General features: G+C 64.9%; 53 protein-coding genes and 1 tRNA gene (1 of these 54 only partly in view). 33 read left to right on the top strand and 21 right to left on the bottom strand.

The genetic code is table 11. The features are described 5' to 3' along the window. The 9 genes from SL003B_RS15940 to SL003B_RS15900 all read right to left on the bottom strand — a co-directional run. Positions 1-675: the 5' portion of a saccharopine dehydrogenase family protein gene (locus SL003B_RS15940; RefSeq protein ID WP_013653893.1), read on the bottom strand. Its footprint begins 429 nt before the window's first position; the window shows 675 of its 1,104 coding nt (coding positions 1-675); its start codon is at positions 673-675; its stop codon lies beyond the left edge, outside the window. Positions 676-683: 8 nt separating this feature from the next. After that, positions 684-1,457: an amino acid ABC transporter ATP-binding protein gene (locus SL003B_RS15935; protein ID WP_013653892.1), complete on the bottom strand. Its 774-nt coding sequence runs from the start codon at positions 1,455-1,457 to the stop codon at positions 684-686. Between the two features lie 18 nt (positions 1,458-1,475). After that, a complete protein-coding gene (locus tag SL003B_RS15930) occupies positions 1,476-2,141 on the bottom strand; it encodes an amino acid ABC transporter permease (protein ID WP_013653891.1) in 666 nt (221 codons plus the stop codon). A 191-nt stretch (positions 2,142-2,332) separates the two neighbouring features. Further along, positions 2,333-3,250: a 4-hydroxy-tetrahydrodipicolinate synthase gene (dapA, locus tag SL003B_RS15925; RefSeq protein WP_013653890.1), complete on the bottom strand. Its 918-nt coding sequence runs from the start codon at positions 3,248-3,250 to the stop codon at positions 2,333-2,335. Between the two features lie 39 nt (positions 3,251-3,289). After that, the gene (locus SL003B_RS15920) at positions 3,290-4,033 is read right to left on the bottom strand and encodes a 4-hydroxy-tetrahydrodipicolinate reductase (protein WP_013653889.1); all 744 of its coding nucleotides are present in this window, start codon (positions 4,031-4,033) and stop codon (positions 3,290-3,292) included. 11 nt (positions 4,034-4,044) lie between these two features. Beyond that, positions 4,045-5,439 carry an aldehyde dehydrogenase family protein gene (locus SL003B_RS15915; protein WP_013653888.1) on the bottom strand — a complete coding sequence of 465 codons (1,395 nt, stop codon included), beginning with the start codon at positions 5,437-5,439 and terminating at the stop codon, positions 4,045-4,047. A 13-nt stretch (positions 5,440-5,452) separates the two neighbouring features. Beyond that, positions 5,453-6,787, bottom strand: coding sequence for an FAD-dependent oxidoreductase (locus SL003B_RS15910; RefSeq protein ID WP_013653887.1), 1,335 nt, complete (start codon positions 6,785-6,787; stop codon positions 5,453-5,455). Further along, a complete protein-coding gene (locus tag SL003B_RS15905; RefSeq protein ID WP_013653886.1) occupies positions 6,780-7,034 on the bottom strand; it encodes a (2Fe-2S)-binding protein in 255 nt (84 codons plus the stop codon). The genes SL003B_RS15910 and SL003B_RS15905 overlap by 8 nt, the downstream gene beginning before the upstream one ends. Then, a complete protein-coding gene (locus SL003B_RS15900) occupies positions 7,031-8,206 on the bottom strand; it encodes an NAD(P)/FAD-dependent oxidoreductase (protein ID WP_013653885.1) in 1,176 nt (391 codons plus the stop codon). Before SL003B_RS15900 ends, SL003B_RS15905 begins: the two co-directional genes overlap by 4 nt. A 150-nt stretch (positions 8,207-8,356) precedes the next feature. On the opposite strand from SL003B_RS15900, the gene SL003B_RS15895 reads away from it, so the two are divergent. Both SL003B_RS15895 and SL003B_RS15890 read left to right on the top strand, forming a co-directional pair. Further along, positions 8,357-9,286, top strand: a complete 930-nt coding sequence (locus tag SL003B_RS15895) for a LysR family transcriptional regulator (protein WP_013653884.1) — start codon at positions 8,357-8,359, stop codon at positions 9,284-9,286. 158 nt (positions 9,287-9,444) lie between these two features. Beyond that, on the top strand, positions 9,445-10,269 hold the full coding sequence (locus SL003B_RS15890; protein ID WP_013653883.1) for a transporter substrate-binding domain-containing protein: 825 nt from the start codon (positions 9,445-9,447) through the stop codon (positions 10,267-10,269). A gap of 114 nt (positions 10,270-10,383) precedes the next feature. On the opposite strand, the gene SL003B_RS15885 is transcribed toward SL003B_RS15890, so the two are convergent. The 5 genes from SL003B_RS15885 to SL003B_RS15865 form a co-directional block, all read right to left on the bottom strand. Beyond that, positions 10,384-11,667, bottom strand: a complete 1,284-nt coding sequence (locus tag SL003B_RS15885) for a TRAP transporter large permease (RefSeq protein ID WP_013653882.1) — start codon at positions 11,665-11,667, stop codon at positions 10,384-10,386. Between the two features lie 75 nt (positions 11,668-11,742). Beyond that, the gene (locus tag SL003B_RS15880; protein ID WP_013653881.1) at positions 11,743-12,753 is read right to left on the bottom strand and encodes a TRAP transporter substrate-binding protein; all 1,011 of its coding nucleotides are present in this window, start codon (positions 12,751-12,753) and stop codon (positions 11,743-11,745) included. 27 nt (positions 12,754-12,780) lie between these two features. Continuing rightward, a complete protein-coding gene (locus SL003B_RS15875) occupies positions 12,781-13,275 on the bottom strand; it encodes a TRAP transporter small permease (protein WP_013653880.1) in 495 nt (164 codons plus the stop codon). A gap of 36 nt (positions 13,276-13,311) precedes the next feature. Next, entirely contained in the window at positions 13,312-14,451 is a 1,140-nt protein-coding gene (locus tag SL003B_RS15870) for an FAS1-like dehydratase domain-containing protein (protein WP_013653879.1), read from the bottom strand. Between the two features lie 37 nt (positions 14,452-14,488). Further along, positions 14,489-16,048 carry an acetate--CoA ligase gene (locus tag SL003B_RS15865; protein ID WP_013653878.1) on the bottom strand — a complete coding sequence of 520 codons (1,560 nt, stop codon included), beginning with the start codon at positions 16,046-16,048 and terminating at the stop codon, positions 14,489-14,491. A gap of 192 nt (positions 16,049-16,240) precedes the next feature. Here SL003B_RS15865 and SL003B_RS15860 point away from each other — a divergent pair, with 192 nt between their 5' ends. The 3 genes from SL003B_RS15860 to SL003B_RS15850 are packed head-to-tail and all read left to right on the top strand — an operon-like array spanning position 16,241 to position 18,670. After that, positions 16,241-16,978 carry an IclR family transcriptional regulator gene (locus SL003B_RS15860; RefSeq protein ID WP_242390257.1) on the top strand — a complete coding sequence of 246 codons (738 nt, stop codon included), beginning with the start codon at positions 16,241-16,243 and terminating at the stop codon, positions 16,976-16,978. 17 nt (positions 16,979-16,995) lie between these two features. After that, positions 16,996-17,445: a PaaI family thioesterase gene (locus tag SL003B_RS15855; RefSeq protein WP_013653876.1), complete on the top strand. Its 450-nt coding sequence runs from the start codon at positions 16,996-16,998 to the stop codon at positions 17,443-17,445. After that, complete coding sequence (locus SL003B_RS15850) at positions 17,435-18,670, top strand: CaiB/BaiF CoA transferase family protein (RefSeq protein ID WP_041375589.1); 1,236 nt, start codon at positions 17,435-17,437, stop codon at positions 18,668-18,670. The genes SL003B_RS15855 and SL003B_RS15850 overlap by 11 nt, the downstream gene beginning before the upstream one ends. A gap of 54 nt (positions 18,671-18,724) precedes the next feature. Here the strand turns inward: SL003B_RS15850 and SL003B_RS15845 are convergent, their stop codons facing one another. Beyond that, positions 18,725-21,736: a diguanylate cyclase gene (locus tag SL003B_RS15845; protein ID WP_013653874.1), complete on the bottom strand. Its 3,012-nt coding sequence runs from the start codon at positions 21,734-21,736 to the stop codon at positions 18,725-18,727. Between the two features lie 612 nt (positions 21,737-22,348). Here SL003B_RS15845 and SL003B_RS15840 point away from each other — a divergent pair. Further along, positions 22,349-23,524 carry a 4-hydroxybenzoate 3-monooxygenase gene (locus tag SL003B_RS15840; protein WP_013653873.1) on the top strand — a complete coding sequence of 392 codons (1,176 nt, stop codon included), beginning with the start codon at positions 22,349-22,351 and terminating at the stop codon, positions 23,522-23,524. A gap of 71 nt (positions 23,525-23,595) precedes the next feature. Here SL003B_RS15840 and SL003B_RS15835 read toward each other — a convergent pair whose 3' ends face one another. After that, positions 23,596-24,798 carry a LysR family transcriptional regulator gene (locus tag SL003B_RS15835; RefSeq protein ID WP_013653872.1) on the bottom strand — a complete coding sequence of 401 codons (1,203 nt, stop codon included), beginning with the start codon at positions 24,796-24,798 and terminating at the stop codon, positions 23,596-23,598. A 166-nt stretch (positions 24,799-24,964) separates the two neighbouring features. On the opposite strand from SL003B_RS15835, the gene SL003B_RS15830 reads away from it, so the two are divergent. From SL003B_RS15830 to SL003B_RS15790, 9 genes are all read left to right on the top strand, one after another. After that, on the top strand, positions 24,965-25,639 hold the full coding sequence (locus SL003B_RS15830) for a cysteine hydrolase family protein (protein ID WP_148259330.1): 675 nt from the start codon (positions 24,965-24,967) through the stop codon (positions 25,637-25,639). Positions 25,640-25,681: 42 nt separating this feature from the next. Beyond that, positions 25,682-26,125, top strand: a complete 444-nt coding sequence (locus SL003B_RS15825; RefSeq protein WP_013653870.1) for a nuclear transport factor 2 family protein — start codon at positions 25,682-25,684, stop codon at positions 26,123-26,125. A 182-nt stretch (positions 26,126-26,307) separates the two neighbouring features. After that, positions 26,308-27,540: a gallate dioxygenase gene (locus tag SL003B_RS15820; protein ID WP_013653868.1), complete on the top strand. Its 1,233-nt coding sequence runs from the start codon at positions 26,308-26,310 to the stop codon at positions 27,538-27,540. Between the two features lie 62 nt (positions 27,541-27,602). Next, a complete protein-coding gene (locus SL003B_RS15815) occupies positions 27,603-28,811 on the top strand; it encodes an ABC transporter substrate-binding protein (protein WP_013653867.1) in 1,209 nt (402 codons plus the stop codon). 2 nt (positions 28,812-28,813) lie between these two features. Beyond that, on the top strand, positions 28,814-29,677 hold the full coding sequence (locus SL003B_RS15810; RefSeq protein ID WP_013653866.1) for a branched-chain amino acid ABC transporter permease: 864 nt from the start codon (positions 28,814-28,816) through the stop codon (positions 29,675-29,677). Further along, entirely contained in the window at positions 29,674-30,627 is a 954-nt protein-coding gene (locus tag SL003B_RS15805; protein WP_013653865.1) for a branched-chain amino acid ABC transporter permease, read from the top strand. The genes SL003B_RS15810 and SL003B_RS15805 overlap by 4 nt, the downstream gene beginning before the upstream one ends. After that, positions 30,624-31,382, top strand: coding sequence for an ABC transporter ATP-binding protein (locus SL003B_RS15800; RefSeq protein ID WP_013653864.1), 759 nt, complete (start codon positions 30,624-30,626; stop codon positions 31,380-31,382). Before SL003B_RS15805 ends, SL003B_RS15800 begins: the two co-directional genes overlap by 4 nt. Beyond that, positions 31,369-32,064, top strand: coding sequence for an ABC transporter ATP-binding protein (locus SL003B_RS15795; protein WP_013653863.1), 696 nt, complete (start codon positions 31,369-31,371; stop codon positions 32,062-32,064). Before SL003B_RS15800 ends, SL003B_RS15795 begins: the two co-directional genes overlap by 14 nt. 28 nt (positions 32,065-32,092) lie before the next feature. Then, positions 32,093-32,911, top strand: a complete 819-nt coding sequence (locus tag SL003B_RS15790) for a creatininase family protein (protein WP_013653862.1) — start codon at positions 32,093-32,095, stop codon at positions 32,909-32,911. 51 nt (positions 32,912-32,962) lie between these two features. On the opposite strand, the gene SL003B_RS15785 is transcribed toward SL003B_RS15790, so the two are convergent. Continuing rightward, on the bottom strand, positions 32,963-33,874 hold the full coding sequence (locus SL003B_RS15785) for a helix-turn-helix domain-containing protein (protein WP_013653861.1): 912 nt from the start codon (positions 33,872-33,874) through the stop codon (positions 32,963-32,965). A gap of 209 nt (positions 33,875-34,083) precedes the next feature. Between SL003B_RS15785 and SL003B_RS15780 the strand changes: the two genes are divergently transcribed. From SL003B_RS15780 to SL003B_RS15750, 7 genes are all read left to right on the top strand, one after another. Beyond that, complete coding sequence (locus SL003B_RS15780) at positions 34,084-35,307, top strand: amino acid ABC transporter substrate-binding protein (protein WP_013653860.1); 1,224 nt, start codon at positions 34,084-34,086, stop codon at positions 35,305-35,307. 74 nt (positions 35,308-35,381) lie between these two features. After that, on the top strand, positions 35,382-36,257 hold the full coding sequence (locus tag SL003B_RS15775; RefSeq protein WP_013653859.1) for a branched-chain amino acid ABC transporter permease: 876 nt from the start codon (positions 35,382-35,384) through the stop codon (positions 36,255-36,257). Continuing rightward, positions 36,254-37,207, top strand: a complete 954-nt coding sequence (locus tag SL003B_RS15770; protein WP_013653858.1) for a branched-chain amino acid ABC transporter permease — start codon at positions 36,254-36,256, stop codon at positions 37,205-37,207. Before SL003B_RS15775 ends, SL003B_RS15770 begins: the two co-directional genes overlap by 4 nt. After that, complete coding sequence (locus SL003B_RS15765) at positions 37,204-37,938, top strand: ABC transporter ATP-binding protein (protein WP_013653857.1); 735 nt, start codon at positions 37,204-37,206, stop codon at positions 37,936-37,938. Before SL003B_RS15770 ends, SL003B_RS15765 begins: the two co-directional genes overlap by 4 nt. After that, on the top strand, positions 37,925-38,638 hold the full coding sequence (locus SL003B_RS15760) for an ABC transporter ATP-binding protein (protein WP_013653856.1): 714 nt from the start codon (positions 37,925-37,927) through the stop codon (positions 38,636-38,638). Before SL003B_RS15765 ends, SL003B_RS15760 begins: the two co-directional genes overlap by 14 nt. A 36-nt stretch (positions 38,639-38,674) precedes the next feature. Continuing rightward, positions 38,675-40,126, top strand: a complete 1,452-nt coding sequence (locus SL003B_RS15755; protein ID WP_013653855.1) for an aldehyde dehydrogenase — start codon at positions 38,675-38,677, stop codon at positions 40,124-40,126. Between the two features lie 52 nt (positions 40,127-40,178). Next, positions 40,179-40,934: an SDR family NAD(P)-dependent oxidoreductase gene (locus SL003B_RS15750; protein ID WP_013653854.1), complete on the top strand. Its 756-nt coding sequence runs from the start codon at positions 40,179-40,181 to the stop codon at positions 40,932-40,934. Positions 40,935-41,020: 86 nt separating this feature from the next. Here the strand turns inward: SL003B_RS15750 and SL003B_RS15745 are convergent, their stop codons facing one another. Together SL003B_RS15745 and SL003B_RS15740 are read right to left on the bottom strand one after the other, a co-directional pair. Beyond that, the gene (locus tag SL003B_RS15745) at positions 41,021-41,554 is read right to left on the bottom strand and encodes a 2,4'-dihydroxyacetophenone dioxygenase family protein (RefSeq protein ID WP_013653853.1); all 534 of its coding nucleotides are present in this window, start codon (positions 41,552-41,554) and stop codon (positions 41,021-41,023) included. Positions 41,555-41,604: 50 nt separating this feature from the next. Then, complete coding sequence (locus SL003B_RS15740; RefSeq protein WP_013653852.1) at positions 41,605-43,359, bottom strand: thiamine pyrophosphate-requiring protein; 1,755 nt, start codon at positions 43,357-43,359, stop codon at positions 41,605-41,607. A 115-nt stretch (positions 43,360-43,474) separates the two neighbouring features. Here SL003B_RS15740 and SL003B_RS15735 point away from each other — a divergent pair, with 115 nt between their 5' ends. From SL003B_RS15735 to SL003B_RS15725, 3 genes are all read left to right on the top strand, one after another. Next, positions 43,475-44,239 (top strand): IclR family transcriptional regulator, encoded by a 765-nt coding sequence (locus tag SL003B_RS15735; RefSeq protein ID WP_013653851.1) that lies wholly within the window; start codon positions 43,475-43,477, stop codon positions 44,237-44,239. A 200-nt stretch (positions 44,240-44,439) separates the two neighbouring features. Next, positions 44,440-45,375 (top strand): phosphotransferase enzyme family protein, encoded by a 936-nt coding sequence (locus SL003B_RS15730; protein WP_169313682.1) that lies wholly within the window; start codon positions 44,440-44,442, stop codon positions 45,373-45,375. An 11-nt stretch (positions 45,376-45,386) separates the two neighbouring features. After that, on the top strand, positions 45,387-46,715 hold the full coding sequence (locus SL003B_RS15725) for an aspartate aminotransferase family protein (RefSeq protein WP_013653849.1): 1,329 nt from the start codon (positions 45,387-45,389) through the stop codon (positions 46,713-46,715). 58 nt (positions 46,716-46,773) lie between these two features. On the opposite strand, the gene fabG is transcribed toward SL003B_RS15725, so the two are convergent. Next, positions 46,774-47,580, bottom strand: coding sequence for a 3-oxoacyl-ACP reductase FabG (gene fabG / locus SL003B_RS15720; protein WP_242390254.1), 807 nt, complete (start codon positions 47,578-47,580; stop codon positions 46,774-46,776). A 279-nt stretch (positions 47,581-47,859) separates the two neighbouring features. Here fabG and SL003B_RS15715 point away from each other — a divergent pair, with 279 nt between their 5' ends. The 8 genes from SL003B_RS15715 to SL003B_RS15680 are packed head-to-tail and all read left to right on the top strand — an operon-like array spanning position 47,860 to position 55,221. Further along, positions 47,860-48,999, top strand: coding sequence for an ABC transporter substrate-binding protein (locus SL003B_RS15715; RefSeq protein ID WP_013653847.1), 1,140 nt, complete (start codon positions 47,860-47,862; stop codon positions 48,997-48,999). Positions 49,000-49,027: 28 nt separating this feature from the next. Beyond that, a complete protein-coding gene (locus SL003B_RS15710; protein WP_013653846.1) occupies positions 49,028-50,158 on the top strand; it encodes an ABC transporter ATP-binding protein in 1,131 nt (376 codons plus the stop codon). Position 50,159: 1 nt separating this feature from the next. Beyond that, entirely contained in the window at positions 50,160-51,062 is a 903-nt protein-coding gene (locus SL003B_RS15705) for an ABC transporter permease (protein WP_013653845.1), read from the top strand. Between the two features lie 3 nt (positions 51,063-51,065). Beyond that, the gene (locus tag SL003B_RS15700; protein ID WP_013653844.1) at positions 51,066-51,872 is read left to right on the top strand and encodes an ABC transporter permease; all 807 of its coding nucleotides are present in this window, start codon (positions 51,066-51,068) and stop codon (positions 51,870-51,872) included. Positions 51,873-51,882: 10 nt separating this feature from the next. Further along, the gene (locus SL003B_RS15695) at positions 51,883-52,584 is read left to right on the top strand and encodes a cysteine hydrolase family protein (RefSeq protein ID WP_013653843.1); all 702 of its coding nucleotides are present in this window, start codon (positions 51,883-51,885) and stop codon (positions 52,582-52,584) included. 11 nt (positions 52,585-52,595) lie between these two features. Next, positions 52,596-53,327, top strand: coding sequence for an adenosylcobinamide amidohydrolase (locus SL003B_RS15690; protein WP_013653842.1), 732 nt, complete (start codon positions 52,596-52,598; stop codon positions 53,325-53,327). Then, positions 53,324-54,085: a DeoR/GlpR family DNA-binding transcription regulator gene (locus SL003B_RS15685; protein ID WP_013653841.1), complete on the top strand. Its 762-nt coding sequence runs from the start codon at positions 53,324-53,326 to the stop codon at positions 54,083-54,085. The genes SL003B_RS15690 and SL003B_RS15685 overlap by 4 nt, the downstream gene beginning before the upstream one ends. Before the next feature lie 29 nt (positions 54,086-54,114). Continuing rightward, a complete protein-coding gene (locus SL003B_RS15680; RefSeq protein ID WP_013653840.1) occupies positions 54,115-55,221 on the top strand; it encodes a DmpA family aminopeptidase in 1,107 nt (368 codons plus the stop codon). Positions 55,222-55,417: 196 nt separating this feature from the next. Here SL003B_RS15680 and SL003B_RS15675 read toward each other — a convergent pair. Then, positions 55,418-55,492 (bottom strand) — tRNA-Thr (locus SL003B_RS15675). Positions 55,493-55,594 lie beyond the last annotated feature (102 nt).

Here is a 55,594-nt window from a genome sequence, read left to right as displayed (position 1 = left end):
CATGCTGTCGGAGAAGATCGCGAGATCCTCGATGCCGCCTGAGGTGACGAAGCCTTCGTAGGCGACGCCGTCGATGCTGAGCCGTTCATAGTCCTCGAGGGGAGTCAGTTCGACCACCTTGCCGTCGCGAATTGCGGCGCTCGGGCGGGTATATTCGTCGATCAGTCCGTCGACGTTCCAGATCTGGCCGTACCCGAGACGGTTGGTCGGATAGCGCGGAATGGCGCCGACCCGGACGGTGAGATCGGTGACGGGCGAAAAGGTGTCGAGCAGGTTGCAGGCGATGTTGCCGATGATGCCCGGCGAGACGCCGCAGCCGTTGAACACGGCGCGCTCGCGCGCCAGTGGCTCGAGCAGGCCGCGGGTGCGTGCCGTCGCGGCCGAGAAATCGAGATAGTGGACGCCGGCGCGGGCGGCTCCCGCCGCCACCTGCGCGAGCGCGGTTTCCGGAACCGCTCCGACGGCGACGTCACGGCCGGCGAGGACCGCATGGATTTCCTCCTCGCGGCCAAGAGCATGCGTCTTTGCCGCGCAGCCCAGGCCGCGCAGCCGGTCCAGGGCCTGTTCGGATCCGTCCGCAACCTCGACGTCGAAAGTCGGGTCGGCGGCGAGAGCGACTGCAAGGGCGGAACCGATGTTCCCGGCGCCGAATATGGTGATCTTCAAGGGCGACATGCGGGCTCCTATCCCCTGAACCGCGATACGAAGGCCTGCAGCCGCGGGTTGATCGGATTGAGGATTACGTCCTCGGCCGAACCCGTCTCCGCGATCACACCCTGATCGAGGAACAGCACCCGCGAGGCAACGTCGGCGGCAAAGGACATCTCATGGGTGACGATCGCCATGGTCATGCCCTTGTCGGCGAGATCGCGGATCACCGCCAGAACCTCGCCGACCAGTTCCGGATCGAGGGCGCTGGTGACTTCGTCGAGCAGAAGCACTTCCGGCTCCATGGCGAGGGCTCGCGCGATGGCGACACGCTGTTTCTGGCCGCCCGACAGGTGGTTCGGATAGGCAGAATGCTTTTCGGCCAGGCCGACCTGGGCGAGCAGGTCCATCGCCTGCTCCTCGGCCTCGCGGCGGCGGCGCCCGCAGACGACGACCGGGCCTTCGGTCACGTTCTGAAGCACGGTCTTGTGCGGAAACAGGTTGAAGTGCTGGAACACCATGCCGACATGCCGGCGCAGGGTGCCGATGCCGATCATGTCACCTCTGTCCTTGAACCGGTCGCCGACCGGCTTGTCACGGAAGCGGATCGTGCCGCTGGTCGGGGTCTCCATCATGTTGAGGCAGCGGATGAAGGTGGACTTTCCCGAGCCGGACGGTCCGATCAGCGCGACGACTTCGCCGCGCGCCAGCGATAGGTCGAGCCCCTTGAGGACCGTGTGATGGCCATAGGTCTTGTTCAGGCCTCGCGCCTCGAGGATCGGTGCCGGCGCCTGTGATGTGTCGGACATGTGCGTCGCTCCCTTTCCTCAGTCGCTCACGCGCAGGCGCCGTTCGATCCAGTCCGCGGCCTGGGTGAGCGGCAGCAGCATGACGATGTAGAGCACGGCCATGACGGAGTAGGATTCCAGCGGCCGGTAGGTCTGTCCGTTCACCACCGCGGCCATGTAGGCGAGGTCGGCGACCGAGATCACCGATACGAGCGAGGTGTTCTTGAACTGGATCACCGACTGGTTGATGAACGAGGGCAGCATCCGCTTGAGCGCCTGCGGTAGGATGATGCGGGTCATCGACTGCCACGGGTTCATGCCGATGGCGGCGGCCGCCTCGCGCTGGCCCTTGTCGATGGAGACGATGCCGCCCCGGAAGATCTCGGCATAGAAGGCGCCGACATAGAGCGACAGCGTCAGCATGGCCGCGACGCGGTTGTCGATGGAGCCGCCGATCAGAAGCGGAAAGGCGTAGTAGAACCACAGCAACTGGACCAGCAGCGGGGTACAGCGGAAGATCTCCTGGTAGATCCGGGCGAGGGCGTTGAGCGCCTTCCAGTGGGACAGTCGTGCGGCGCAGGTGACGAAGCCGATCAGGACGCCGAAGAAGATCGAGCCGAAAGTGTAGACGACGCTGATCCACAGACCCCAGAGGAACAGATCATAGTATTGCCAAACCGAGTGAAAGTCCCAGGTGTAGGTCATCTCGCGCCTCCGCTGCCGGTTGCGCGGACGAACCGGGCCGAGTGCGCAAGGGCTCCGGACCTGTCTGCCGTACGGTTCGCGTTCATCTCTGTTCCCTCTTTTTCTTGATGCCGGATCGCGACGGGCGCGAAGCCGGCTCTCGATAGTCCAACGGCGGCAATCCACCGGCAATGCAAAGCTGACGCGTCGGCTTAGCGCATTTCTTGGAAGGTCGCTGCCGCCGATCCGAAGCGGTTCAGGATGCCGGCGAGCCGCTGGCGGTTCGCTTCCGAGACAGGCACCAGCGGCAGGCGCAACTCGGGTCCGGCGAGGTTCGACAGCGCGAGGGCGGCCTTGACGGGACCGGGGTTGGATTCGATGAACAGGCCATCGGCCAGTTCGGCAACCAGTTCGTGAAGTCGAAGCGCACGATCGGTCTCGCCGTCGCGCCAAGCCTGGACGAGCGCGACCATCTCCCGGGGGGCGACGTTTGCGACGACGCTGGTGACGCCGACGGCGCCCAGGGAGAGGAACGGCAGGGTCAGTCCGTCGTCTCCCGAGTGGATGATCAGGTCTTCGCCGCAGGCAGCCCGCAGCTGGGTGACCCGGGCCGGCTGGCCGCCGGCCTCCTTGATAGCCACGATGGTGTCGTGAGCCTCCATCAGCGCCGCGCAGGTCTGCGGCGCGATTTCGACGCCGCAGCGCCCCGGCACGGAATAGAGCATGACCGGAAGACCGGTCGCGGCGGCGGCCGCTGCGTAATGGGCGACGAGCCCCGCCTGGGTCGGCTTGTTGTAGTAGGGCGTAACGATGAGCAGCGCGTCCGCGCCGGCCTTTTCGGCCTGCCGGACCTTCTCGACCGTCTTGCGCGTGTCGTTCGCCCCCGCCCCCGCCATGACTAGGGCACGACCCTTGGCAAGGCGCACGGTGCGCGCGATCAGCGCGACGGCCTCGTCGTCGGACAGTGTCGCCGCTTCGCCGGTGGTGCCGACCGGCACCAGCCCGGCGACGCCGGCCGCGATCTGGCGCTCGACCAGGGCGTCATAGGCTTCGTAGTCGATCTCTCCATTGCGGAAGGGCGTGACCAGCGCGGTGAACACGCCGCTGAAGCGGTCGGCAAGTGCGGCCATGGATAGAATCCTCGTGGTTTCAGGGTCGCGAATGATGGGTTATGCACGCAGGCTGTCGGCGAGACTGAAACGTCCGCAGGCCGGGGCCTTCGCGACCAGCCACTGTGCGGCCGACAGCGCGCCTTCCGCATAGGCGGCCAGCGTGTGGACGCGATATGTCAGCACGACCTCGGCCGAGCTGAGGTCGAACCGCACCTCGTTGACGCCGACCGTGTCGGTCTCGCGATGGACGGCAATTGGCGGCTCGGAGGCGGCAAAGCCCATGGCGCGGGAGCGCTCGCTGGCGATCCCTTCAGCCAGAAGGCGTGAGGTTCCCGACGGCTCGGCCTTCTTGCGGGCATGATAGGTCTCCGCAACCCGTGCCTCCGCGCCCGGCATCTGCCGGGCGAAGCCGAGGGCCGCCTGCCGGAAGGCCTCGAAGCCGTGGGCGAAATTGGCGCTGATCAGCATCGGCCGGTAGGCGCAGCAGGCGCTGAGGCGGGCGTCCTCATCGGCCGTGAAACCGGTCGTGCCGATCACAACGGGAATAGGCTTGGCCGCCATGTCGGCCTGCAGGGCGAGGCTTGCCGCCGGCGTCGAGAAGTCGATGATGACGTCGCAGTGGCTCTTCATCGCCGCCTCGGGGGGCCGGTATTCGACGCTGCCGCCGGCGACCGGCGTACCGATCAGGCTCGATCCTGGCGACACCAGCGCGGCAGCCAGTTCGAGACCAGGGTTCGCGAGGATCAGTTCAACGAGGCGGGTTCCGACGCGGCCGGAGGCGCCCAGGATGCCGATGCGCATGGCTTCCCTCCTCAGTCTATGACCACTTTCGGCTCGGACATTTCCCGCAAGGCGATGCGCACGCCCTCGCGGCCGAGGCCGCTGCGCTTGACGCCGCCGAAGGGGACATGCTCCGCACGGAAGTCCGGGCCCTCGTTGATCATCACGCCGCCGACGACGAGGTCGCGGGAGAACATTCTGATCAGCGCGTGATCGTTGGTGAACACGCCGGCCTGCAGCCCGTAGGCGCCGGCGTTCACTTCGGCGATCGCACTGCGCGCGTCGTCGAAGCTACGGATGGCGATCACCGGTCCGAAAGTCTCGTCCGCGATGACCGGCGCGTCGGGACCGACGCTGGAGATCACAGTCGGCGCGACCAGCGTCTGCTCCCGCGGGCCGCCGGCCAGCAGACGGGCGCCGCAGTCGACGGTCGCCCGTACCCGCTCCTCGACGATCCGCGCTGCCGCGTCGTCGATGACCGGCCCCATGTCGGTGTCCTCGCGCGACGGATCGCCGAAGGTGACGGCGGCGACGGCGGCCAGCAGCCGGTCCGTGAACTCGGCTTCGATGTCCGTGTGCAGGTAGAGCTTCTTGACCGCCGCACAGCTTTGTCCTGCGATTTCGAAGCGGTGGCCGACAGCCGTCGCGACGGCCCGGTCCAGATCGGCGTCGGGCAGGACGAACAGCGGGTCGTTGCCGCCCAGTTCCATCAGGCAGCGTACCAGGCCGCTGGCGTTCTTGAGCGCCAGTCCGGCCGAAGGACCGCCGGTGAAGGACAGAAGATCGATGGGGCCGCGGGCGATGGCCACGGCCGTTTCGGCACCGCCATGCACGATCTGGAAGAGATCCTGCGGCCAGCCCGCCCTGACCGCCAGTTCGTACAGCCGCGCGGCGGCCAGAGGCGCCTTCGGCGACGGCTTGGCGACCACGGCGTTGCCCGCCGCGATCGCGGGGCCGAGCTTGTGGCACAGGAGGTTGAGGGGATAGTTGAACGGCGTGACGGCGCCGACCACGCCGACCGGCTCGTAAGTGATCGTCGCCAGCCGGTCCGCGCCGCCCTCGACGATCGCGCAATGGACGGCTTCGCCGTCGAGGAAGGTGGCGGCGTCGCCGGACAGTTTCAGGGTGTTCTGGGCGCGACGCACCTCGTTGCGGGCCTCGCGGATGGTCTTGCCCATTTCCATGCTGATCAGCCGGGCGAGCGTATCCGAGTCGCCGGCGATTTCTGCCGCCAGGGCGTCGAGCAGGGCGCGCCGCTCCGCCGGCGTCGAGCGGCGGAACGCCGCCTGGGCCCGTTTGGCGCGCAGGATCGCCTGAAACACCTCGGTCGGAGGCGTGACGCCCACTTCGCCGACGACGGCGCCGTTGAACGGGTTTCGAACGGTGATCTCACCAGTCTGTGCAAGAGCTGCAGCCTTAAGGGTCATTCAGAAAGTCCTCTCACTGGTCCGGTTCGTCGTGCGGGCGGATGAGGGCGCCGATGGCTACGGGCCGAACCGGCCAGCGCTGACCGGTCAGGTCGCGTACGCCCACGTCGCGTTCGGCAGGCCTCAGTTCGTTCATCAGGGTCGCGACATTGGCCGCGCAAAACCGTCCCTGGCACGCCCCCATCGCGAAGCGGCCGTTCAGCTTGACCTCGTGTCCGGACGGCAGATCCGGCTCGGCGAGCAGGCTGCGCAGGTCTGCCACGGTCCGGCCTTCACAGCGGCACAGCACTGTCTCATCCGGCAGGTCCGCAAGCGGGCTTGCGCCGCCCACGGGGGCAAACAGCCGGCCGATCAGTGTCTGGGCATGGCGCATCGACGCCAGCGTGCGATCCATCCGCCGGGATGCATCGGCTTCGCCGGTCAGCAGCGCTGTAACCCGTTGCGTGGTCCGACGCCCGTCGGCCTCGGCGGCAACTGCGCCCAGGGCTTCGCGGCAATCACCGGCACGCAGGACGATCGGCCCGTGCCCGGACGCCGCCCTGTCTGCGGGCAGGCCGAAGTCGTTGGAGCGAATGCCGTCGTGCAGGGCGATGCGGTCCGCGACGATGTCGTGCTCGCCTCCTCTCCGGTCCCGCACCGACGCCACGAGGGCGCCGGCCGCAGCCGTGATGCGTTGCACACGCGTGCCGCGCATCCACAGGACACGCGCCTTGACGATGTCACGGAGATAGGCGGCGGCTTCCTGCATCAGTGCGGGATGAGCCAGCATGCCGGCGCCCGAGACGGGATGGGCGAGGGGATCACCGGCCTCGACGACGGCAACTGGCGGATTGCCCATGCGGATCATCTGTGCGGCTAGCGCGAGCAGCAGGGGACCGGAGCCGGCCAATAGGACGCGCCCCTGCGGGGGACGGCCGGTTTCCTTCATCATGACCTGCAGCCCGCCGGCCGTAACGACGCCGGGCAGATCCCAGCCGGGTCGCGGCAGGACTTTCTCCACCGCGCCGAGAGCGAGGATCACCGCACGGGCGTTCAGGGCCTCCAGACGTCCGGCTTGCCGGTCTTCGACAAGGGCGAGGCCCGCGGCGTCGATGCCGAGGAATACGCTCGACCTCCTGACCCGGATGCCGGCGGTCCGGACGGCGTCCAGCAACGCATCACGCCGCTGAAGGGCTGCCGGAGATTGCGGAACCGGTGCAGCACCTTCCATCGGAAGGCGATAGATGGCGCCACCGAGCGTCGAACGCTGTTCGACCAGGTCGACCTTCAGGCCGGAGCGAGCGGCCGCCACCGCGGCCGCCATGCCCGCCGGTCCGCCGCCGATCACGAGGACATCGAGATCAGACATCATCGTGCTCCAGGCTTTCGATTCGCAGTCCGTCGCGCGCCAGCGTCAGGCAGGCCTCACGGGCGACGCCGTCGATGCGCACGAGACAGCCCTGACAGGCGCCGATGCCGCAGAAATAGCGCGTCGGCCGGCCGAGGGCATCGGAGCCGAAGCTGCTCAGGCCGGCCGCGTCGAGGGCCGCCGCGATGGTCTCGCCCTCGCAGAACGGGATTTCCCGTGAGTCCCAGAAGAAGCGCTTCGTGCTCATGCCGGCACCCTGCAGGCTGAAAAGCGGGCGGGATCGAAGGCGGACAGGTCGATGTCGGGCGTCTCGCCCTTCACCAACTGGCCGACCGCCTTGCCGATGATGGGGCCAAGACAGATCCCGTCCCCTTCGAAGCCAGTGGCGATGAAGGCGTTGTCGAGGCCGGGCAACCGACCGACCAGCGGCAGTCCATCGGCGACGGCGGTGCGGGCACCGGCGAATGTCCGCAGCAACCTTATATCGGCAAGTGCCGGCAGCAGGACCAGCGCGTCGGACAGGATCCTCGAGACAGCGTCGAGGTCGTTCGTGCGCTTGTCCGCATGATCTTCGCGCGTGCCGCCGATCAGGAACTGGCCGGTCCGCAAGGGATCGATGACCAGCCCGATGCCGCGGCTCGGTGTGCTCGCGCCGCCGGTATGGCTGCCCTTGCTGAGCAGGTAGCGTCCCGACATGAGGGCACCGGGAAGGGCCGCGTTGAGGGAGGGTGCGCGCTCGGTGATCAGCAGTTGCCCCTTGCGGGGAACGAGGATGTCGCGAAGTCCGAGCAGGTCGGCTGTGCCGTTGCCGGTGGCGAGGATCACGACGTCGGCATGGAGGGGACCGCGCGACGTCTGGACGCCGACGACCCGGCGACCGCCCGGGTCGATGATGAGGCGCTCGACCGCCGTGCCGCGACGAACCTCGACGCCGGACGCGGTCAACAGGCGGTGAACGACCCGATAACCGATGGCGTGACCTTCGTCATGGACCTCGATCGCCATGCGGGTCGCCGGCGAAAGCACCGGAAGTTCCGTGCGCAAGCCGCCGCCGGTCAGTTCGCGCACCCTGACGCCTGCCCAGGACAGGGCGGCGGAATGGGCCGTCAGAACCTCGCATTCCGCGTCCGACGTCGCCACGATATAGGTCGAGCGGGTCTTGTACAGATCCGCGAACAGGCCATCGGCAGACAGTTGGCGATAGAGTTCGGCACCCGCGAGCGCCGCGGTCATCAGCGGCCCCGGACGCTTGCTTGCGACCGACACCGCGCCATCGGCGGAGCCGCTTGCTTGGGCTGCGGGCGCTTCGGCATCGACCACCTGTACCGAAACCCCGCGCTGCGCCAGGAAGTAGGCGACGGCAGCCCCGACGATGCCGGAACCGGCGATCAGGGCGGAAGGGGGACGTGGAACGGGCATCAGGTGGAACCGGCATCCTGCTTGTGACGGTCCGATATTGGTGGCCGCAGGTTCAGGGCGTCGATACAAGAACACGGCCTTGCTTGTTCAAGAATTTTGTATCGGGTAGAAGCGCTGAGGCCCCTAAGTCTGACGGCAGGGGAGTCATCAATGGCCAAGATCAGCCTCACCCTGATCCAGACATTCTACCAAGTGGCGCGCCACGGCTCGTTCTCGGGTGCGGCGCGAGACCTGAACCTGAGCTACCAGTCCGCCGCCAACCATGTGCGGCGTCTCGAGCAGATCCTGAACGGCAAGCTGATCGAGTCCGAGCAGGGCGCGAAGCGCATCTCGCTCACCCCGCGCGGCCGGGCGCTCTACAGTCTGCTGCATCCAGAACTCGACATAATGCTCGAGCGGCTGACCAAGTTGATCGAGAGCCAGCGCTCGTCGCTGCGCGTCGGTATGCCTCAGGCGATCTTCTTCTATCTGTTCCCGAAGGTGCTGGCGCGGTTCCGGGAGTGCTTTCCGGACATGGAGTTCGCGGTCTATGAACGCGACACCGTGCTTGCCGAACTGGTCAAGAACGGCAGCCTCGACGTGTGCATTTCGGAGCGCTACTTCGGTGACCCGGTGGTTCCCCAGCGTCTGCTCGGAAGCTACCGCCTGAGCCTCGTCTACCCGCGCTCCTGGGGCGAGCCGCCGGAGCAGAAGGACATCCAGGCCTGGGCGACCGACCGGCCGTTCATCACTTACGAGCCCGGCCAGACCCTGCGCAATCTGGCGGTCGATTTCCTGGGGCGGGACGGGGCGATCGTGCAGCCGGTGATCTCCACGTCGGGAAGCTCCAGCGTGAAGCGCTGCGTCGAGGAGGGGCTCGGTTTTTCGATCATCCCGTCCTGGTGCGTCCTGCCTGAAGACGAGACGATCCGCAGCACCAGGCTGAGCAGCCTGCCTGAAGTGCGGGTCTATTTCGGCAGTGCCGGGTTCCTGCAGAAGCATCCGACCGTCCAGCAATTATTTGCCGATTGCCAGAAGGAACTGGTCGGCCCGGTGCTGGATCCGCCGCGCGCGCAGGACGCACCGCTCGGCCCGACCTGAGTGCCGACATATAAAAAACAGGATAAGTGCTTCGGGTTCTCTAGCATTGCCGCCCCTCGCTCAGGGGCTACGCTGGTTCCAGCCACGCTAACCGCGACGGGAAGGCTCTGTCTGCGGGGAGGGGCACAGACAATTCGGGGAACAGTGGAGATTCTTCTATGAACATCTTCGGAAAAATTTTCGGGGTGGCCGCCGTGGCCCTGTCCGTTCTGGGCGGGACGGCCAGCGCCGGGACGATCGACGACATCCGTGCCCGCGGCGTGCTGCGCATTCCGGCGATCCTCAACGAGGTGCCGTATTTCAACAAAGATCCGCGCACGGGCGAATGGAACGGCTTCGTGATCGACATGGCCAGCGACATCGCCAAGATGCTGGACGTCAAGCTGGAAGTGGTGGAATCGAGCTGGGCCAACGCAATCCTGGACGTACAGAGCGGCAAGGTCGACATGGCATTTGCCGTCACGGCAACGCCGGTTCGCGCCCTGTCGGTGTCGTTCTCGGACCCGACCTACTACAACAGCTTCGTCATCGTTTCGGCCAAGGAAGAGATCGCCGGCAAGACCTGGAAGGAGCTGAACGATCCGAAGTACACCTTTGCTGTTGATCTCGGTTCCGCTCAGGACTTGATCACGCAGCAGTACCTGCCCAATGCCAACATCCTGCGCTTCAAGACCCGCGACGAAGCCATTGTCGCCGTGACCACCGGGAAGGCCGACGGCCTCGTCAACACGATGCTGAACGGCCTGGTCATCTCCAAGAAGGCGCCGACCATCGGTGCGGTCCAGGTGCCGACACCTGTCCTGTCGACGCCGTCGGTCATCGCGGTCAACTACGGCGGCGACGAGGTGTTCAAGAGCTTCGTCTCGGCCTGGGCCGAGTACAACCGCCGCATCGGCAACAACCAGACCTGGATCCTGAAGAGTCTGGAGCCCTTCGGCATCACGCTGACCGACATGCCGGTCGGCTTCGGCTTCGGAGGCTGAAGCCGCCAGCCGCCGGCGCGCTGCGCCCGGCGGAGCCTTTCCTCCCATCACTCGAGGCGCGCTTCGGTCAACCGGGGCGCGCCCCTTTTTCTGGGTCGGCAGCGTCCGGAGGCCCTACATCAGCCCCGGCAGCCAGAGCGTGATCTGCGGAAAGGCGATAAGAAGCCCGAGGATCACGAGTTCCATCGCGATGAATGGCAGGAGACCGCGGAAGATCACCCTCAGGGGTACCCGCGTCTGGGCCGCTGCCACATAGGCATTCAGGCCCAGCGGTGGGGTCAGAAGGCCGATCTCTACCGTCTTCGTGACGATGATCCCGAACCAGACCGGATCGAAGTCCAATGCCATGGCGGCCGGAAAGGCGAGTGGCATGGCCAGGGACAGGATGGCGAGCTGGTCCATGAACATGCCCATGACGAGCAGGATCAGCACCATGATCATCAGGATCGCGTAGCGCGGCATGTCGGTGTCCGATACCGCGGCCAGCACGGTCTGGGTGACCCGGGTGAAGGCGAGGTAGTTGGCGAAGATCGCCGAACAGGCGACGATGGCAACGATCATCACCGTCGCCCGGATGGCGTTGCCGAGCGAGCCGCCGAGCGCCCGCATGCGAAGCGTGCGTTGCGCCAGGCAGATCAGGAGCGAGCCGAGCACGCCGAGCGCGGCCGCTTCAGTCGGCGAGGCGACTCCGCCATAGATCGCGCCGATCACGGCCATGATGAGCAGGACCATGGGAAGCACCTGCCAGCTGACGCCCATCGCGTGTCCGAGCCGGAAGGGGTCACCCTTCGGCGCGTAGTCGGTGCGATGCGAGATGACCTTGATCACGGCTGCAAGTCCGAACGCGGTCAACAGTCCCGGGATCACGCCTGCGATGAACAGCTTGCCGATCGACGTCTCGGTCAGAACACCATAGACCACCAGCACGATGCTGGGAGGGACTACGACCGCCAATGTGCCGCCGACACTGACGACGGCGGCCGCCAGTCGATCATCATAACGGTGGCGTCGCATCTCGGGAAAGGCCGAGGCCGACATTGCGGCGGTCGACGCGGTGCTGCTGCCGACCAGAGCCGCTAGCAGCACCGCTGCGCCCACGGTGGCGACGGCCAGTCCGCCCTTCACATGACCAACCCAGGCCTGACAGGCGACGATGGCGCGGCGGGTGACGTCGCCCGCCGTCAGCAGTTCAGCCATAAGGATGAACAAGGGGATGGCGACGAGGACGAAAGAGGAGGCGGTGTCGAAGAACGTTCGTTCCAGAACGGCAAGTGCAGGGTTCAGTCCGATCTGGACCGCAAGGCCGACGCAGCCGGCGATCCCCATCGCGAAAGCGATCGGCATCCGCAGGATCATTAGGGCGGCGAGAAACAGGAGGAGAGCGAAAAAGGACAGCATCCGCGAGCAGGCCTCGTCAGGGAAGGGGCGGCCGGTTGCCCGGCCGCCTCGGACAGGAGGATGTAAGCGCCGACGCTAGTCGCTGGTCAGCATGCGATACTGCTCGAGCACGGCCTTTGCCGTTTCCTCGCCCCGGCCGATGCGCGTCAGCCAGTCGGCGCTGACATCGGCCATTGCGCTGCGCTGCGCGGCGAGTTCGTCTTCCGTGAACTCGTAGACGTCGATCCCCTGCCCGGTCCATTTCCCGGCAAGGTCTTCGATCGAATCGTCCTGTGCCTTGGCGACATGGGCGGCGACGTCCTTGCCGGCTTCGAGCATTGCGGTCCGCACGGCTTCGGGCAGACCTTCGAAACGGTCGCGGTGGACGACCATGACGAAGCTGTAGCCGCCGAAGGAGCCGTTGCGCGAGATATGTGTGACGACTTCCTGAAGGTTGTAGCCGGGAACCGAAGCCAGCGGGAACAGGATCCCGTCCAGCCGCCCGGTCTCGACGGCGGTGTAGACCTCGGGGCCCGGGATGCTGACGCCGACAGCGCCGAGGCTGCGTGCGGTCATTGCCTGGGTCGAGCCGGCCGTGCGGATGTTGAGATTGGACCAGTCGGCCGGACCGCCGAGACGCTTCTTGGCCAGAACCTGATAGGGCGGCAGGACGAAGCCGAAGATCGGAACGACGCCGGATTCCAGCAGTTCCTCGCGCAACGGGCCATCGGCGAGCATGGCCTGCAGCGCGGCCGTGCCCGTGACCGCCGAGCCATAGAAACCCGGCAGTCCGACAACCGAGTTCATAGGCAGGCTTTCGCCGTGGTAGATCGTTCCGATCAGCGCCGCGTCCAGGATTCCGTGGTTGACCGCGTCCAGCAGGGCGGCTGCCTTGGTTGCCTGCTCGGAGGGAAAATGCTCGAAGGTGATCTCGCCTTTGGTCGCCTCTTCCACGGCCTTCATCCAGCGGGTCGTGCCTTCGACCGACACGATGTGCGTCGTCGACTGGAAATCGCCCAGACGGAGGGTTTCGGCCTTGGCGGGGCCGGCGCCGAGCATGATCGCACAGGCCAGGGCAGGCATCATCGAACGTTTGAATTTCAACATGGGTTTCCTCCCGAATGCAGGGTCAAGTCATGGCGAGGCGTTTGACGCGCCTTCATTCAGTGTTTCGTAGAAGAGCCGCAGGACGAGCACCCCGCATCCCAGCGGGATCGCGGCGTAGGCCCATCCGAGCGGCCAGTCGATCACGCCGAACTCGATTTCTCCCCGCGTGAATGCCCGCAGAGCGAACTTGCCCGACATGTAGGTGACGGCGGCAAAGAAAGCCGCCGCCAGAAGCAGCCGGATCCGGCGGATCACATGCCCGGCCAGGCCGGGCATGTGTTCGGGCACGATGTCGAGTGCCAGATGCCCGCCATCCCGGAACACCCGCGACAGGGACAGGGTGGCAAGGGCAGGCATCAGATACAGTTCGGTCATCTCGAACTGGATCTGCACCGGCCGGCCGAATCCGAGCCGCATAAGTATGTCCGCGTTGATCAGCACCACCACGGCCGCGAGCGCCAGGCAGCCGCCGTAATGGAGCGTGTCCTCGATCCGTGACAGAAGCTTTCCGATGGCGATCACCTTCGTTCCTCCCCCGGCAACCGGCGTGCCGCCTCCTCAGCGCGTCGGCAGCTCGACGATGGCCGAGCCGATCGCGGACAGCTCCTGGTCCTGATTGACCGCCTGCTGGCGGATCTCCACCAGATGACGTCCGTCTTCGACGAACTTGCGTACCACCGTGCCGTCGATCAGCACCACGTCGCCTTCGGGGTTGTGACGGCGCACCTGGCACTTCGCCTGCCGCAGGAAGCCGTCGTCGCCCATCCAGTTGGTGATCTGGTGCGTCAGCCAGGAGCAGCGCTCGGGGCCGTAGTCGTAGGCGCCGGGCGCGCCGACCTCGAGCGCGAATTCTTCCTCCCAATGCACGCGCTCGGGACAGTCGGGAATGCCGAAGCGGTTCTTGATGCCGGCGCCCGGATGCTTCTGCTGCAACTGCCAGGCCAGCTTGTTGGCACGGATGTAGAGCCCGCCCCAGCCCTGGGCATAGGCGATGAAACCGGTCACGGTCATGGGACCCTTGACCATGGTCGGAAGTGGTTCGCCTTCGGTCACGTCCTGCCAGTAGCGCGGCTGCGCGCCGCGGACCTCTTCCTCCTCGTAGTATTTGTAGAAGCGGTCGAGTTCCTGCTGGCTATAGACACGCGGCTCCCTGGCCCGCGCCTCGCTGTACTTGGTGCCCTTTTCGCGGGCATGATCGCGGTCCGTGCGGAAGCACCAGCTGTCGGCGCTGGCGAGCGCGTCGCCCGTCTTCGCGTCGTAGAAATCGACGTGATATATCTGCTGGATGGCGCGGCCGGCAAAGCGCGTATCGTGTTCGACGAGGTCCTTGAGATAGGCTTCGGTGCGGATCTCGGTGTTGCGCGCGATCGGCTTGTGCCAGGTCCAGTCAGCGCCCGACCACATGGCATGCACGCCCGAAAGCCCGCCGACGTAGCCCGAAATGATGCGGCTGGTCGCGAACAGGAAGCTCGGCAGGGCAATGACGTCGCCAAACTTGGTGCCCTTGGCATAGTCCGGGTCGCACCACAGCGGGTTGTCGTCGCCAATGCCATGGGCATAGTGGCGGATGTTGTCGCGCGTCGCCTCGTAGCACCAGGGCTCGACGGTCTTGTCGATCTTCACGCCGATGCGCGCGCGCAGGTCGTCGAGGCCTTCCGGGGTTATCTTGGGAAACCGCCGGTGCAGGGTTTCGTTCATCTTTTCCTCCGTTCTGAGATTGAGCGATCGGCAGGCTTCACGCCGTGCCGACTTGTTCCCTCGCCTCGGCGTCGCGCAGGGCCTTGCGATTGACCTTGCCCGCGGGCGTCTTCGGCAATGCCTTCACGAATTCGATCTGGCGGGGGTATTCGTGTCGGCTGAGGTTCGTGCGCACGAGTTCCTGGATCTCTGCGACGAGATCTCCGGATGGCGCGCCTTTCAGGACCACGAAGGCTTTGACCACCTGGCCGCGAACCGCGTCGGGAACACCGATCGCAGCCGCTTCGGCGACCAGAGGATGGCGCAGGATGGCGTCCTCGATCTCCACAGCGCTCATGGTCCAGCCGGCGGAAATGATCACATCGTCGGCCCGGCCGGCATGATAGAAGTATCCGTCCGCGTCGGTGCGCCCGAGGTCCTTGGTCGGAAACCATTCTCCACGTCTGCGCAGCATCAGTTCGCCGATCTCGCCCGGCGCGACCGGCCTGCCATCGGGACCGTGCACCTCGACCTCGATTCCGGGAACAGGTTTGCCGAGAGACCCTTCACGCACCTCGAAGTCCGGCGCTCCGGGATAGTTGGCGAGGATCACGCCGATCTCGGTCGTGCCGTACATGCTGCAGACCTTGGTGCCGAACAGCCGCTCGACGTAACGGGAGGTCTCGCTGTCGATCGGTTCGCCCGTGAAGGACAGTTTGCGGATGGCGTAGCTGAAGACCTCCGCGCGCCCGGAATTGCGCATCATCCTGTAGTGCGTCGCGGCCGCTGACAGGTTGGTGATGCCGAAATCCTGCAGCGCCTTCAGCAGGCGGACCGGATCGAACCTGCCACTGAACGTGCCGGTGCTGACGCCGAGCGCCAGCGGCGCCAGCGTTCCATGCCACAGTCCGTGCCCCCAGGCCGGCGAGGAGGGACAGAAGAAGCGATCGCCCGGCCGGATGCCCGTCGCGTAGAGCGCCGCAACCATCAGCGTGACGATGGAGCGGTGGTTGTGACGCACGGCGGCGGGCAACAGGCGCGTCGTGCCCGAGGTATATTGGAGAACCGCCAGATCGTCGTCCGAGGTCTCCCAGTCGAACCGCTCGGGCAGATCGGCAATGGAGTCGAGGAACGCGTCGTCGGCGATGGTAACGCCCTTGGTGCCCGCCTGGATCGCGTCCGGTGCCTTCTCCGCGTTGGTGAAAAAGACTTCCGGCGTGCAGTCCTCGGCCCGCAGGCGGATGCCGTCGGGCCCGAACAGGGTGAACATCGGCACGGCCACCGCGCCGGCCTTCATGGCGCCGAAGATCGCGCAGTAAAAGGGCAGGGACGGTTCGATCATCACCGCGACACGGTCGCCCTTCTCGATGCCGCGACGCCTGAGATAGTGGGCGACTTGAGCCGAGCGCCGGCTGATCTCGGCGAAGGTAATCACCTCGTCGCGGCCGTCTGCATGGGCGATGCGCAATGCTACACGATCGGTGTCGGCATGCCGGTCGATACATTCATGCGCGATGTTCAGCCGATTCCGGTCGCCATCGAACAGGTCCCAGAGAGCCTCGTTCGAGAAATGCCTCTGGGCATCCGAATACGACGTGAACTCCGTCAGGCGCGTCATCGACCTTTTTCCTCCAGCTGTGGCCCGCTTGAACAGGCGACCCGTCCGAGCACGTTGACAAAGCTAGTGGCGGCATAAGATCATTGTCAATATGATATTTCCATTGTATATAGACAATGAAATCGCATTGTCTGGGAGATCAAAATGCTTGAAGAGGAGAGGGCATCCGCCAGCAAGCGCCAGGTGCCAGCGGTGACCCGCGCGATCGCCATCCTTCGTCAGCTTGCGCGGGAAGATGAGCCGATAGGGGTCAATCCGCTTGCGCGGGCGCTCGACCTGGTGCCCAGCACCTGCCTGCACATCCTGCGCGTCCTGCAGGACGAAGGCCTTGTCGCCTTCGACCCGGATACCAAGCGCTACTCCATCGGTCTGGGGATCTTGCCGCTGGCCCGGTCGGCGATTCAGCGCAACGCCTTCACGGCTCTTGTCCAGCCGCGACTGGATGAATTGTCGGCACAGTTCGGCGTCACCAGCATCGCGACCCAGCTCACGGATCCTGGGCACATGGTCGTTGTCGCCCTGTCGCACTCGACTTTGCCCTTCCGCCTGCAGGTCGACCTCGGCAGTCGGTTTCCGGCGCTGATCAGCGCGACCGGACGCTGCTTCGCCGCGTTCAACCGAATCGGCGAGAAGCGTCTGCGTGAGGAGTTCGACCGACTGGTCTGGGACCACCCGCCTGCCTACGAGGATTGGCTTGCCCAGATCGAGGAGACCCGCGCTCGCGGCTTTGCCGTGGACCCGGGCACTTACATCTCCGGAGTTACCGTCACGGCCGTACCGCTGTTCGACGCCAGCGGACGAATGACACGCAGCATCGTCGCCATCGGCATCTCCGAACGCGTGCAGGCAACCGGCGTGCAGGTTCTGGCGGACGCCATGCTGGCGATGCGGGACGATATCGCGAACATGCAGATCGGCATGGAGAACTGACAGGGAGGGCGTGCAGGGTGACGCAGGACGTTTTGGAGGAAAGGCAAGGGGAGGCATCTCCCTGGAAGGAAATGCGGGCAGGGCGGTTTCTGGACAGGATCGGACCGTTGCTGGCGGCACGTGACGACGGCGCGTGGCGCTACGGGCTGAGGGTGGACGACAGCCACACCAACCCGGTCGGGCTGGTCCATGGCGGAGTGATCTTCAGCCTGATCGACCATGCCATCGCGCTCGTTGCTTGGGAAGCGGCCGACCGCCATGCTGCGGTGACCCTTCAACTCGACACACGCTTTCTGGAGACCGCTCGGGCGGGTGATCTGCTGGAAGCCGGTGCGCGCCTGCGTCACCGGACGCACTCATTGCTGTTTCTCGACGCGGACGTGACGGTCGGAGGGCGTCCGATCGCCGCGGCTTCGGCCATCATGAAACTGGCGGGCAAGGGCGCGGGGCACCGGGATGAGCGATAGCAGCAATGAAACGGATCGGACAGGACCGCTCGCCGGGATACGTGTCCTGGATTTCTCGCGGATCCTGTCCGGGCCATACGCCAGCATGGTCCTGGCCGATCTCGGCGCGGATGTCGTCAAGATCGAGCCCATCGAAAGCGGCGACGAAACGCGCAACTTTCCGCCGTTCCAGGGACCGCTCAGCCACTATTACGTCGCGCTCAACCACAGCAAGAAGAGCCTGGCTCTGAACCTCAAGTCGCCGCGTGGGCTCGACATCGCCAAGGCGCTTGCTGCCCAGAGCGACGTCGTCCTGGAGAACTTCCGTCCCGGAGTGATGGATCGTCTCGGTCTCGGTTACGAGACCCTGTCAGCCGACAATCCAAGCCTCGTCTACTGCTCGATCACAGGGTTCGGTGCGGACGGCCCGCTGGCCGACAAGCCCGCCTTCGACATCGTCGCCCAGGCGCTTTCGGGCGTCATGAGCGTCAACGGCGAGCCGGGGGCGCCGCCGAGCAAGCTTGGGCTGCCGCTCGGCGACATGGCAGGCAGCATTTTCGCCGTATTCGGAATCCTGGCGGCGCTGCACGGCCGTCAGGTGTCGGGTCGCGGTCAACGCGTCGACATCGCCATGCTCGACGGACTGATCGCGATGCTGGGCTATCTGGCGCAGATCTACTTCGTCACAGGCGCAGCTCCGCAGCCGGTCGGGACCCGGCATCCCAGCATCGTCCCCTATGGCGCCTTTGCGACCAAAGATGGCCATGTCATCGTCGCCTGCCTCACCGAGCGGTTCTGGAAGAACTTCGCCGCCTGCCTGGGCATGGCCGAACTGGCCGAGGACCCGCGCTTTTCACCCTATCAACAGAGACTCGCGAACCGGGCCATCCTGGAACCGATGATCGAGACGCGCATGCGCGAGGACAGCACGGCCGTCTGGCTGGAGCGGCTGGCGCAATTCGATGTGCCCAATGCCCCCATCCTCAACGTTGCGGAGGCATTGCAACAGGCGCATGTCGTTGCCCGCGGCCTGGTCGAGACCGTTACTCACCCGGCGGCGGGTATCCTCCGTCTCGTTCGCGGTCCGATCCGCTTCGATGGTCAGGGACCGGCCCCCGCACAGCCACCCTCTCTGCTCGGCGAGGACACGGCGACGATCCTTGCCGCGCGCCTCGGCTACGATGAGGAGACGGTCGAGCAACTGGCGGTGGAAGGAATCGTCGGGCTGCCCGGCATGGCGTCTTAGGCGGTTCGTTCGGTTTGCGCGTGAGCAGGGCAGGCAAGCGCCCGGCCGGGCTGGTCAGGCGTTTGCGACCAGCCGGTTGCGGCCCTGGTTCTTGGCGTCGTAGAGACGGGCATCGGCCAGCGCGATGAAATCGTCGAGCGACTGCTCCGGCGCCGGAACGGCCGCGTGGCAGCCGATGCTGACGGTCAGGTGGCGCAGGCCCGCCTCGGTCTCGACGGGCGTGCTGTCCACTGCCGCGCGCAGTCTTTCCAGATGGCTTCGGAAGTCCGCCGCAGTCCCGCCCATGGTGTAGACGACGAATTCCTCGCCGCCATAGCGGGCAACCGTATCGCCGTTGCGCCGGAAATGTCGGTGAAGCATGTACGCCAGACGCTGGAGGCAGAGGTCACCGGCGACGTGTCCGACCTCGTCGTTGACGCGCTTGAAATGGTCGACGTCGACCATTGCGATGGAGAAAAGCCAGCCGTTGCGCTGGCACAGGCCGAACTCCTCCGTACCCCGGGTATCGAAATGCCTGCGGTTGAACAGGCCGGTCAGGCCGTCGGTGATGCTCACGGCATGCAGTTTCTGGTTGGCCGCGTTCAGCGCCGTGTTCAGCGCATAGAGCTTCCGGTTCCAGTAGAGAAACATGGCAAGCAGCAGCGCCGCGACGCCGGCCATCTGGAGCAGCAACGTGTAGTCGACCGTCTGCTCGAGGGGCACGAGGATCTGCTTGTTGAGGAGGACCTGCACCTCGTCCTGGTCCAGGTCCGCCACCAGCTTTGTGAAGATCGCGTCCAGGAGCGGCTCGTCGGCGCGGGTCGCAACGACTGCCGATGCATGTTCGGCAATCCGTCCCGAGATCTTGATGTCGTTCGCCCCCATCGTCGTGATCAGGTAGCCGAGCCGGGCCAGCGTGCCCAGCAGGGCATCCAGCCGGCCTTGCTGCACGAGCCGCAGCCCCTCGTCCTCGCTGGCTACCTCGACCAGCGTGACCTTGGGATAGCGTTGCCCGAGCAGGTTGGCCGGAACTCGGCCCGGCACCACGCCGACCGTCTGTCCGTCGAGGTCCCGCATGCCGTCCACGAATGGCCTGTGCAGTTGGGTCGCGACGGCGATCGGCAGTCGCAGATAAGGGGTGGTGACGTCCCAGCCGTGGACCAATATCCCGGCTTCAAGGGCGAGCGGCACGACGTCGCAGCCGAGGCGACGCGCTGTATCGAGCGCATTGCCGCCGCCTTCCGCGGTCACTGCCTGCCACGCGAAGCCGCCCCGCGTCGCCAGAAGCGACATGATGTCCGGTGCCAGTCCGCTCAAGGTGCCGTCCTTGCCGGCCGTCGCGAAGGGCGGCATGTCTGGGTCGAGGCAGACCTTTACGACGCCTTTTGCATCCAGATAGGCGCGTTCCTCTGTCGTCAGGGGCGCCCGCTTGGGGGCGGCTCCGGCGAGCCTCGGCCCCAGCCAGTTCGTCTCCAGTGCCGCCCACCGCGACAGCGGCATGGCGCTCATCGCTCGGTCCAGGATGCTCTTGACGAAGGGATACTGCGGCGAGACGCCGAACCGCAGGTCCTCGCGCTCGACGCCCTCCATCTCGAATTCGCCGCCGATCTCGATGTTGATCAGACCAAGGCGACGCACGATGGCATTGCCGTTGCTCAGGGCGACGATGGCGGCATCTACTTCGCTTCTGGACAGAGCCAGCACGATGTCCTCCTGCGTGGAATAGGTGCGGACATTGCCGAGACGCGCCTTCAACTTGTCGGCGTAGTAGATGTCCTTGCCGATGCCCACGGATTTCCCGGCCAGGGACTCCAGGCCCGTGTAAGGGCCGAACCCCGAGCGCACGAATACCGCGTTCGGAATGCGATGGTATTCCTGGGAAAAGAGCGTGTAGTCGGCGCGTTCGTCGGTGCGGGAGATGTTGGCGATGATGTCGAGGTCACCGGCCTTGAACCGGGCCAGCAGGTTGGACCAGTTGTCGTACACCGGGTTGAGTACCAGCCCCGTCTGGGCGGAAATGTCGTGGGCAAGATCCACGGCCAGTCCTTGGCCGCGTCCGTCGGCCAGGAAACTGAAGGGTTCGTAGTCGCTGATGAAGCCGATCGAGAGCGGCGGTGCCGATTCGATGAAGTCTTGCTCCTCAGGTAACAAGCGCAGCGGCGTGACGGACGGTGCGTGTCCGCTGCGATAGGCGAGCCAGCGCTCGGTGGTCGCCGCGAGTTCGTCGGTCGCAAGCGCCGCGACGGCCTTGTTGAGAACACCGTGCAGGATGGCCTTGTCGCGGTCGTTCACGTCCTTGAGGACGCCGAGGCGGAAGTCTTCCAGGGCGACGTCGGTGAGCGGCAGGCTGCCGGCCGCGATGACATTCGAGAAGCCGTTTTCACGAACGAAGAAATTGCCCGTCATTTCGGCGGCGAGCACGGCGTCGACCCAGCCGAACGCGACCGCCGCCATCAGGTCGCGGTAGCTTGCATAGTCAATGGCTTCGATACCGGCCTTGTGCAAGGCAGGAGCGTAGTAAATGTCCTTGATGATACCGACACGCTTGTGCCGGAGGGCATCGACGCCGCCGTCGTCGGCAAGGGGGCGGTCGACGTTGTGGAACAGGACCGTCCGCCGCAGGTGGTAGGCGTCGGTGAAGTCGATGAAGCCGCTGCGTTCTTCGGTCCTGGAAATGTCGGCGATCACGTCCAGTCCGCCGCTGCGGAAATCGCCGTAGATCTCGTGCCAGGTGCCCATGCGGATCTCGAAGGACAGGCCCGTCGCCGCTTCCAGACGGCGCAGCACGTCCACCGTCCAGCCCATGATCTGGCCGTTTCGGAAGAAGGAATAGGGCTCGTTGTCCGACACCACGCCGACGCTGATCGTGGGATTGGCCTCGGTCCATGCCCGTTCCTCCGCGTCAAGGTCCGCCGATGCGGCGCGAGCCGCCGCGACGGCGCCCGGAAGTGCGCCTCCGGGGAGGGCAAGGCTCAGGATCAGGCACAGCACCAGAAACGGGAGCAGGCGGCGGGCGATCGAGATCGGTGCCGGCGCCAGACCGGCACGCCGGTCTGCACATCGCTTCAGGAAAACCGATCGTCGCATCCCGCATCCATCCCTTGCCGTTGTGGCGAGCGCCGCCCCGAGTGTTTCCTGCACCGCACCGGAACCCAGCCTGGAGGTCTGGCAGCTACCCTATCGCGCGCAATCCTTGAAAATTCCGAGCGAAGCCTGCCGAGGAGTCGATCGGCGCACAGGCGGATCGGGAAGGACGGATTGAGATGCAATTTGGAATGCGCAATCGGAGTGGTCTGCATGAGTCACTGCCCGAACTGCCTGCCGGTCAGGTAGGCCGCTGCCCAAAACCTCCTAAGACCGGCGAGCCGCCGATGCGACGCTGGACCGTGCGGTCGATCCTTGCGTGACCCGTGTCTGCAGTGTCGTTGATGGTATCCATACCGTTTCGTCCATGAATAAAATCTTACGGGACATTCACCGCACCGGATGGTGGACCAGGCGACTTTTCGGCACCCGTCCGTCGGCTGCCCGGCCGGGAACGGATCTGTCAGCGCTTCCGCAGCGGAGCAGCCCAAATAAGGAAATTCGATACATCCATTCGGCTTTTGCGATGGCTCCGGCGGCGTTCGAAAGTTAGCAATCGTCAGGACGCCTGCAGTTGGCGCGCGTATCCATCCTCAATTCAGGTGAGCAGATCCCATGAGAACACAGGTTGGCATCATCGGCGCAGGCCCGGCAGGATTGTTCCTGGCCCACCTTCTGAAGCAGAAGGGCATCGAGTCAATCGTACTGGAGGCGAAGTCCCGCGACTACGTGGAGGGCCGGGTCCGCGCCGGCGTTCTGGAAGCGTCGACGATCGATGTCATGGATCGCCTGGGGCTTGGTGACCGCATGCACAGGGAAGGGCTCGTGGATGAGGGGCTCGACATGCGCTTCCGCGGCCGCACGATCCATCTTGACCTGCCGGACCTGACCGGCCGGTCGGTGATGATCTATGGTCAGCAGGAGGTGGTGAAGGACCTGATAGCGGCGCGGCTCGCGGCGGGTGATCCGTTGCATTTCGAGGCGCCAGTGTCGCGTCTTGCCGGCCTGGACAGCGCCTCGCCGCAGATCCATTACGCCGAGAACGGTGAGGAAAAGGTCCTGACTTGCGATTTCGTGGCAGGCTGCGATGGCTTCCATGGCGTCAGCCGCGCCTGCGTGCCTGAGGACCTCATGAAGGTCTATCACCATGCCTATGACTTCGCCTGGCTCGGCGTTCTTGCTAGGGCCAGGCCCTTGAGCGACATGACCTATTCCAACAGCGACCGCGGCTTTGCCCTGTGCAGCAGGCGGTCGATGCAGGTATCGCGGCTCTATCTCCAGGTCCCCTCGACCGAACGACTGGAGGACTGGTCAGACGACCGGTTCTGGGACGAACTGCATCAGCGCATGTTCGACGACGACCGCAGCGAGGTCGCGGAAGGCGAGATCTTCCAGCGCGACATGGCGCATCTGCGTGCCTTCGTGGCAACGCCCATGCACTACGGGCGCCTCTACATGGCCGGCGACGCGGTTCATATCGTGCCTCCGGCAGGCGCCAAGGGGTTGAACATGGCCGTCGCCGACGCCCGCGTGCTCGCCGCCGCCTTGGCCCGGTACTACCGGGACAACACCTCGGAGATGCTGGACAGCTATACCGATCGCTGTGCCGAGCGCGTCTGGAAAACGATCCGCTTCTCGACCGCCCTGACCGGGTTGTTGCACCGGTTCAGCGACCAGACCGAGTTCCAGCGCGAACTGCAGCTTTCCGAGCTTGAGTACATTTCGGGGTCGCGCGCCGCGCAGCAGAGCATCGCCGAGCAGTATGTGAACCTCAGCAACGTCGACATCTAGGACGTGGGTTCGCGACCGCCAGTCCGGCGGGCTCATGATGTTTGTGCAGTTCAATGTGCCGGCTGAGCGCCTCACAGACGGCCGATGGCCTTGAGGTTTTCCATGAGGAGGCGCGCGGCGATCGACGGGCTCGACGTCGCGCGTTGCAGGATGCCGATTCCGCGGCGGGTTTCGGGAAGGTCCAACGGCAGGACAACGAGGTCGCCGGCGTCTATCTCGCGCTGGAACAGATGCGTCGAAACGGCCGTGACCATGTCGCTTTCGAGCAGCAGGCCGCGCGTGATGGCGAGATCCGCGGTTTGCACCGTGACGGACGGCGCCCCCAGGCCGCGGATCCGAAGGGCTGTTTCCAGGAGATCTCGCGTCGGTGCGCCGGGCTGCGGCAGTACCCAGGCCACGTCGAGGAGGTCGGCCGGCTGAAGGGTCTTCCTGCGACTCAACGGGTGTCCCTGCCGCACGACCAGCGCCAGCACGTCGTGAGTGATCGTCTCGCCGACGAGACCGATGACATGCTCGGGCGGACGGAGTGCGCCGAGGATGAAATCGATGTCGCCGCCACGCAGCAGCGTGGACAGATGGTCGAAACTGCCCTCCACGGTCCGAACGGACAGATTGGGATAGCTTTCCGTCAGCTGGATTATGGCGCGCGGCAGGAGGCGCGTGCGGCCGAGCGACAGGGTTCCGACCGTTACGTCACCCGAAATCGCACCGTTCAAAGCGCTGACCTCGGCCTCCGCGGCGCGTATTTCGGATAGGGCGCGCCGGATGTGCACGGCAAGCAGCGAGCCGAGCGCAGTCGGCTTGATGCCGGTCGGCGTGCGCGTGACGAGATTGACGCCGAGTCCGACCTCGAATTCCCGCAACGCCTGGCTCACCGCCGGTTGCGAGATGCCAAGATGGTCGGCGACGACACCCATGTGCTGGTTCTCGATCAATTCGATATAGGCGACGAGGCGCTGCCGGCTCATGGACAGCGTGAAAACCGACGCGTGATCGTTCCAGCCGGACGGTCCACAGACGGAGGCAAAGCCCTGTTTGGCGGCATTCATCTCCGCAAAGGCTCGGTCCACGCGCTTCAGCAGGGCATGTCCGAACTCGGTCAGGAGCATCCCCAGCGGGCGCCTCTCGAACAGCGTGACACCAAGGTCCCTCTCCAGTTCTCGGATCGAACGGGTGACGGCCGACTGGGCCCGTCGGACGACGCGGCTTGAGCGGACGACGGTGCCGGTCTGGGCGACGGCGACGAAGGCGCGAAGATGCTTCGGATTGATCATGGTCAGGCGTGTCCGGACGCAAGACAGGGAGGCGGCATAAGACTTTTAGATAGCATCGTGGCGTTTTTCACATAGGCAAACGCCGCCGGCAAAGGAATTCTGTAGCGAGCAGGCTCGATGAAGATGTCGTCCGGATATGTGGAAACCGATGTTCAGGGAAGAGTTGATGACCAAGCCAGTGCCGTTCCAAATGCCTCAGTATGTCATCGATCGCGTCATGAAGAAGCGCGGCCGCCTGCGCGTTTTCGACCGGTTCGATGCCTGCGAGAGCGCGCTGGTCGTCGTCGACATGCAGAGCTTCTATGTATCCGACGTTCCGCCTGCCATCGCGATCATCCCGAATATCAACCGCCTTGCCGATGCCTTTCGCGCCCGCGGCGGCCTGGTTGCCTGGGTCAAGATGACCGCCGGACGGGACGGCGAGAGCCTGTGGCCGCTGTATCACGACTACTTCTTTACCGAGGTCAACGCCGCCCGCCATCGCGACAATCTGACGGAAGGTGCAAGCGGCCACGAGATCCACCCCGATCTGGCGGTCATGCCGGAGGACATCTGCGCCAGCAAGTCGCGCTTCAGCGCCTTCCTTCCAGGCAAATCCGAACTGCCGGAGATGCTGGCGGAGCGCGGGATCCGCAACGTTGCGATCACCGGCATGCTGACGAACTTCTGCTGCGAGACCTCGGCCCGCGACGCCATGATGCTCGATTACCGCGTCGCCATGGTGTCCGACGCGAACGCCGCGCGCTACGAGGAGGATCACAACATCGGCTTTTCGACCGTGTACCAGAGCTTTGGCGACGTCGTCACGACTGACGAGATGGTCAACGAAATCCTGGTCTAGGGTCAGGCATGGTCATCCGAACGCTGCACGGGAAACGGGCTCATGCAACGCGCTGAAGACGAGTGGGCGATCGAAAGGCTGCTGCGACGGTTCGCTCTGCTGAACGATGCCGGAGACCACGACGCGCTTGCGGCGCTGTTCACGGCAGATGGCGGCTTCGCCCGGCCGTCCGCGCCCGACGCGGTGATCGAGGGACGGGCGGCTATCCTCGCCGCCTTCCAGGACCGCCCAGGGCGCCTCGCGCGGCACGTCGTCTGCAACGCTGTCGTCACATGGCGCGGCGCCGACGAGGCGGAGGTGCGCTGCTACAGCCTGCTGTTCGCCGCTGCGGAAGAGGGCGGTGCCCGGCTCTCGGTCGGAAGCTTCGATGATGTCGTCGTGCGGCAGGAGGGCGTCTGGCTGTTCAAGGCGCGCCGCGGCAGGATGGTCCTGGATGGACTTGCGGTCCCGTCTGCGCGGACCCTGCACGCGGCTCTGCCGGGCTAGATTTGCCGATAGGCCGTCGCGGCTTCGAGGCGACGGCCCCACTGACGTCCTCTCCCGGGCGTCGTTACGACCGGTCTGAGCAAAAGACCAGACGACGGGTTCCGCACGGAGGCCGAACGGGGATGTTTGCGCTCGGTCATGCTGCCCGGGAGGAGCGCAACTGTTGATGAAGGAGTATGGAAATGGCTCGGATTATCGGTGGCATCGGTTCCTCGCACGTGCCGACGATCGGTGTCGCATACGATAAGAACAAGCAAGACCATCCTGCATGGGCACCGCTGTTCAAGGGCTTCGAGCCGGCCTTCAAGTGGCTGGAAGAGAAGAAGCCTGACGTTCTGATCGTCTTCTACAACGACCACCTGAACGCGTTCTTCTACGACCTCTACCCTACCTTCGCCGTCGGCGTCGCCGAGCAGTACGACGTGGCCGACGAAGGCGCCGGGCGGCGGCCTCTGCCGATGCTGCCAGGTCATCCGGGCCTGGCGCGCCACATTGCCGAACAACTGGTGAACGACGAGTTCGACCTGTCGGTGTTCCAGGACCGGCCGCTCGACCACGGCGTCTTTTCGCCCTTGCCGCTGCTGTGGCCGCACGACGACAAGTGGCCGGGCGCAGTAATCCCGATCGAGGTCAACGTGGTGCAGTATCCGCTGCCGACGGCGATGCGCTGCTTCAAGCTCGGCCAGGCGTTGCGCCGAGCGGTGGAGTCCTATCCCGAGGACCTGACGGTTGCCGTCGTCGGAACCGGTGGCCTGTCGCATCAGATCCACGGTGAACGCACCGGCTTCAACAACACCGAATGGGACATACGCTTCATCGATCTGATCGAGAAGGATCCGATGACGCTCGCGAGGATGAAGCATGTCGACTATATCCGCCTCGGCGGCGCGGAAAGCGTTGAGGTCATCATGTGGCTCGCCATGCGCGGTGCGCTGAGCGACGACATCACAAAGGTCCACCAGAACTACTATCTGGCCACGACCACGGCCATGACCGTGCTCGTCTTCGAGGAAAACGACCCGGCTGCCGACACCGGCAGGACGGCGATCCGGACCGGCAATCCCCAATTGGAAGGAGCTTCGGAGATCGAGGGCACCTACGTCTTCGACATCCAGACCGCGACGAAGCGCATCAACCTCAACCGCTTCTTCTGGAACATGAAAAATCCGGAGTTTCGGGCCACTTTCAGCGCGGACGAGGCGGCAGCCTGCCGCAAGGCCGGTCTGACGCCCGAAGAGACGAGAATGGTCGCCGAGCGGGACTGGATCGGCCTCGTTCGGTACGGGGCCAACTTCTTCGTTCTGGAGAAATTCGCCCGCCTGGTCGGCGAGACCAATCTCGAAGTCTATGCCGAAATGCGCGGCGAAACCTTCGAGGAATTTCTCGCGACCCGTCAGGTGCCGGACGCCCGCTAGTCCAGCGGACCCGGCCCTCAACAACAATAAAACGTGCAGCCATCTTCAGCAGGAGAACAGTCATGTCCAGCAGAAATATCCGTGTCCTGGCGTCGTCCAGACGCAGCTTCCTCGCCGCCGCCTCGCTTGCCGGCATTCTTGCCGTTGTGCCCTCCCTTGCCGCGCAGGCGCGCGACTTCGTGGTCGGCACGGTTCTACCCCTCTCCGGAACCTTCGCGGATCAGGGCCGTCACTACGAGGACGGCATGAAGGTGTTCCAGAAGATCCATGGCGATACCGTTGGCGACCTCACGGTCCGGTTCGTGGTGCGAGACGACCAAGGACCGGGCTCGGGCGATCTCGCCAGGCGTTTGACGCAGGAGCTGATCCTGCGCGAGAAGGCTGACATCATCGTCGGCTACAGCTTCACCCCGAACGCGATGGCAGCCGCGTCCCTCCTGACGGAGGCGAAGAAGCCGGCGATCGTGGTCAATGCCGCGACCTCCAGCATCACGGAAAAGTCGGAGTATTTCTCCCGTATCTCCTTCACCATGCCGCAGATTGCCGGCACGCTGGGCAAATGGGCGGCGCAGAGCGGCATCAAGATCGCCTATACCATCGTGTCCGACTACGCGCCTGGGGTCGACGCGGAGACCTGGTTCATCAAGAGTTTCGAAGAGAACGGCGGCAAGATCGTCGGCTCTGCCAGGACGCCGGTGGCGGAAATGGAATATGCGCCGTTCCTGCAACGCGCCATGGAGGCCAAGCCGGAAGCACTCTTCGCCTTCAACCCCGGCGGCGACGTGTCGATCGCCTTCATGAAACAGGCGGGCGAGCGTGGCGTGAAGGAAGCGGGCATCAAGCTGATGGTGACCGGCGATGTCGTCGACGACAATCTGCTTCCCGCCATGGGCAATGCCGTCGACGGCGTGATTTCGGCCTGGCACTACCAGGCCGACCTCGACAATCCGGCCAACGCCCGTTTCCTGGCCGGATATCGCGAGGTGTTCGGGGCCGGAGCGGTGCCGAGCTACCGGTCGATGCAGGGTTACGACGCTATGGCGCTGATCTACCATGCGCTTGAGAAGACCGGCGGGAAGACCGACACGGACTCGCTGATGGCCGCCATCAAGGGTGCTCGACTCGACAGCCCCCGCGGTCCGATCGTCATCGATCCCGAAACCCGCGACATCGTGGAGAACATCTACATCCGTCGCGGCGAGATGAAGGACGGCAAGTGGGCGAACGTTTCCTTCGAAACGATCGAAGCCGTCAGGGACCCGGCGAAGTAACCATGTCGGGCGCCCTCACCGTCGTCGTGGACGGCATCGCCTACGGGATGCTGCTGTTCCTCTTCTCCATCGGACTGTCGATCACGCTCGGCCTGATGCGTTTCGTCAATCTCGCCCACGGCGCGTTCGCCATGTGCGGGGGATATGTGGCGGTGATGCTGCTCAACCGGTTCGGCGTGCCGTTCTTGCTCACCTTGCCCGCAGCCTTCGTGGGTGCCGGGTTGATCGGGATGGTCGCCGAACGCACTGTGATCCGGCATGTCTATGGCATGCCGGAGCTCCGGCAGGTCCTGTTCTCGATCGGCCTTGCCTTTGCGGCAGGGGCGATCGCGAACATCCTGTTCGGTCCCCAGCAGCAGCCGGTGCTGCTGCCTGCCGCACTGACCATGCGGATCGAAGTGTTCGGCGTCGGAACCACGGTCTACCGCCTGTTCGTCACCTTCTGCGGCATCGTCGCCGTGGTCGGACTGACCTACCTGTTCAACAATACGCGCTTTGGAGCCAAGGTGCGGGCTGCCGTCGACAGCCGCCGTACGGCCGAGGGCATCGGCATCAACGTCGACCGCCTGTTCGTGATGGCCTTCGGTCTCGGCGCTGCTTTCGCGGGTCTCGGCGGCGCACTCGGCGTCGGCATCGTCGGGCTCGATCCGAGCTTTCCCTTCAAGTACCTGGTCATCGTGCTGATGGTCGTGGTGATCGGAGGGCCCGGTTCGATCCTCGGCTCCTTCGCGGCGGCCAATTTCCTCGGCGTGACCGATGCAGTGTTCAAGTACTTGGTGCCGGAGGTCGGCTCCTTCGTGATCTACGGACTGCTTGTGCTCGTGCTGATCTTCTTCCCCAAGGGCCTTGCCGGGAGAACCCAATGAAGCTGCTTCCCAATGGCGGTCTCGGGCTGGTGTTGCTCGTCGCGGCCGCGCTTGCCAGCCATGTCCTGTTCCCGTTCTATCTCGGACTCATCTCCTCGTTGTTCATCCTGGCGATCTTCGCGCTGTCCTATGATCTGCTTCAGGGCTACGCGGGCGTCGTCTCGCTTGGTCATGCGGTCTATTTCGGTATCGGCGCCTATACCAGCGCGACGCTCAGCAACCATGGTGTGAACGAGCCGGTGCTCGGACTGGTTGCCGCACTGGTCGTCAGTGGCGCTGTCGCCGGTATTCTGGCCCGCATCGTCGTGGTCGGCACCGACCTCACCCGCCTACTGGTCACCCTCGGCATCGGGTTCCTGTTCCATGAGGCGGCCAACAAGGCACACTGGCTGACCGGCGGTGCCGACGGCAAGTCCGACTTCACGGTCGGTCCCGTGCTCGGTCTGTTCCAGTTCGACTTCCTCGGACGGACCGCGTTCTTCTACACGCTGGCGGTTCTTGTGCTGGTCTATCTGCTGCTCTTGCGCATCACCAGTTCTCCATTCGGGCTCGCCCTGCGCGGGATCCGGGAGAATGCCGGGCGCATGCCGGCAATCGGCGCGTCGGTCTCGCGCCATCTCGCTGTCACCTACGTCATGTCCGGCGCCATCGCTGGCGTCGCCGGCGCGCTGCTGACGCAGACGAGCCAGTTCGCCTCGCTCGACATGCTCGGCTTCGAGCGGTCTGCGGAAGTCGTCATCATGACCGCGCTCGGCGGCACCGGCAGCATCCCGGGCGTCGTACTCGGCGCTACCGCTTTCGGCTATCTCAAGGATGCGCTTTCCGCGCTCAGCCCGAAATACTGGCATCTGGGGATCGGCGTCGTCCTCATGGTATCCGTGTTCGTACTGCCCGACGGCATAGCCGGCTCGGGAGCCAGGCTCATGCGGCTCGTCAGGAGGAAGCCTTGAAACCGGCCATCGAAACATCGGGGCTTACGGTCAGCTTCGGCCATTTCACCGCGGTCGACAACGTGAGTCTGTCGGTCGCCTCTGGAGCCCGTCACGCCCTGATCGGCCCGAACGGCGCCGGCAAGACCTCGCTGGTCCATGCCCTGACAGGGGGCCTCCCAGCCTCCGGCACGGTGGCCATTGCAGGTCAGGACGTGTCGCGCATGCCGCAGAACACGCGGGTGCGCTGCGGCCTGGCGCGCACCTTCCAGATCAACCGGCTGTTCGCCGGTCTGACCGTGCTCGAAAACGTCAGCCTCGCCATCTTTGAACGCGACCGCAAGACCAGCAACTTCTGGGGCGTGGCCGCTGCCGACCGCCAGGTCGCCGAGGAGGCGAGAGATCACATCGCCTTCGCCCATTTGGAAGATTACGCCGACCATCGGGTGCATTCGCTTCCCTATGGAGTTCAGCGGCTGGTGGAGATCGCGATCGCTCTAGCCACCAGGCCACGCGTCCTCGTTCTCGACGAACCGGCAGCCGGCGTTCCCGCGGCGCAGAGCGAGGCGATTTTCGAGCGCATCAACGCGCTGCCGCGGGATCTGACGTTGCTGTTCGTCGAGCACGACATGAACCTGGTGTTCCGGTTTGCCGAGCGCATCACCGTGCTGGTCGGAGGCAAGGTTCTGACCGAGGGGACGCCGGCCGAGATCTCCGGCGACGAGCGGGTGCGCGAGGTATATCTGGGACGCAGGGGGCATCATGGCGCTGCTTGAGATTGAGACCCTGACCTCGGGTTACGGCGAGGCCATCGTCCTGGAGGAGATGAGCCTTGCCATCGCGGAGAGCGAAGGACTGGCCGTGCTCGGACGCAACGGCGTCGGCAAGACCACCTTGATGCTCGCCATCATGGGGCACATACGCCAGTTTGGCGGCACTGTGCGCTGGTCGGGCAGGGACATCTCCCGCCTGCCCGCCAACGCGCGGGTTCATCTCGGCATCGGCTGGGTGCCGCAGGAGCGCGACATCTTCAAGTCGCTCACCGTCGAGGAGAACCTGATGGTCGCCGAACGCGTCGGGCGTTTCGATGCTGCTGCAATCTACGATCTGTTTCCTCGGCTGCGCGAACGTCGCCGGAACATGGGCGACAAGCTGTCGGGCGGCGAACAGCAGATGCTGGCGATCGGGCGTGCGCTGATGACCAATCCGAAGCTGCTCCTGCTCGATGAACCGTTCGAGGGTCTCGCCCCGATCATCGTCGAGGAACTGGAAGACACGATCCGGCGTCTCAGGCGCGATTACGGCTTTGCCACGGTGATCGTGGAACAGCACGCCGAGGATGCGTTGCGACTGAGCGACCGGGCCATCGTGCTCGACCGCGGCCGCATCGTGCTGGAAGGTCTGGCCCAGGATTTGCTCGACGACTTCGACAGCGTGCAGAGGTGGATCGCCGTCTAGGATCAATCGAACGCGGAGGACCGCTGGAATGGCAGGCGAAGACATGTTTGCGGACACGCTGGCGGAACTGACCGCATCGCAGGTACAGGAGGCTGCCCGTTCGGGAGCGGCCGCGCTGCTGCCGGTCGGTGTGATCGAATGCCACGGTCCGCACCTGCCGACCGGCACCGATGCCTACACCGCCCTGAAGCTGTGCCAGCTGACCCGACGCTATGCCGCGGAGCTGGGCCGTCGCTGCGTCATCGCTCCACCCTACTACTGGGGCATCAACGGAATTCTCAACGAATTCCCCGGCAGTTTCCGCATCCGTGCCGAAACGGCGGCGGCGCTTCTGAGCGATGTTATCGGCTCGCTGTTCGCCAACGCGTTCCAGGACGTGCTCATCGTTAGCCACCATGGCGATCGGCTGCACAACGAGATGATCCGGGACGTCCTGACCGAACTGCACGTGCAAGGCCACACCAGGGCGCGATGGCTCTATGCACCGTTTCGCTGGCGCATGTTCGAGCGCCTCGGGATGAGCGGAGAAGAGCCGATCTGGGTACCCTGGGCGCCGACGCCGGCGCTCGACGACTTCAAGGTGACCGGCATCCTCGGCGTGCATGCGGACGAATACGAGACCGCGGCGATGGTCCGCTTCTTTCCCGATACCGTCGATTACGACGCCCTGCGCGGCCTTCCGCCGACTCGACTGACACTCGAGGACCTGCAGGACTGGCGCAAGGGCGGCGAAGACGCGAAACGGCTGACCCCGGACGGCTACTTCGGTGCGCCCAATCCGATCGATCCCGAACTGTGGCGCCACTACGACGAAACCGCGCGCGTGATGGCCAGAGCAATTCTGTAGGACATGGATCCGCGACGACGTGGATCCCCCGGTTCTTGCGTGCCCGAAGGGTCACGGCCATTCGGCGAAGTTCGGTCGGTGGATCGGCATCCGGCCCTCGGCCTTGCGCACGCGCCCCGGCGGTCTGCCGGTCTCGCGCTTGAAGAAGCGGTTGAAGTAGCCGGGATCCTTGAACCCCAAGGCATCGGCGATCTCCGTAACCTGGAGGTGGGATTCCGCCAGCAGCGTCTCAGCCTCGATGACCAGCCGTTCGTGGAGCAACTCCAGCGGCGTGCGGCCGGTCGCGCGTTTGACCGCGCTGGTGAGCCGAGCACGCGACACGCTGAGAAAGCGGGCGTAGTCGGCAACCGTCCAGTGGTCACGCAGGTGCAGTTCCATCAGATGCAGGAAGTTGCGCACGATAGTGCGCGGAGCCGCCTGTACCTTCAGGGGCTGGGGACTGGAGATGCGCCAGAGTGCCATCAACACCAACACGAGATGATGACGCGCCGCCTCCTGGGCGCCGGGCTGCCCCGAGCGCAGTTCCTGGCCGACTGCTTCGATCGATTGGGCGATGTCCAGGGCCAGCGCCGGAGTGAGGCGCGTGCCGATGATCGGATGGAACAGCGCGTCCCGGACCTGACGGCCGACCGGGCCGGAGGGGACCGCGCGCCCGAGCGCCAGTTCCGGCACCGTCAATGCCGCCCCGCGTGAGCCGGACTTCAGTTTCAGCCGCGCGGGCCGGCCGGCCGGCAGCCACAGCGCGCAGGGTCCGGTCAGCGGCAGGAGCGTGGCGCCCATGTCGAGCTCTCCTTGTCCGGTCACCAGAATAAACGCGCGATTGCGCGTGCCGCGCAGCGTCCAGGCGACCGGCGACAGTGCGGTGTGGATCGACACCGCTTCCGTGTCCGGGAGCACTTCGATGGCTTGCGGCTGGCCGGGCACCAGGATCCCGCGGCCGCGGCTGTCGAGAAGAGGATCCATAGTGTCTCCCTGCGGATGAGCCTGCCCCAGCTTACGGAGTTCTACGTGGAAGAAGGCACTGTAATCGATCAAAAGTACATTTTCTTTTTTAAAAAGTCCATTTTTCGGTATACGCAACCGTCTACCCTAGGAGCAAGGACAGGCATGCGGGATGCAGCCTGATCCGGTCGCCGCAGTTCCAACGACGGCGGGACAAGGGAGGAATCATCATGACCACTGGAAAGGGTAGGCTGCGCCTGCCGACACTTGCCATGCTTGCGGCCGCTGCCGGCCTTGCCGCCACCGGCGCCTTCGCGCAGGACCAACGCACATCCGTCAAGATCGGATATGCCGTCTCCATGACCGGCCCGAATGCCGGCGGAGCGGGCATGACCACCATTCCCAACTACAAGCTCTGGCTATCCGACGTTGCCGCCAACGGTGGGCTCGAACTGCCCGACGGGTCCAAGCTGCCGGTCGAGGTGATCGAGTACGACGATCGTTCCAGTGCCGAGGAAGTGGTGCGGGCGGTCGAGCGTCTGGCCGGCCAGGACAAGGTCGACTTCATCCTGCCGCCCTGGGGCACCGGTTTCAACCTTGCCGCCGCGCCGTTGTTCGACCGCTACGGCTACCCGCAACTCGCCGTCTCCTCGGTCACCGACAAGGCGCCGGAATTCGTCAAACGCTGGTCGAAGAGCTTCTGGTTCCTCGGCGGCGGTCGCGATTATGCCGGTGCGCTCGCCAAGCTCGTCGCCGATCAGGTCGAGCAGGGTGCTGTCAATTCCAAGGTGGCTATGATCTCGGTGGCCGACGGGTTCGGCATCGATCTGGTGACAGCGGCCCGTCCGGCTTTCAAGGACGCCGGGCTGGAGGTCGCCTATGACCGCACCTACCCGGTCGGCACGCAGGACTTCACCGCGTTGCTGAACGAGGCGGCTGCCTCGGGTGCCGACACCTTCGTCGCCTTCTCCTACCCGCCCGACACCTTTGCCATGACCCAGCAGGCGCAGATCGCGTCGTTCAACCCGAAGATCCTGTATCTCGGTGTCGGAGCAGGTTTTCCGACCTTTGGCCGGAACCTTGGCGACAAGGCCGAGGGCGTCATGACGCTCGGTGGGATCGACATCACCAACGAGCGCAACATGGCCTATCGCGAACGCCACAAGGAGTTGAACGGTGAGTATCCCGACCTGTGGGGCAGCGTGATCACCTATGCCAGCCTGCAGATGCTGCAGGAGGCCATCAAGCGGGTCGGCCTCGACCGTGACGCGGTTGCCAGGGAACTGTCGACCGGCACCTTCGACACGGTGCTCGGCGAGACCAGGCTTGAGGACAACCAACTGCGCCAGCTCTGGCTGGTCGGTCAGTGGCAGAACGGCCATCTCGTGGGCGTGGAACCGGCCGATCGTCCGGGCGCGTCGAAGCCGGTCCTGCCGAAGAAGCCCTGGAACTGAGCGCAAGAGGCCGGCGCGGGCAATTCTGTCGTGCGCCGGCCATGGCCTGCCGGCCGGACGCTCCTGGAGACCGAATGACCCTCACGACCGCACTCATCGCGGGCCTCGTGCTCGGCGGCACCTATGCGCTCGTCGCCATGGGCCTGACGCTGCAATACGGCATCGCCCGCATCATGAACCTTGCCTACGGCGACATGATCATCACCGCTGCCTTCGCCGCCTTCGTGCTGCAGGGCGCCCTGGCCGTCAACCCGATCCTCGGGCTCGCCCTGGTCGTGCCCGGCGGCTTCGTCTTCGCCTATTCCGTCTATCGGCTGATTCTTGCCCCGCTGGTCCGGCGCGCGCCGGACCGTGGTGCGCTTGAGGTGGATTCCATCCTGACCACCTTCGGCCTGCTGTTCGTCGTGCAAGGCGTGCTGCTGGTGATCTTCGGCAGCAACTACACGAGCTACAGCTTTCTCAACGTACCGGTCGACGTGCTTGGCGCTCCGATCGCCGCCAACCGGCTGATCGCGTTGGTGCTTGCCCTGGTGATCGGCCTGTCCTTGTACCTCCTTCTGACCCGCACCCGCTGGGGTACGGCACTTCGTGCGGTGGCCGTATCGCCGCAATCGGCCGGCCTGGTCGGCATCGATGTCAATCGCGCCGCTGCCTTTGCCTTCGCGCTCGGCGGCGGGCTGGCGGCGGCCGGCGGCGTCGTCATCTCCATGTACCAGACCTTCACGGCGACGGGGGGCGTCGTGTTCACGATGAAGGCGCTGATCGTCGTCATCATGGGTGGCGTCGGAAACCTGCTCGGCGCACTGATCGCGGGTCTGCTGCTCGGGGTGGTCGAGACCCTGGTGTCGACCTATGCCGATCCGGGCCTGACGCTCGCGGCCACCTACACCATCTTCCTGGTCGTGCTCCTGTGGCGGCCCCAGGGACTGTTCGGGCGGGCCATGCGATGAGAACCACCTTCGGCATTGCCGCCGTCGCGGCGGTCTTCCTGGCGCTGGCCTTGGCGCCGTTTCACCTCGGTACCTACGGCGTCGGCTTGCTGATCGGCCTGACTGGCTACGTCACGCTGGCCAGTGCGTGGGCGCTGTTCTCCGGACCGACGCGGTTCGTCTCGCTGGCCACCGTCGCCTTCTTCGGCATCGGCGCCTACACCACCGCAGTGCTCTACGAAGTGCTGCCGCCGGTGCTTGTCCTGGCCGTGGCCGGCCTGATCGGCTTCATCGTCGCGCTGGTGGTCGGCTTGTCGACCCTGCGCCTCGCCGGTGTCTATTTCGTCATCTTCACCTTCGGCTTGGCAGAGCTCGTGCGGCAGCTGGTCACATGGTACGAGGTCAACGTGACCGGCACGCTCGGCCGCTACCTGTTCGTCGATTTCGGCCCGGAAGTCGTCTACTGGCAGTTGCTCGCTCTGTGTGCCGTCACCATCGGCCTGTCGTTCCTGATCCAGCGCAGCCGGCTCGGCCTTGCCTTGAAGATGATCGGCGACGACGAGGTCGTGGCCGAGCACTGCGGTCTGCCGACGGCGCGGGTCAAGCTGGCGCTGTTTGCGGTCAGCTCGGTCATCATCACGCTGGTCGGGGCGATCCAGGCGCCGCGCTGGACGTATATCGAGCCGACCATCGTCTTCAATCCGACCATCTCGTTCCTGACGCTGATCATGGCGCTGCTCGGCGGGGCAGGGCGGCTGTGGGGGCCGGTAGTCGGCGCCGTGCCGCTGTTCCTGCTGTTCGAATGGCTGTCGGCAAACTTCCCGAACCACTATTCGATCATCCTCGGCCTGCTGTTCATGGCCATCGTCTTCGTGCTGCCGCGCGGGGTTCTGGAGTTCCTGGAGGGCCTTGTCCGGCGGCAGCGTTCTGGCCGCAGGGAAACCCCGTTCAAGGGCGAGGTGGCGTCATGACCGCGTTTCTGGACATCGCCGACCTGTCCAAGCGCTTCGGCGGCCTGACCGCGGTCAACCATGTCTCGTTCTCGCTTGGGCGCGGCGAGGTGGCGGCGCTGCTCGGGCCGAACGGTTCGGGCAAGACCACGGTGCTGAACATGATCTCCGGCCTGCTGCCGGTTTCCGGCGGGACGATCACGCTCGCCGGCAGGCGCTTGACGGGCCTGCCGGCACATCGGATCGCCCATGCCGGCGTGGCGCGCACCTTCCAGCTGGTCCGGGTTATGCCGTCGCTCAGCGTGACGGAGAACATTCTCGCCGCGATCCTGTTCCGCACCGGTGCTCCCTCCGAGCGCGAGGGTCGCGAGGAAGCGCAGGCTCTGCTGGCCGAGGTTGGCCTGGATGGCCGGGGCGCAGAAGCCGCCGCCAGCCTGACCTATATCGACCAGAAACGCATGGAACTCGCCCGTGCCCTGGCCGCGCGTCCGCAACTCCTCCTGCTGGACGAATGGCTCGCCGGCCTCAATCCCTCGGAGTTGCGCATCGGCATCGATCTCATTGCCAGGCTCAACGCCCGCGGTATCACCATCCTTCTGGTCGAGCACGTCATGGATGCGGTGCGGGCCTTGTGTCCGCGTTCGGTGGTGATGAACGCCGGCAAGACGCTGGCCGACGGGGCAACAGCCGACGTGCTGCGGGATCCCGAGGTCGTGCGCGCCTACCTGGGAGCTGCCCATGCTGTCTCTTGAAGGCCTCTCGGTGCGCTACGGCAAGCACCTTGCCCTCGACTCCGCCACGATCCGCGTCGACAAGGGAGAGACGGTGGTGATCCTCGGCGCCAACGGCGCGGGCAAGTCGAGCCTGCTCAAGGCGATCGCCGCAATGGTGCGTCCGGATGCGGGCGCGCGGATCGATTTCCTCGGCCGCTCGTTGATCCAGTTGCGTCCGCATCAGGTCCTCGAAGCGGGCATCGCCCTGGTGCCGGAAGGCCGCGGCATCTTCGCGGAACTGACGGTGGAGGAGAATCTTCTGCTCGGCGCCTATGCGGCCCGGGCACGGGCCGGAGAAGCACGCCAGCGTGCCTTCGTGTTCGATCTGTTTCCCCGCCTCGCCGAACGGCGTGGCCAGTTGGTGGGCACTATGTCCGGAGGCGAACAGCAGATGGTCGCCATCGGCAGGGCGCTGATGTCGAGTCCGGACCTTCTGATGCTCGACGAGCCTAGCCTCGGTCTTGCGCCGGTGGTGGTCGGGGAACTGTTCGAGGCACTCGGACGGGTGCGGGATGCGGGCATCGCGCTGCTCCTGGTGGAGCAGAACGTGACCATCAGCCTCGGCATCGCCGAGCGCGGCTACCTCATGGAGGTCGGGCGCATTGTCGGCGAGGGAAGTGCCACAGCCCTGAAGGAAGACCCGGCCGTCCAGCGGGCCTTTCTCGGACTGACATCGTGACTATGAGACCAGGAAACTCAGACAAGGAAAAGATCAATGGATGCTATCGGACTTCTGATTGGGGACGAGGACACGCCGGCCTCCGACGGCCGCACCTTCGAGCGGCGCAACCCGATTACCGGCGAGGTGGCCTCGCTGGTTGCTGCCGCCGCGATCGAGGATGCCCGGCTTGCCTGCGATGCCGCCGCTGCCGCCTTTCCCGCCTGGGCGGAGATGGGGCCGGGACCGCGGCGCAAGATCCTGCTGGCCGCTGCCGATGCCCTTGAAGCCCGCGTCGAGGACTTCGTGCGCGCAATGGCCGAGGAGGTCGGCGCGACGGCAGGCTGGGCCCGCTTCAACGTAGGCCTTGCCGCCGACATGCTGCGCGAGGCGGCTGCGCTGACCACTCAGGTCGGCGGTGAGGTGATCCCGTCCAATCGGCATGGCAGCCTTGCCATGGCGGTGCGCCAGCCGGCTGGCGTTGTGCTGTCCATCGCCCCCTGGAACGCGCCGGTCATCCTCGGCGTGCGGGCCCTGGCGACGCCTCTTGCCTGCGGCAACACGGTGGTCATGAAGACGTCCGAGATCTGCCCGCGCACCCATCGGCTGATCGTCGACGCCTTGCAGCAGGGCGGGGTTCCCAGGGGTGTGCTCAACGCCATCTCCAACGCCCCGGACGATGCACCGCAGATCGTCGAGGCGATGATTGCCCATCCGGCCGTGCGCCGGGTGAACTTCACCGGCTCGACGCGGGTGGGCCGCATCATCGCGGAGATGTGCGGGCGCCATCTGAAGCCGGCGCTGCTGGAACTGGGCGGCAAGGCGCCCTTCGTCGTGCTCGACGACGCGGACCTTGATGCGGCGGTCGATGCGGCGGCCTTCGGTGCCTACATGAACCAGGGGCAGATTTGCATGTCGACCGAGCGGATCATCGTCGACGAGAAGGTGGCCGATGCGTTCATGGAGAAACTGACGCAGAAGGCACGCTCGTTGAAGGCGGGCGACCCGCGCGAAGGCAAGACCCCGCTCGGTGCAGTGGTCGACCAGCATGCGGCTCGACGCATCCAGGACCTGATCAAGGACGCGACGGCCAAGGGCGCGGTTCTGGCGGCCGGCGGCGGCGTGCAGGGCGCGATCATGGAGGCCACCCTGCTCGACCGGGTGACGCCCGCCATGCACATCTACGCCCAGGAAAGCTTCGGCCCGGTCGCGGTGGTGATGCGCGTCGATGGCATCGACGAGGCGGTGCGCATTGCCAACGATACCGAATACGGCCTTTCGGCCGCCGTGTTCGGCCGCGACGTGACGCGAGCGCTGGCCGTGGCTCGGCGGATCGAATCCGGGATCTGTCACATCAACGGTCCGACCGTCCACGACGAGGCCCAGATGCCCTTCGGCGGCGTGAAGGATTCCGGCTACGGCCGCTTCGGCGGCAAGGCGGGCATCAACGAGTTCACCGAACTGCGCTGGCTCACCATCCAGGACGGTCCGATCCACTATCCGTTCTGACATCAGGGCTCGGCGCCGGCTCGACCGGCGCCGACCTGTTTCGGAGATCCCCATGAAGCTCGCGAACAAGACCGCCGTCATCACCGGCGGCGCCGGCAGTCTCGGCCTTGCGACGGCCGGTCTTTTCCTTCGCAACGGAGCCCGAGTGGTGCTCGTCGACCTCAACCTCGGGGCACTGGAGGCGGCGCGTGCCAGCCTGCCGGACGGCGAGGTGCTGACGGTCGCAGCCGACGTGTCCAGCGAGGCGGACACCCGCCACTACATCGAGGCAGCGGTCGCCGCCTTCGGGCCAATCGACGTGCTGTTTTCCAACGCTGGAAACTTCGGCACCGTCGCGCCGATCGCCGACTATCCCCTGAACCTGTTCGAAGCCGTGCAGCGTGTGCATGTCACCGGTGCTTTCCTCGCGGCCAAGTACGGGACGCCGAAGATGCGCGACGGCGGCAGCCTGATCATCACATCCAGCGTGGCAGCGACGCGCGGCGATGCCGGCGTCTATGCGTATATTACCGCCAAGCATGCCCAGGTCGGCCTGATGCGCTGCCTGGCAAAGGAACTCGCCGGACGCCGCATCCGCGTCAACACGATTCATCCGGGCCCGCTCGACAACGGTTTCCAGCGCACGGTTGAGGCGGGCATCGGGGCGGAACTCGGCATCGATGGCGGCGAAATGTTCGACCGACTCATCCCTCTCGGCCGCCACGGGCATGCGGAGGAGGTTGCCCGCTCGGTGCTCTATCTGGCTAGCGACGACAGCAGCTTCACCACCGGTGCGATGCTGATGATCGACGGCGGCATGAGCGTGTAGTGCTGCCGTCGATCCGCCGGTCAAGATCCGTTGGACGGCAGGAAGGGCGGTACCGGATCGGTGCCGCCTTCCTTTTGGCGGTGTGTTCAGCGGAACAGCGTGTCGACGTAGTTCGCACCGATGCCGACTTTCTCGTAATGGGTGCGGCATAGGCTGATATACTGGTGGACGTCGAAATAGCCGTCCGGCTGGCCGTCCTCGTCGAGCCAGATCAGCGGCCCGGTGACCTGGAAGAACACCTTCATCGGGTCCGGGTGCTCATAGGCGACCAACGTATGGCCTTCGCCGGGCGTCTCGTAGACGAAGTCGCCGGCGGTCGCGGTCCAGTCGTGCTCCAGATAGCCCCATTTGCCGGAGATCGTATAGGCGAAGACCTCGTGTGGGTGATAGTGGCGGTTCACCAGGCCCGGCCCCTTGGACATGAGGATGTCGCACCATTTGTTCTGGGTCGGCGAGATCCACAGGGGTCGCGAAGACACGGTTTCGGTGAAGGGCACGTAGTAGCGTTCGTCGTCGGTCGCCGCATTGCCGATATAGACTTCCGGCAGCGCGTCCGGCTGGAACACGGTGCTGATCGGTTTCAGATCCTTCCAGAACTCCGAGTTCGGGGCTTCGGGCATTGCGTTCTCCTCTCCTTGGGTGTGATGATGGGCCTGTGAACGGCCGGCCGTCAGGCGCGCACGCGCACGTCGAGCAGGGCAAGCGTGCCCTTGCTGTCGATGTGCCCAAGCGCCTCGGCGAGCGCCTGCGGCAGGGCATCGCCATGGTCGACGCGACGGGCATAGGCCCGGCTGGCCTCGGCCACGCGCACGAAATCCGGCACCGGCGCGAGCTGGGTCAGTGGCATCTTGTTGCTGCGTGCCGCATGGCCGTCCGGGTAGAGGCCGAGCACCGACTGGCGCACTGCGCCCCATTCGGCATTGTTGACGACCAGGACCAGGATGGGCAGGTCGAGCGCCTCCGCGATCTGGTGGCAGGCGACCGGGTTGGAGAAGATGTAGGAGCCGTCCCCCATGGTCGCGACGACCGTACGGTCGCGGTTGCCGAGCTTCATGCCCAGGGCGGCCGGGAACGACCAGCCGAGCCCGCCGGAATGGGGTTCCTGGTACCATGACTTGGGATGGGCGAGGGTCATCGGGGCGAGCGGGCAGCCGAGCTCCGACAGCACCGCGGCGTCACGCCCTTCCAACGCCCGCGACAGGCACAGGCTGACCCAGTCCTTGGTCATCGGGTCGCTGCGGCCCTGTTCGGCCCGGGCCAGGACAGCCTGGCGGCTCGCCGCGTTGCGGGCGGCCCAGGCGTCGCGTCGGGCGGCGATGTCGCTTGCGCGCACGTCCTTCACCGGGGCAAGCCGGTCGCGCAGGGCCAGCAGGCCGGGCTCGACGTCGCAGGCGAGCGCGAGGTCGCACGGGAAGTTGCGCACCGGGAAGCGCGTGTAGAGCGGATCCTGGCCCAGATGGATGACCTTGCAGCCGGGTCTCAGCTTGTGGATGTCCGGAGACCAGGGGGCAAGGCTGTCGATCACCAGCACCACGTCGGCCTCGGCCAGCAGCGGAGCCGGGTCGGGCGCGGCGGCCATTGGATGGTCGAGCGGCAGCGCAAGACGTACCGCCCAGTACTGACACACGGGCGCGCCCCAGTCGGAAGCGATCTCGGCGAGGGCGGCGAAGCCTGCCTCGCCGCCGGTGCCGCGCTGGGCGAAGATGACGGGATTGCGGGCGCTGGCGATCAGCCGTGCCGCCTCGTCGAAGGCGGCCGCGTCCAGGCCGGGGCGCGCTGGGCGGATGCTCGCCGGCGCCGCGATGCCGTCGGTAGCGCACGGCTCGCACAGGACCTCACGCGGCAGGCTGATGTAGACGGGACCGCGTGGCGTGGTTTCGGCGATCGCCAGCGCCCGGTCGACGATCTCGCTCACCTGTTCGGGAAACCGCAGTTCGTAGTCCCACTTGCAGGCTTCGCGCACCAGCGCGGTCTGGTCGTGCATCTCCTGACCCCAGCCGATCGGCACGGTGCGCGACCCGAGTCTGCCCTTTTCCGTTGTCGGCGTGCGGCCGGAAAACAGCAGCACGGGAATGTGCTCCGTAGCGGCGTTGATCGCGCCGATGGCGCAGTTGGCGAGGCCGACGTTGGTGTGCGCCATCACCGCCTGGGTCCGGCCGGTGGCAAGATAATAGCCGTGTGCCATGCCCATGGCCGCAGCTTCATGGGGCATCACCAGCCCTTGTGGCAGCTCGATCTGCTTGGCCTCTGCCTCGGCCAGGCCTTCGATGATCGGCGGGAAGTCGGTGCCGGAATTGGCAAAGATGTAGTCGATTCCGAGAGCCTTCAGGCGGGCAAGCAGGGCACCGCCTGTGGTCAGCGAGGCACTCTCTGCGCGGCCCGCGCCGGCAGCCGTGCCGGTCGGGCTGGGGGTGGCCTTTTGCATCTTGTCTAGCGCTCCGCATATTTCTATATTTAAAATTACGTTTTCTTATATTGAACCACGGGCTCGGGACCGTCAATCCTCCCGCAGCCTGCGTCCCTGTGTTTCCGGAGGTGTCATGGCGCCGCAGATCAACGGTTCGGTGGTCAAGGCTTTCGAGATCCTGCATCTGTTTACGCGCGATCGGCCCGTGGTCGCTGCGGCCGATCTGGTTCGCGAACTGGGACTGAACAATGTGACCGCGCACCGCTTCCTGCGCACGCTGGAGCATGTCGGTGCGCTGGTTGTCGAGGCGCGTGGCCACTACAGGCTCGGCTTTGTCTTCGCCGATCTGGGGTCGCGGGTGCTTGAGATCGAATCCATCGCCCGTGTCGTGCAGCCGGTGCTTTCGGCGCTGACGGAGGCGATCGGCGAGGGCAGCATGGCGACCGTCCTGCGTGCCGACAAGGTCGTGTGCATCGCCCGCGCCCTGCCGCGGCGCCCGCTCTCGGTCGACGTCCGTGTCGGCTCCGAACTCGAAGCCTATTGCACAGCCCATGGCAAGCTCTGGTTGGCGCATCTGCCCGAAGCCGAACTGGGCCGCTATCTGGCCACGGTGGCGCGTCCTGTATTCACGGCGACCACGATGGTGGACGAGGCCGCCTTGCGGGCCGAGATCGCATCCATTCGCAAGGCTGGCTATGCATTCAACCGGGGGGAGCGCGAGGAGGGGCTGGCCGCGGTCGCGGTTCCCGTGCTCAACCGTGCTGGCGGCATGATCACCGGCCTGTCGGTCTTCGGTCCCGCCGCCCGGCTCGACGAGGCTGCCTTGATCTCCGCGCGCGATCGCCTTCGCCGCGCCGCCGCCGATCTGGAGCAGGGCTTCTACGGCACGGGCCTCTGACGGCCGCGTGCCGATGTGCCGCAAGCTGGGCCTCGCATCCGCACGGGTGATCGGGGCGCTGTGACTAGACCCATGTCGATTTTTGTTGCAATCACAACATTTTTAATGTTGGAATTGCAAATATAACAATCATCTGGAACGATAAAGTGTTGTACGACGCAGAATTCCTTGACCGGCTTACAAACGGCGTCAAAGGCCTTATGCCGGTTTGGCAAACCGCGGCGGATGCCGACGTCAAGCTTCTGACCATCTCGGAAAATGCAACCTTCCATATTGATGATACGGCGCTCGGGCGGAGCCTCGTCGTGCGGGTTCACCGGCCCGGCTATCATTCGGAGGCCGAAATCCTCTCCGAGCTCGCCTGGATCGAGGCGCTGCGACGGGACGGCGTCGTCGCAACGCCGCGTCCGATCGCGGCACGCGATGGCAGCCTGTTGCAAACCTTTTTCGACGGCGAGACGGCACGTCATGCCGTTGCCTTCGAATTCATGAGCGGCAGGGAACCGGACACGGAAACGGATCTGGCGAAATGGTACGGCAAACTGGGCGAGATCAATGCCCGGCTGCATCGGCACAGCCAAGCCTGGACACGCCCGGACCAGTTCATCCGAAAGACCTGGGATTTCGACCGGATCATCGGCGACCGAGCGTACTGGGGCGACTGGCGCGAGGCCCTCGGGCTGACCCCCGACGGCAGGGCGATCCTTGAGCGCACCCACGCGCAGCTCGCATCCCAGACCAGGCTTTACGGCTACGGCGGTGATCGCTTCGGCCTTGTTCACTGCGACATGCGTGCCGCCAATCTGCTGGTCGATGGCGATCGGCTCGGTGTCATCGATTTCGACGACTGCGGCCTGTCCTGGTTCGCCTATGACTTCGCCGCCGCGATCAGCTTCATGGAGCACGAACCGTTTATTCCCGACCTGATGGCGGCTTGGCTTGAAGGCTATCGGCGCGTTGCACCGCTCGGCGCCGAACACGAGGCGGCGCTGCCGATGTTCATCATGCTTCGTCGGATGCAACTGACCGCCTGGATCGCCTCGCATGCCGAGACGCCGACCGCGCAGTCGATGGGCGCCACCTATACGGACGGAACCGTGGCGCTCGCCGAACGCTATCTGATCGAACACAGTTGAGGAAAACCCCGATGAGCGTTGCCACGAAGAAGATCCTCGACCTCAACCGCTTCGACTTGGCGCGCAGCGAGGGCTTTCCTCCCGACCTGGCCGAACGCGTCGCTAGACGCTATGCGAGCTTCGGAGCTTCCTCCGTGCTGTTCTACGAGCAGCCGATAGAAATGGTCCGCGCCCGGGGCGCGTACATGTACGATGTCGACGGGCGGCAATACCTCGACGTCTACAACAATGTGCCATCGGTCGGCCATTGCCATCCCCGTGTGGTCGAGGCGATCGCTCGCCAGGCCGGCGAACTGAACATCCACACGCGCTACCTCAACCGGGTTGTCGAAGCCTATTCGGAAAGGCTGCTCGCCAGCTTTCCCGAAGGTTTGGACAATGTGGTCATGACTTGCACAGGCAGCGAGAGCAATGATCTCGCCATGCGGATCGCCCGCATTGCCGCAGGTGCCGAAGGCTTCATCGTGACCGAGGCTGCCTATCACGGCAACACCGCGCTCGTCACGGAAGTCTCTCCCTCCTCGTTGCGCAGGCGCAGGTCGGCCCCCTTTGTGTCAATCGTGCCCGCCCCTGCGGCGCTTGAGGGAACGAGCGTCGAGGAGAGCTTTGCCGCATCGGTGGAACAGGCCATCGTCGAGCTTCGTGCGCGCGGCGTCGGCCTCGCCGCGCTGATTGTCGACACGATATTCTCGAGCGACGGGATCTATGCCGATCCGGCCGGCTTCCTGAGGGAGGCGGCCGGTGTCGTGAAACGCGCCGGTGGCCTGCTGATCGCTGACGAAGTTCAGCCCGGTTTCGGGCGGACCGGCGGCGGCCTCTGGGGTTTCGAGCGCCATGGCGTGACACCCGATATCGTCACCATGGGCAAGCCTATGGGCAACGGTTTTCCGATGGGCGGCGTCGTCACGCGTTCGGAACTCCTCAAGAGGTTCTGCGAGGAAACCGGATACTTCAACACCTTCGGCGGCAACCCGGTCGCGGCAGCCGCCGGCAATGCCGTGCTGCAAGTGATCGAGGAGGAAGGACTGGTCGAGCGGTCCGCTACCGTGGGCAGCTATCTCAGGCAGTCGCTCCGATCCCTGCAGAAGAGCCATGCCGAGATCGGTGATGTCCGCGGTGCGGGCCTGTTCCTCGGTCTCGACTTCATCGACCCGGCAACAGGCGAGCCGGACGTGGCGCTCGCCTCCCATGCGATCAACCAGATGAAGCAGAAAGGCATCCTGATCGGGGCCGCGGGGAAATACGGCGCAACCCTGAAGATCCGGCCGCCGCTCTGCTTTTCGACCGAAAACGCGGACTTTTTCAGCGCCACCCTGGATGCCATTCTCAAGGCGCGATGAGAGCCGCACTGTGCCGGCGGTAGCCAGGCACGACAATCGCGCCCGGCCTCTTTTCCGGTCAGCCCATCGCTTCGAGCGCGCCGAGCGATTCCGGCAGGATCTGTCCGCCGTCGATGACAAGCGTTTGGCCGGTGATATAGGCAGCCTCCTCGGAGGCGAAGAACAGCACGGCATTGGCAATATCCGCCGGCGTGCCTAGACGGCGCAGTGGGATCGACGCTTCCATGGCTGCGATGTATTCCGGACCAGTGCCCTCGAGGCCTTCCGTCATGATGTTGCCCGGCATCACCGCATTGATCGTAATCTTCTTCGGCGCCAGCTCGATCGCGGCGGTGCGCATGAAACCGAGTTGGCCTGCCTTGCTTGCCCCGTAATGCGACCAGCCCGGATATCCGGTGATCGGTCCGGTGATCGAGGAGGTAAGGATGATGCGGCCGGAACCGGCCGTCGTCATCGCGGGCAGAACGGCCGAGACGCTGAGGAAGGTGCTCCTGAGGTTGGTCGTGATCACGTGATCGAAATCGGCCGGTGTCATCTCGCCGAGCTTGGCGGCCGGGAAGATGCCCGCATTCGCGCATAGCACGTCGACGCCGCCATAACGGAGCACAGCCGCCTCGACCATCGCCTTGCAGCCCTCCTCGGTGCCTACATCAGCGGAAAAACCTGATGCGGTCTCGCCGATCTCGGCTGCGATCTTGTCGGCATCGGCCTGGTTTCGCGATACGACGAGGACATTCAGCCCCGCTTCCCCGAAGCGCAGTGCGATGCCCTTGCCGATGCCGCGACTCCCGCCCGTGACGATGATCGTTTTCCCCTGTAGTGACTTCAACATTTTTTCCTCATTCCCCTGTTGTGGTTTCAACATTTTCAGTATCGCGCTGCAGCATTCTTCGTTCCCGATTAAACTCTGGCCATTTTCCAGGCAATGCCTGCTCAAAAGAAATGCAGAGTGATTATCGATTTCTAGGCGCATCCCAGCAGCATCTGAACCCATCGGTCAACGGCCGCCGCCGTAATCGATCCGTCATTGCGCAATGCACAATGACCTGGAAAAAATATGTTGTAAACCACACATTTCTGCGACACACTTCCAACATAACGGACACGCGAAACGTCACAGACGGTCATCAACAGGGGAACGGCGATGATGAAGATCTCCAGACGCAACATGATGCAGATGATGGGTGCCGCGGCTTTTGCGGGCCCGCTCGCGAGCGCGACGCGCGCCTTTGCAGGGCGCGCGAAGGAACTCAACATCCTGTGCTGGGAAGGTTACAATTCGGCCGAGGTTCTGGACCCGTTTCGGTCCAGCCATGCGGCCAACGTCAAGGCCGAAAGCCTGACCAACGACCCGACCATGATCAACCGCCTGCGCGCCGGCGAAACCAAGATCTGGGACCTCATCAACGTCAACAATCCCTGGGCCCGCAAGGTCATGGCGCCGGCCGGCCTGATCAAGCCTCTGCCGCGCGCCGAGTTCGAGCCCTATTTCGACACCATGCTGCCGGACTTCAAGGCGCCCTATCGCTGGGCGATGAGCGACAACGGCGAGGATCTGCTGGGCATGGCCCAGCGCTTCGGGCCCTACAGCTTCGTCGTCAACACCGACAAGGTCAGCAAGACGACGGCGGAAGAGCAGGGCTGGGACCTGTTCAACGATACGGCCCTCGCCGGCAGATATGGTATCCAGGAATCCGACGACTGGAACGTCTTCAACATCTTCCTGATCGCCGGCATCAATCCGTTCAAGGAACATACGGAAGAAGAATTCAAAGCCTTCTCCGAGACCGCCGAGAAGGTATTCAAGGGAGCCAGGATGGTCGGCGACATGGCCTCGCTCAACCAGGCGCTGGTCTCCGGCGAAATCGACCTCTACATGACCGGTGGCACCTATTCCGTCTCGCCGGCCCGCGCCGACGGTTATCCTAACCTGCGCGCCATCACCCCGCTCACGGGCCCGATCGACGGCAAGGGCGGCATTTCCTGGATCGAGATAACCTCGACCGTCAACAATCCCGACCTGTCGCCGCTCGCCATCGAATTCCTCAAATATGTCCAGGACCCCGAGGTCGCCCATACCGTCGCCTTTGCCGAGGGCACGTTCAACCCGGTCAGCCAGATGGGCAATCCGAAGTGCTTCGAGCTCTTCACCAAGGACGAACTGGAAGCCATCCAGTGGGACAGCCTCGAAGAGGACATGGCTCGATCGGCCGAATACGACATCGTGCCTGACTACGACAAGGCGCTTGAACTGATGACGGCTGCCAGGCGCCTGCGGGGCTGACGCGATCCTGTTCACACGGAGCCATAGGATGAGCCTTGCGATGATCTCTCCCACACCGGCCGACATTCCCTCGAGGGTGGACGGCGCAAGCCAAGCCAGGCCGGCGCCGGTTCTGCAACTGGTCGGTGTCCGCAAAGTCTTCGGCGATTTCGCCGCAGTCGACGGCATCGATGTCGATATCCGGGAGGGTGAGTTCGTCACCATTGTCGGACCCTCCGGATCCGGCAAGACGACCCTGCTGCGCATGCTTGCCGGCATGGAATCGCCGTCCGAAGGCTACATTACGCTCCGAGGCGAACTGATCAACGACGTGCCGGCCGACAAGCGGCCGACATGTCTGGTCTTCCAGTCGCTGGCCCTTTTCCCGCACAAGACCGTGGGCGAGAACATCGAGTTCCCGCTGAAGGTCCGCAAGATGCCAGCCGCCGCACGCAAGGCCCGTGCCCTCGAACTGATGCGCATGGTGCGCCTGCCCGAGCACTATTATTCCAAGAACGTGATGCGCTGCTCCGGGGGCGAAAAGCAGCGCGTAGCCCTTGCCCGCGCCTTCTCTTATGATCCGGACGTGCTGTTCTTCGACGAACCGCTCTCGGCACTCGACTACAAGCTGAAGAAGGTGCTGGAGAAGGAACTGAAGGACCTGCATCGCGAGAGCGGCAAGACTTTCGTCTATATTACCCACTCTCTGGAGGAGGCCATGGTCATGTCCGACCGCGTCGGCGTGATGAGCCGCGGCCGCCTCGTGCAGATCGGCACGCCGGAGGAAATCTACACCAGACCCGCCACACGCTTCGTCGCTGAATTCTTCGGCGAGGTGAACAGTTTCGACGTCAGGCGCGACAGGCACGGCGGCTGGAAACGCGCCGATGGCCAGGCGATCGCGGTTGCTCCCGTCAGCGACACGATCGGCGACGAGGCGACCGTCATCGTGCGGCCGGAGTCGATGCGCTTCGTCGCCGGCGCCTCGCGCGCCGACAATCTGATCGCCGGCAGGGTCTACAACGAGTACCTGCTGGGATCGCGCGTGCAGTATCAGGTGCATGCCGACGGCCGGGTCTATCTGGTTGAGGCGGCACGGGCGGCGGGAGCCGGCATCTCCTCGGGCGACGCTGTCACTATCGGCTGGGACGCCCGCGACGCCATCGTGGTGGGAGACTGAAATGGCGGTGACCATCCACGAGGAGGCCATACATGGCCGCTCCGCGGCAGCGCTGCCCGCGATCCCCGCCGGCCTGCGCGCTGCCGGGCCCGTCATCGTCCTGCTCCTGCTCGGCTTTCTGGCGCCGCTCCTGACCGTTGCAGCCTATGCTTTTGCCACGCCGAAGAGCTTCGACGTCTTCCGGTCCTTCACTTTCGCCAATTTCTCGGCGATTTTTGATACGTCGAACACGGTGTGGATGTCATTTGCCTGGTCGCTCGCCTTCGCGCTGGCAACCGTGGCGTTGCTCGCCGTGATCGCCTATCCGATCGCCTACGGGCTCAACCGCATGTTCGGCAAATGGTCGGGCTTCATCGGCGTGCTTTTCGTCTTTCCGTTATTCGTTTCGGAAAACGTCCGTCTCTACGGCTGGGTGCTGTTCTTCATCAAGAATGGCGTGCTCGACGGCGGGCTGAAATGGCTTGGCTTCTCCGGCGGCCCGGAAGTGCTCTACACGCCCGGCGCCATCCTCTTTGGCATGCTCTATGTCTACCTGCCCTTCATGCTCTTCCCGATGTCGCTCGGCATCGCCATGATCCCCAGGGATCTGGTCGATGCTGCGCGCGACCTCGGCGCAAGCCGGCTGATGATCTGGCGCGAGATCGAGCTGCCGCTCGCCATGCCCGGCATCCTGATCGGCATGCTGCTCACCTTCGTGCTCGGCGCCGGCGCCATCGCCGAATCCAAGATCCTCGGTGGCCAGTCGGTGATCACCATCGCCCAGGATATCGAGGTCGCCTTCACCTATGCCCAGAACTGGCCTCTCGGTTCGGCGCTCGCCTTGTTGCTCGTCGCCATCGTCAGCGGCTTGGCGCTCTATGTGCTCGCCAAGCTCGACCTCGATCGCATTCTCGGCAAGAGGTGAGCCATGGAAACCCGCTCGCACATCCGCGCCCAGGCCTTCGTCAAGGTCTGGACTGTCTTCGTCGTGCTGGCCATCTACCTACCGATCCTCTGCGGAGCGCTCGCCGGCCTGTCGAAAGGGCGCTATTTCGGCTTCCCGGTGCGTGTCTTTTCGACCGAGTGGTGGGACAAGACGCTTGCCTCGCTCGAAATCCAGAGCCTGGTGCAGAATTCGCTGCTGATCGCCTTCATCGTCACGCTCGCCTCGGTGGTTCTCGCCTTCTTCGGCGCGCTTGCATTCGCCCGCTACGACTGGAAGGGTCGCAAGACCTTTCAGAAGGCGATCCTGCTGCCGGTCTTCTTTCCCCAGCCGGTGCTGGGGCTTGCCCTTCTGCTCTGGTTCAACGCGCTTGGCATCAATCCGAGTTGGCAGACAGCCGTCGTCGCCCATCTCGTCTGGATCGTCCCGGTCGTGACGCTCGTCATTGCAATCCAGGTCTACTCGTTCGACTCGACGCTCGAAGAGGCAGCACGCGACTTCGGCGCCAGCCGCTGGTTCATCCTGCGCGAAGTGACGCTGCCGATCCTCTGGCCGGGGATCTGGTCGGGCGCCCTCTTCGCCTTCTTGCTGTCTTGGGGCAACTTCCCCCTGTCGCTCTATACGGCGGGCGTCGACTCGACGATCCCGAAGTGGCTCTACTCGAAGATGGTTGCCGGCTACTCGCCGATGGTGCCCGCACTCGGCACGATGAGCACGCTCTCGGCCGCTGTCCTTCTGTTGGCCGGCGGGCTGGTCGTCATGCTGCTGCGCCGTCGCAGCATGCGAGGCTGAGGACATCCGCATGACCTGGAAAACCGAACGCCGCTCCTTCTACTACCAGGGCGCTCCGGAGCCCGAAGATCCCGTGCTTGAACGGGGCAAGGTGGCCCTGCTCGTCATCGACATGCAGAACACCTATCTCGACCGCCCGGACCCCAACACCCTGTCAGGCGACGACCTCGTGCGCTATCACGCTTGGACACCGTTTCACGAGCGTATGCGCGCCACCGTCATCCCCAACACCCAGCGTCTGCTGGACCTTTTCCGCGCGCGTGGGCTTGACGTGTTTTTTGCCCGGATTGCCTGCCTCAGGACCGATGGTCGCGATCGCTCTCTCAGCCAGAAGAAGCCCGGTTGGAACAACCTGCTCTTGCCGCGGGACGCACACCCATCGCAGATCCTGCCGCAGATCGCGCCAAGAGAGGGCGAAATCGTCATCACCAAGACCACCGACAGCGCATTGACCGGGACCAACCTGCGGCTCGTGTTCGCCAACATGGGCATCACCCACGTCGTCTGCACCGGTATTTTCACGGACCAATGCGTCTCCTCGACCGTGCGCAGCCTCGCAGACGAGAGTTTCGACGTGATCGTTGTCGACGATGCCTGCGCCGCCGGCTCCATGGAGCTTCACGTCAGCGAACTGGAGCGCATCCACATGATCTATGCCAATGTGATGAATGCCGACGAACTGATCGAGTATCTGCCGCAGGCGCGGGCTTGAGACAGGCGGGGATGGACACCGCCCGGGACTTGTTCCGGACCGATGGTCCTGACACAACTCTGGCGATGAGCAGGCCCGAAATATTCTGTGCGGACAAGATCCTCGCCGTCCGCTTCGGTATCGAGCAAGTGGTGCTGAGCTGGTCCTTGACGCGACCGGGCTTCAGCCGGGCCGACACGGTGGCCTGGCTCGAGGTGGCCGAAGCGGACCTGCCGATCGATGTGGATCCGATCGCCCTGCTTCGCGGACGCCTGACGGAAGCCGGATTTGGCGATGCGGTTCAGTTCATGACGGCGCGCGATATCCGGAAACATCACCGTGCGACACGCCGAAGCGGCGATGCGACGGCCTTCTGCCTGACGACCGTGGGGCTTGCCAATGCCGGGCGCGTCGGTGAGACCATCACCGGCCCGCGGTTGATCGGGACGATCAATCTGGTTGCCCATGTCGACCAGCCTCTCGACCAGGGAGGTCTTGTCGAGGCTCTGTCGATCGCCACCGAAGCCCGTACGGCCGCCGTGATGGATCTCGGCTGGAGGAAGGACGGTCTGCTGGTCACGGGGACCGGAACCGATTGCATCGCGGCGGCCTGCCCGCTGGAGGGGCGGACCAGGACCTATGCGGGTCTTCACACCGACATTGGTGCGGCGATCGGCGGCGCGGTTTACGACGCGGTGTCGGCCGGCGGATTGCAGTGGCTGGCCGAGAATGCAGAAAAAACGCAGGGGAGGGAGGAGCGATGAAAAAGCCGAAGAGCGTGCGTCAGGAGCGCATCCTGACGGAACTCAGTCAGACGCCGAGCCTGCGTGTGGGGGAACTGGCCCGTCGGCTCGACGTCTCGACCGAAACGATACGCCGAGATCTCGACGAGATGACCGAACAGGGGCTCCTCAACCGCACCTATGGCGGCGCCGTCCGGTCGCTTTCCACCGAGCCCTCGGTTACCGAACGTCACACCCTCTTCGTCGCCGAGCGCGAGCGGATCGCCAGGGCGGCCGTGCAGATCCTGAAAGGCGCGCAGGTGCTGATGATCGGATCCGGCTCGACCACGGTACACACGGCGCGGCGCATCGCGGTGGAGATGAAGAATATTACCGTGTTGACCCATTCCTTCGGCGTAGCGACCGTGCTCGCCATCAATCCGACCATCAAGGTGATCATGCTGCCGGGAGACTACAACGCCACTGAAGGTGCGACCATCGGAGCCCATGCCGTCTCCTTCCTCACGTCCTTCTATGCCGACTTCGCCGTTCTTGGCGCGAGCGGCCTCGGCCCGGATGGCCCCTCCGACGCTCTGATCGAGTGCGGTGCCGTCTACGCCGCCATGGTCTCGCGCGCCGCCCGCAACCTTGTCGTCGCCGACCATTCGAAGCATGACCGCCTGTTTCCGTCCCGCTACGCGTCCTGGCGCGATATCGGCCATGTGGTTACCGACCGGAGGCCGGGCGACGACCTCTGTAACAGTCTTGATGCCAATGGCGTCGAACTTACCGTCTGTTGATCCGGCGGACGCAGCGAGGAGGTGACGGCATGCCGACCGGACTATCCGCTCCGACACGCCTGCGCGCCCGCGACTGCGGCATTCCCTTCGACGGCACGCCGGGTCCGCTGAACGCCATTACCGACGTTTCCGGTATCCATGTCGGCTTCTCTACCATCCGCGAGGAGACGCCCCGCCCCGGCCGCAGGCTGCCGGTTCGCACCGGCGTCACCGCCATCCTGCCCCACGCGGAGGAGGGCAAACCCGTTCCCGTCTTTGCCGGCATCCATCGGTTCAACGGCAACGGCGAGATGACGGGCGCGCATTGGATCAAGGATGGAGGCTATTTCGTCGGTCCCGTCCTGATCACCAATACCCACAGCGTCGGCATGGTTCATCACGCTGCGGTCCGCTGGATGATCGATAGGTATGCCGAGGTTTACGAACGCGACGACCATCTGTGGATCATGCCGGTGGTGGCCGAGACCTATGACGGTCTGCTCAACGACATCAACGGCCAGCACGTTACTGTCGATCACGTCTTCGAAGCGCTCAACACAGCGAAAGCCGGCCCGATCGCCGAGGGCAACGTCGGTGGCGGCACCGGCATGATCGCCTATGGCTTCAAGGGCGGTACCGGCACGGCTTCGCGACAGGTCGCCATCGACGGGAAAGCCTGCATGGTGGCTGCTCTGGTGCAGGCCAATCACGGCCAGCGTGATTGGCTGACGATTGCCGGCGTTCCCGTCGGCAGGCGTCTTGCCCAACGCGACCCGGGCCTCGTCGAGCGCGGCTCGATCATTGTCGTGATCGCGACGGAGCTTCCGCTTGCGCCTCACCAGCTTTGCAAGCTCGCGCGCCGTGCCGCGATCGGCATCGGTCGCAACGGCACGATCGGCGGCAACAATTCCGGCGACATCTTTCTCGCCTTCTCGACCGGCAATCCGCATCCGATGCGCCATGAGGCCGGGCCGATCCTGTCGCTGCAGATGGTCAATGACGAGATCCTCGATCCCGTCTATCAGGCTGCGGTCCAAAGCGTCGAGGAAGCCGTCGTCAACGCCATGATCGCCGCCGAGACCACCGGTGGTACCGTGCACGATCGCTATCACATCGAGGCAATCGACGGACGGGAGCTTGCCCGGCTGTTGACATGACCTTGCCGGTCGCCGGGGCAGCATCGAGGCCTCGGCCCTGGTGGCCTTCGCGGGCCCATCCATCGCGACGCGGAGTGGAGGATGGCCGGTGTCGGGTTTCGGAAGTCTTGCCGGCAGCGGCATGCGCGCCGGCCATGTCCATAAGTCGGCAAGCCGAGTTGTCCGAAGAATTCGATCAGGAAATCAATATTTTAGCTGGTGCTGCCGGAGAGATTTGAACTCTCGACCTCTCCCTTACCAAGGGAGTGCTCTACCCCTGAGCTACGGCAGCATGTCATGCCTGACGGCGCAAGGCCGTTTCCCGTGCAGGGTCCACATGTCCTGCACACCGGCATAGTCGCCCCGGGGCAGTGGCTGCGCCCGCGAACGGGTC

Origin of the sequence: Polymorphum gilvum SL003B-26A1 (assembly GCF_000192745.1) — a bacterium.
In the GTDB taxonomy this organism is placed as follows: domain Bacteria; phylum Pseudomonadota; class Alphaproteobacteria; order Rhizobiales; family Stappiaceae; genus Polymorphum; species Polymorphum gilvum.
The sequence above is the reverse complement of the archived record's forward strand: the minus strand, read 5'-3'. Positions and strand labels throughout refer to the sequence as shown.

What these genes read in the sequence shown, in the direction of transcription:
- SL003B_RS15935 (WP_013653892.1), bottom strand. Translation starts at nt 1,457, where the DNA reads ATGTCCGACACATCACAGGCGCCGGCACCGATCCTCGAGGCGCGAGGC.
- SL003B_RS15930 (WP_013653891.1), bottom strand. Translation starts at nt 2,141, where the DNA reads ATGACCTACACCTGGGACTTTCACTCGGTTTGGCAATACTATGATCTG.
- dapA (WP_013653890.1), bottom strand. Translation starts at nt 3,250, where the DNA reads ATGGCCGCACTTGCCGACCGCTTCAGCGGCGTGTTCACCGCGCTGGTC.
- SL003B_RS15920 (WP_013653889.1), bottom strand. Translation starts at nt 4,033, where the DNA reads ATGCGCATCGGCATCCTGGGCGCCTCCGGCCGCGTCGGAACCCGCCTC.
- SL003B_RS15915 (WP_013653888.1), bottom strand. Translation starts at nt 5,439, where the DNA reads ATGACCCTTAAGGCTGCAGCTCTTGCACAGACTGGTGAGATCACCGTT.
- SL003B_RS15910 (WP_013653887.1), bottom strand. Translation starts at nt 6,787, where the DNA reads ATGTCTGATCTCGATGTCCTCGTGATCGGCGGCGGACCGGCGGGCATG.
- SL003B_RS15905 (WP_013653886.1), bottom strand. Translation starts at nt 7,034, where the DNA reads ATGAGCACGAAGCGCTTCTTCTGGGACTCACGGGAAATCCCGTTCTGC.
- SL003B_RS15900 (WP_013653885.1), bottom strand. Translation starts at nt 8,206, where the DNA reads ATGCCCGTTCCACGTCCCCCTTCCGCCCTGATCGCCGGTTCCGGCATC.
- SL003B_RS15895 (WP_013653884.1), top strand. Translation starts at nt 8,357, where the DNA reads ATGGCCAAGATCAGCCTCACCCTGATCCAGACATTCTACCAAGTGGCG.
- SL003B_RS15890 (WP_013653883.1), top strand. Translation starts at nt 9,445, where the DNA reads ATGAACATCTTCGGAAAAATTTTCGGGGTGGCCGCCGTGGCCCTGTCC.
- SL003B_RS15885 (WP_013653882.1), bottom strand. Translation starts at nt 11,667, where the DNA reads ATGCTGTCCTTTTTCGCTCTCCTCCTGTTTCTCGCCGCCCTAATGATC.
- SL003B_RS15880 (WP_013653881.1), bottom strand. Translation starts at nt 12,753, where the DNA reads ATGTTGAAATTCAAACGTTCGATGATGCCTGCCCTGGCCTGTGCGATC.
- SL003B_RS15870 (WP_013653879.1), bottom strand. Translation starts at nt 14,451, where the DNA reads ATGAACGAAACCCTGCACCGGCGGTTTCCCAAGATAACCCCGGAAGGC.
- SL003B_RS15865 (WP_013653878.1), bottom strand. Translation starts at nt 16,048, where the DNA reads ATGACGCGCCTGACGGAGTTCACGTCGTATTCGGATGCCCAGAGGCAT.
- SL003B_RS15850 (WP_041375589.1), top strand. Translation starts at nt 17,435, where the DNA reads ATGAGCGATAGCAGCAATGAAACGGATCGGACAGGACCGCTCGCCGGG.
- SL003B_RS15845 (WP_013653874.1), bottom strand. Translation starts at nt 21,736, where the DNA reads ATGCGACGATCGGTTTTCCTGAAGCGATGTGCAGACCGGCGTGCCGGT.
- SL003B_RS15840 (WP_013653873.1), top strand. Translation starts at nt 22,349, where the DNA reads ATGAGAACACAGGTTGGCATCATCGGCGCAGGCCCGGCAGGATTGTTC.
- SL003B_RS15835 (WP_013653872.1), bottom strand. Translation starts at nt 24,798, where the DNA reads ATGATCAATCCGAAGCATCTTCGCGCCTTCGTCGCCGTCGCCCAGACC.
- SL003B_RS15830 (WP_148259330.1), top strand. Translation starts at nt 24,965, where the DNA reads ATGACCAAGCCAGTGCCGTTCCAAATGCCTCAGTATGTCATCGATCGC.
- SL003B_RS15825 (WP_013653870.1), top strand. Translation starts at nt 25,682, where the DNA reads ATGCAACGCGCTGAAGACGAGTGGGCGATCGAAAGGCTGCTGCGACGG.
- SL003B_RS15820 (WP_013653868.1), top strand. Translation starts at nt 26,308, where the DNA reads ATGGCTCGGATTATCGGTGGCATCGGTTCCTCGCACGTGCCGACGATC.
- SL003B_RS15815 (WP_013653867.1), top strand. Translation starts at nt 27,603, where the DNA reads ATGTCCAGCAGAAATATCCGTGTCCTGGCGTCGTCCAGACGCAGCTTC.
- SL003B_RS15810 (WP_013653866.1), top strand. Translation starts at nt 28,814, where the DNA reads ATGTCGGGCGCCCTCACCGTCGTCGTGGACGGCATCGCCTACGGGATG.
- SL003B_RS15805 (WP_013653865.1), top strand. Translation starts at nt 29,674, where the DNA reads ATGAAGCTGCTTCCCAATGGCGGTCTCGGGCTGGTGTTGCTCGTCGCG.
- SL003B_RS15795 (WP_013653863.1), top strand. Translation starts at nt 31,369, where the DNA reads ATGGCGCTGCTTGAGATTGAGACCCTGACCTCGGGTTACGGCGAGGCC.
- SL003B_RS15790 (WP_013653862.1), top strand. Translation starts at nt 32,093, where the DNA reads ATGGCAGGCGAAGACATGTTTGCGGACACGCTGGCGGAACTGACCGCA.
- SL003B_RS15785 (WP_013653861.1), bottom strand. Translation starts at nt 33,874, where the DNA reads ATGGATCCTCTTCTCGACAGCCGCGGCCGCGGGATCCTGGTGCCCGGC.
- SL003B_RS15780 (WP_013653860.1), top strand. Translation starts at nt 34,084, where the DNA reads ATGACCACTGGAAAGGGTAGGCTGCGCCTGCCGACACTTGCCATGCTT.
- SL003B_RS15775 (WP_013653859.1), top strand. Translation starts at nt 35,382, where the DNA reads ATGACCCTCACGACCGCACTCATCGCGGGCCTCGTGCTCGGCGGCACC.
- SL003B_RS15770 (WP_013653858.1), top strand. Translation starts at nt 36,254, where the DNA reads ATGAGAACCACCTTCGGCATTGCCGCCGTCGCGGCGGTCTTCCTGGCG.
- SL003B_RS15765 (WP_013653857.1), top strand. Translation starts at nt 37,204, where the DNA reads ATGACCGCGTTTCTGGACATCGCCGACCTGTCCAAGCGCTTCGGCGGC.
- SL003B_RS15760 (WP_013653856.1), top strand. Translation starts at nt 37,925, where the DNA reads ATGCTGTCTCTTGAAGGCCTCTCGGTGCGCTACGGCAAGCACCTTGCC.
- SL003B_RS15755 (WP_013653855.1), top strand. Translation starts at nt 38,675, where the DNA reads ATGGATGCTATCGGACTTCTGATTGGGGACGAGGACACGCCGGCCTCC.
- SL003B_RS15750 (WP_013653854.1), top strand. Translation starts at nt 40,179, where the DNA reads ATGAAGCTCGCGAACAAGACCGCCGTCATCACCGGCGGCGCCGGCAGT.
- SL003B_RS15745 (WP_013653853.1), bottom strand. Translation starts at nt 41,554, where the DNA reads ATGCCCGAAGCCCCGAACTCGGAGTTCTGGAAGGATCTGAAACCGATC.
- SL003B_RS15740 (WP_013653852.1), bottom strand. Translation starts at nt 43,359, where the DNA reads ATGCAAAAGGCCACCCCCAGCCCGACCGGCACGGCTGCCGGCGCGGGC.
- SL003B_RS15735 (WP_013653851.1), top strand. Translation starts at nt 43,475, where the DNA reads ATGGCGCCGCAGATCAACGGTTCGGTGGTCAAGGCTTTCGAGATCCTG.
- SL003B_RS15730 (WP_169313682.1), top strand. Translation starts at nt 44,440, where the DNA reads ATGCCGGTTTGGCAAACCGCGGCGGATGCCGACGTCAAGCTTCTGACC.
- SL003B_RS15725 (WP_013653849.1), top strand. Translation starts at nt 45,387, where the DNA reads ATGAGCGTTGCCACGAAGAAGATCCTCGACCTCAACCGCTTCGACTTG.
- fabG (WP_242390254.1), bottom strand. Translation starts at nt 47,580, where the DNA reads ATGTTGAAACCACAACAGGGGAATGAGGAAAAAATGTTGAAGTCACTA.
- SL003B_RS15715 (WP_013653847.1), top strand. Translation starts at nt 47,860, where the DNA reads ATGATGAAGATCTCCAGACGCAACATGATGCAGATGATGGGTGCCGCG.
- SL003B_RS15710 (WP_013653846.1), top strand. Translation starts at nt 49,028, where the DNA reads ATGAGCCTTGCGATGATCTCTCCCACACCGGCCGACATTCCCTCGAGG.
- SL003B_RS15705 (WP_013653845.1), top strand. Translation starts at nt 50,160, where the DNA reads ATGGCGGTGACCATCCACGAGGAGGCCATACATGGCCGCTCCGCGGCA.
- SL003B_RS15700 (WP_013653844.1), top strand. Translation starts at nt 51,066, where the DNA reads ATGGAAACCCGCTCGCACATCCGCGCCCAGGCCTTCGTCAAGGTCTGG.
- SL003B_RS15695 (WP_013653843.1), top strand. Translation starts at nt 51,883, where the DNA reads ATGACCTGGAAAACCGAACGCCGCTCCTTCTACTACCAGGGCGCTCCG.
- SL003B_RS15690 (WP_013653842.1), top strand. Translation starts at nt 52,596, where the DNA reads ATGGACACCGCCCGGGACTTGTTCCGGACCGATGGTCCTGACACAACT.
- SL003B_RS15685 (WP_013653841.1), top strand. Translation starts at nt 53,324, where the DNA reads ATGAAAAAGCCGAAGAGCGTGCGTCAGGAGCGCATCCTGACGGAACTC.
- SL003B_RS15680 (WP_013653840.1), top strand. Translation starts at nt 54,115, where the DNA reads ATGCCGACCGGACTATCCGCTCCGACACGCCTGCGCGCCCGCGACTGC.